Annotated in this window: 39 protein-coding genes, 2 tRNA genes and 1 riboswitch (1 of these 42 only partly in view); of the genes, 17 read left to right on the top strand and 24 right to left on the bottom strand. The window is 33.7% G+C overall.

The window, feature by feature from the left end:
• The 11 genes from OIU80_RS17395 to OIU80_RS17345 form a co-directional block, all read right to left on the bottom strand.
• A partial coding sequence (locus OIU80_RS17395) for an Ig-like domain-containing protein (RefSeq protein ID WP_449757801.1) occupies positions 1–3,867 on the bottom strand: 3,867 nt, incomplete at its 3' end.
• Positions 3,868–4,445: 578 nt separating this feature from the next.
• Positions 4,446–5,366, bottom strand: coding sequence for a tRNA epoxyqueuosine(34) reductase QueG (gene queG / locus OIU80_RS17390; RefSeq protein WP_404827382.1), 921 nt, complete (start codon positions 5,364–5,366; stop codon positions 4,446–4,448).
• 145 nt (positions 5,367–5,511) lie between these two features.
• Entirely contained in the window at positions 5,512–6,534 is a 1,023-nt protein-coding gene (gene ruvB, locus OIU80_RS17385) for a Holliday junction branch migration DNA helicase RuvB (RefSeq protein ID WP_264288248.1), read from the bottom strand.
• Positions 6,535–6,606: 72 nt separating this feature from the next.
• Entirely contained in the window at positions 6,607–8,403 is a 1,797-nt protein-coding gene (locus tag OIU80_RS17380; RefSeq protein ID WP_264288247.1) for a cytochrome c oxidase subunit I, read from the bottom strand.
• Between the two features lie 30 nt (positions 8,404–8,433).
• The gene (locus tag OIU80_RS17375; protein WP_264288246.1) at positions 8,434–9,597 is read right to left on the bottom strand and encodes a cytochrome c oxidase subunit II; all 1,164 of its coding nucleotides are present in this window, start codon (positions 9,595–9,597) and stop codon (positions 8,434–8,436) included.
• Positions 9,598–9,616: 19 nt separating this feature from the next.
• Complete coding sequence (locus tag OIU80_RS17370) at positions 9,617–11,023, bottom strand: quinol:cytochrome C oxidoreductase (protein ID WP_264288245.1); 1,407 nt, start codon at positions 11,021–11,023, stop codon at positions 9,617–9,619.
• A gap of 30 nt (positions 11,024–11,053) precedes the next feature.
• Positions 11,054–11,599, bottom strand: coding sequence for a cytochrome c (locus OIU80_RS17365; protein ID WP_264288244.1), 546 nt, complete (start codon positions 11,597–11,599; stop codon positions 11,054–11,056).
• Between the two features lie 8 nt (positions 11,600–11,607).
• Positions 11,608–12,132, bottom strand: coding sequence for a DUF3341 domain-containing protein (locus OIU80_RS17360; RefSeq protein WP_195737733.1), 525 nt, complete (start codon positions 12,130–12,132; stop codon positions 11,608–11,610).
• Entirely contained in the window at positions 12,125–13,525 is a 1,401-nt protein-coding gene (gene nrfD / locus OIU80_RS17355) for an NrfD/PsrC family molybdoenzyme membrane anchor subunit (protein WP_195737734.1), read from the bottom strand. Before nrfD ends, OIU80_RS17360 begins: the two co-directional genes overlap by 8 nt.
• 38 nt (positions 13,526–13,563) lie before the next feature.
• Positions 13,564–16,620: a TAT-variant-translocated molybdopterin oxidoreductase gene (locus tag OIU80_RS17350; protein WP_264288243.1), complete on the bottom strand. Its 3,057-nt coding sequence runs from the start codon at positions 16,618–16,620 to the stop codon at positions 13,564–13,566.
• A gap of 32 nt (positions 16,621–16,652) precedes the next feature.
• A complete protein-coding gene (locus OIU80_RS17345; RefSeq protein ID WP_264288242.1) occupies positions 16,653–17,978 on the bottom strand; it encodes a c-type cytochrome in 1,326 nt (441 codons plus the stop codon).
• A 220-nt stretch (positions 17,979–18,198) separates the two neighbouring features.
• Here OIU80_RS17345 and OIU80_RS17340 point away from each other — a divergent pair, with 220 nt between their 5' ends.
• Positions 18,199–18,588, top strand: coding sequence for an SPOR domain-containing protein (locus OIU80_RS17340; protein ID WP_264288241.1), 390 nt, complete (start codon positions 18,199–18,201; stop codon positions 18,586–18,588).
• A gap of 1,900 nt (positions 18,589–20,488) precedes the next feature.
• Here the strand turns inward: OIU80_RS17340 and infB are convergent.
• The 3 genes from infB to rimP are packed head-to-tail and all read right to left on the bottom strand — an operon-like array spanning position 20,489 to position 25,138.
• Complete coding sequence (infB, locus tag OIU80_RS17335) at positions 20,489–23,365, bottom strand: translation initiation factor IF-2 (RefSeq protein WP_264288240.1); 2,877 nt, start codon at positions 23,363–23,365, stop codon at positions 20,489–20,491.
• 47 nt (positions 23,366–23,412) lie between these two features.
• Positions 23,413–24,660 carry a transcription termination factor NusA gene (gene nusA / locus OIU80_RS17330; RefSeq protein ID WP_229989914.1) on the bottom strand — a complete coding sequence of 416 codons (1,248 nt, stop codon included), beginning with the start codon at positions 24,658–24,660 and terminating at the stop codon, positions 23,413–23,415.
• A 13-nt stretch (positions 24,661–24,673) separates the two neighbouring features.
• A complete protein-coding gene (gene rimP / locus OIU80_RS17325; protein ID WP_264288239.1) occupies positions 24,674–25,138 on the bottom strand; it encodes a ribosome assembly cofactor RimP in 465 nt (154 codons plus the stop codon).
• Positions 25,139–25,314: 176 nt separating this feature from the next.
• Between rimP and OIU80_RS17320 the strand changes: the two genes are divergently transcribed.
• Positions 25,315–26,139 (top strand): universal stress protein, encoded by an 825-nt coding sequence (locus tag OIU80_RS17320; protein ID WP_264288238.1) that lies wholly within the window; start codon positions 25,315–25,317, stop codon positions 26,137–26,139.
• A gap of 94 nt (positions 26,140–26,233) precedes the next feature.
• Here the strand turns inward: OIU80_RS17320 and OIU80_RS17315 are convergent.
• Positions 26,234–26,304, bottom strand: a tRNA-Gln gene (locus OIU80_RS17315).
• 108 nt (positions 26,305–26,412) lie between these two features.
• A tRNA-Gln gene (locus OIU80_RS17310) sits at positions 26,413–26,483 on the bottom strand.
• A gap of 245 nt (positions 26,484–26,728) precedes the next feature.
• Here OIU80_RS17310 and OIU80_RS17305 point away from each other — a divergent pair.
• Positions 26,729–30,004, top strand: coding sequence for a glycosyltransferase family 117 protein (locus OIU80_RS17305; RefSeq protein ID WP_264288237.1), 3,276 nt, complete (start codon positions 26,729–26,731; stop codon positions 30,002–30,004).
• 91 nt (positions 30,005–30,095) lie between these two features.
• Entirely contained in the window at positions 30,096–30,740 is a 645-nt protein-coding gene (locus OIU80_RS17300; protein WP_264288236.1) for a polysaccharide deacetylase family protein, read from the top strand.
• Positions 30,741–30,796: 56 nt separating this feature from the next.
• Here OIU80_RS17300 and OIU80_RS17295 read toward each other — a convergent pair whose 3' ends face one another.
• From OIU80_RS17295 to OIU80_RS17270, 6 genes are all read right to left on the bottom strand, one after another.
• Positions 30,797–31,093, bottom strand: a complete 297-nt coding sequence (locus tag OIU80_RS17295) for a thioredoxin family protein (RefSeq protein ID WP_035623602.1) — start codon at positions 31,091–31,093, stop codon at positions 30,797–30,799.
• 73 nt (positions 31,094–31,166) lie between these two features.
• A complete protein-coding gene (locus OIU80_RS17290; protein WP_264288235.1) occupies positions 31,167–32,408 on the bottom strand; it encodes a metallophosphoesterase in 1,242 nt (413 codons plus the stop codon).
• A 197-nt stretch (positions 32,409–32,605) separates the two neighbouring features.
• Positions 32,606–32,800: a hypothetical protein gene (locus tag OIU80_RS17285; RefSeq protein WP_264288234.1), complete on the bottom strand. Its 195-nt coding sequence runs from the start codon at positions 32,798–32,800 to the stop codon at positions 32,606–32,608.
• 332 nt (positions 32,801–33,132) lie between these two features.
• Positions 33,133–34,467, bottom strand: a complete 1,335-nt coding sequence (locus OIU80_RS17280; RefSeq protein ID WP_264288233.1) for a sensor histidine kinase — start codon at positions 34,465–34,467, stop codon at positions 33,133–33,135.
• A gap of 11 nt (positions 34,468–34,478) precedes the next feature.
• Positions 34,479–35,153: a response regulator transcription factor gene (locus tag OIU80_RS17275; protein ID WP_264288232.1), complete on the bottom strand. Its 675-nt coding sequence runs from the start codon at positions 35,151–35,153 to the stop codon at positions 34,479–34,481.
• 183 nt (positions 35,154–35,336) lie between these two features.
• Positions 35,337–35,531, bottom strand: coding sequence for a hypothetical protein (locus tag OIU80_RS17270; protein ID WP_264288231.1), 195 nt, complete (start codon positions 35,529–35,531; stop codon positions 35,337–35,339).
• Between the two features lie 329 nt (positions 35,532–35,860).
• Between OIU80_RS17270 and polA the strand changes: the two genes are divergently transcribed.
• A complete protein-coding gene (gene polA, locus OIU80_RS17265; protein WP_264288230.1) occupies positions 35,861–38,707 on the top strand; it encodes a DNA polymerase I in 2,847 nt (948 codons plus the stop codon).
• Between the two features lie 57 nt (positions 38,708–38,764).
• On the opposite strand, the gene OIU80_RS17260 is transcribed toward polA, so the two are convergent.
• Positions 38,765–39,793 carry a LacI family DNA-binding transcriptional regulator gene (locus tag OIU80_RS17260; RefSeq protein ID WP_264288229.1) on the bottom strand — a complete coding sequence of 343 codons (1,029 nt, stop codon included), beginning with the start codon at positions 39,791–39,793 and terminating at the stop codon, positions 38,765–38,767.
• A gap of 232 nt (positions 39,794–40,025) precedes the next feature.
• Between OIU80_RS17260 and OIU80_RS17255 the strand changes: the two genes are divergently transcribed.
• From OIU80_RS17255 to OIU80_RS17225, 7 genes are all read left to right on the top strand, one after another.
• Positions 40,026–40,775 (top strand): ferritin-like domain-containing protein, encoded by a 750-nt coding sequence (locus tag OIU80_RS17255; protein WP_264288228.1) that lies wholly within the window; start codon positions 40,026–40,028, stop codon positions 40,773–40,775.
• 25 nt (positions 40,776–40,800) lie between these two features.
• A complete protein-coding gene (locus OIU80_RS17250) occupies positions 40,801–41,613 on the top strand; it encodes a ferritin-like domain-containing protein (RefSeq protein WP_264288227.1) in 813 nt (270 codons plus the stop codon).
• A gap of 191 nt (positions 41,614–41,804) precedes the next feature.
• On the top strand, positions 41,805–42,260 hold the full coding sequence (rplM, locus tag OIU80_RS17245; protein WP_264288226.1) for a 50S ribosomal protein L13: 456 nt from the start codon (positions 41,805–41,807) through the stop codon (positions 42,258–42,260).
• Positions 42,260–42,646, top strand: a complete 387-nt coding sequence (gene rpsI / locus OIU80_RS17240; RefSeq protein WP_007808909.1) for a 30S ribosomal protein S9 — start codon at positions 42,260–42,262, stop codon at positions 42,644–42,646. The genes rplM and rpsI overlap by 1 nt, the downstream gene beginning before the upstream one ends.
• Positions 42,647–42,820: 174 nt before the next feature.
• Positions 42,821–43,609 (top strand): 30S ribosomal protein S2, encoded by a 789-nt coding sequence (gene rpsB, locus OIU80_RS17235; protein WP_264288225.1) that lies wholly within the window; start codon positions 42,821–42,823, stop codon positions 43,607–43,609.
• Positions 43,610–43,746: 137 nt separating this feature from the next.
• Positions 43,747–44,709 carry a translation elongation factor Ts gene (tsf, locus tag OIU80_RS17230; protein WP_264288224.1) on the top strand — a complete coding sequence of 321 codons (963 nt, stop codon included), beginning with the start codon at positions 43,747–43,749 and terminating at the stop codon, positions 44,707–44,709.
• Between the two features lie 313 nt (positions 44,710–45,022).
• A complete protein-coding gene (locus OIU80_RS17225; protein ID WP_264288223.1) occupies positions 45,023–45,586 on the top strand; it encodes a hypothetical protein in 564 nt (187 codons plus the stop codon).
• A 159-nt stretch (positions 45,587–45,745) separates the two neighbouring features.
• On the opposite strand, the gene OIU80_RS17220 is transcribed toward OIU80_RS17225, so the two are convergent.
• Entirely contained in the window at positions 45,746–47,875 is a 2,130-nt protein-coding gene (locus OIU80_RS17220) for a M3 family metallopeptidase (RefSeq protein ID WP_264288222.1), read from the bottom strand.
• Positions 47,876–48,042: 167 nt separating this feature from the next.
• Between OIU80_RS17220 and OIU80_RS17215 the strand changes: the two genes are divergently transcribed.
• The 5 genes from OIU80_RS17215 to thiC form a co-directional block, all read left to right on the top strand.
• Positions 48,043–48,723 (top strand): queuosine precursor transporter, encoded by a 681-nt coding sequence (locus OIU80_RS17215; RefSeq protein WP_264288221.1) that lies wholly within the window; start codon positions 48,043–48,045, stop codon positions 48,721–48,723.
• Positions 48,720–49,364 (top strand): hypothetical protein, encoded by a 645-nt coding sequence (locus OIU80_RS17210; RefSeq protein WP_264288220.1) that lies wholly within the window; start codon positions 48,720–48,722, stop codon positions 49,362–49,364. Before OIU80_RS17215 ends, OIU80_RS17210 begins: the two co-directional genes overlap by 4 nt.
• On the top strand, positions 49,364–49,933 hold the full coding sequence (locus OIU80_RS17205; protein ID WP_264288219.1) for a DNA-3-methyladenine glycosylase I: 570 nt from the start codon (positions 49,364–49,366) through the stop codon (positions 49,931–49,933). The genes OIU80_RS17210 and OIU80_RS17205 overlap by 1 nt, the downstream gene beginning before the upstream one ends.
• Before the next feature lie 121 nt (positions 49,934–50,054).
• Positions 50,055–50,152: riboswitch (TPP riboswitch) on the top strand.
• A gap of 65 nt (positions 50,153–50,217) precedes the next feature.
• Entirely contained in the window at positions 50,218–50,424 is a 207-nt protein-coding gene (gene thiS, locus OIU80_RS17200; RefSeq protein ID WP_039117505.1) for a sulfur carrier protein ThiS, read from the top strand.
• Positions 50,425–50,555: 131 nt separating this feature from the next.
• A protein-coding gene (gene thiC, locus OIU80_RS17195; protein ID WP_264288218.1) for a phosphomethylpyrimidine synthase ThiC crosses the window boundary here: on the top strand, positions 50,556–51,173 show its 5' portion. It continues 1,206 nt past the right edge of the window; 618 of the gene's 1,824 nt are visible here — the first part of the coding sequence; its start codon is at positions 50,556–50,558; its stop codon lies beyond the right edge, outside the window.

Genomic DNA, 51,173 nt, shown 5'->3' with positions numbered 1-51,173 from the left:
TACAATTACAGCTACTTTTGTTCTTGAACTCTCACATCCTCCTGTAGTTTGGCTAACGTAATAATCTTGCGTTACTAATAATTCTGTTCCTACATATGAAGTCCCACCTGTTAAAGTATTGTACCATTTTATATTTGTCCCAGAAGGCAATAAGTCATTTACTTTTTTAGTATTTGCAAAGCAAAAATCTTGCTTTGTAGCTTCTGGCGCCAATGGAGTTGCTGGTTGTGCGTTGATTACTGCGATAGCTGATTCTCCTGAAGTACAAGTCCCAGATTTAGCTGTTACTTTATAGCTTCCTGCTGGTGCTGTTACTGTATTACCAGTTTGAACAGCTCCTGCTGATGGAGATATTGTATAGATATATGATGAGTTATAATTATCAATTGTAAAACTTCCCTTTGCTGTTGAACAAGTTGGCTGTGTTACTGCACTTACTGTTGGTAATGGAATCGATTTATTTATCGTAACAGTTCCACTTATGATAGCTTCTACACAAGGTGTTGTATGCCCAATAGTAGTTATTGTATAAGTACCACTTGTTGTTGGAGTTCCTGAAATAGTTACAGTTTTTGCATTTGGATCTACATCCCATCTTAGTCCTGCCGGTAAGTCTGTCACTATAGCATTCGTAGCACTACCACCAAAAGTATAAACAGTAGTTGGAATTGCTGTTGCTGTGCAAACTGCAGGATTTTGTGTACCACTGGTAAATACAATAGAAGATGCTGTATTTATAACAGCTGCAACTGCAATCCTTGATGTTGTACTACATCCTTGAGCCGTAGTAGCACCTACATAATAAGTTGTTGTTGTAGATAAATTTGGTATTCTAAATTCCGATCCCGTTTCTAATACTGATTCACTTATTGGACTTGCATACCAATTAATAGTTGCTCCTGCTGATGCTGTAGCCTTTAATATTACCTCTCCTGCACCACATCTAGAAGCTTGAGTCGTAGAAATAATTGTTGGCGAAGTATTTACTGTTGCTCTAACTAATGTCCTATCTGAAGGACAACCATTATCAGTTACTCCAACATAATAGTCTTTAGATACAGACAGACTTGGCGTAGTAAAACTTGTTCCTGTTTTTAATGATGATCCACCTGATGCAACGTCATACCAATTAATTGTTCCTGCTGATGCAGTTGCCTCCAAAATTACTGTTCCTGCATCACATCTTGACCCTGGAGTTATTCCTGTGATAGTTGGCTTTGCATTAATAACAAAATTAGTAGCTGTTCGACAACTAGAAGCACCAGGGCAAGCCGCATAATACGTTTTAGTTTGTGCTCCACTAGCCGATGTTAAACCTGAACCAAGAGTTGTAAACGGATTGAATGAAGCACCAGTAAATATTGCTACCCCTCCAATAGCATCAAGATACCATCCTATATTATTACGTGAACATGAAGAAGAAGTAACCGTCAATGAAGCACCTGCTGCATCTCCCTGACAAACAGAAGCTCCTGTAGTTATTGGAGCCCCTGAAACTGCATTAATATCTATATTAGCTGTAGGAAGTGAAGTACATCCTTCATTATTTGTTGTAGTAACCACATAAGTATTTGGTGCCAATCCTGTGAACACACCTGTATCATTACTTTCTGGTGCCGTTACTGGATTCGTTCCTCTTAATGTATAAGTTATACCTGAACCATTAGCAGGGCTAGTAACTCTTATCGCCCCTGTTGGTGTCTGACAAGTTGCTAATGAAACAGAAGTTGATGGCACTGCTGGTAACGCTAATATTTTTATATCATCAACAGTTGTATTATCTCCATTAAAATTTGAACCTGGAACATTTTCCTGATTTGCTCCTTGATAACTTGTAAAGACTCCGACTCCGCCAGAGTTATCCATAAATGCTGTTATTTTTCTAGTATCATTACCCGTTGTACGAGTTGGATCAAGGTATAAAGCTTGTGCATTAGAACTATATGCCCCTGCTACAATAGATCCTGTTACTTTCCCTATTAAGGTTATTGTAACCACTCCATTTTGAGCTATATTAAAGCCTCCAAATATTGGTTTATTTGCCGTAGCAGTATTAGCTAAAGGTCCAGAAGGTCCTGACGCGTCAATCGAATATATAGCCGTAGCTGAATCAAATCCAATATTTGCTGGAAAACGGAAGTCTAAAACTACTCCTGCAGCATTTCCAACTCCAGTATTTTTTATTTGAATCTCATAAGAAACCTTTTCATCAATCGAATTACATGCCGACGCTGTAGGTAAAGCTATTACTTTGGTATCGAGAATCGGAAAACATTTTGAATTAACTTGTAAGTTTGGAGGCATTTCATTATTGGCAAAAGTTGCCACATACCCCAAAGTTCCTGGCATAGAACCATGATTATTACTACCAGTCCCATTTGTTAAACCTGCAAGTCCTCCTATTACAGAAGCAACAACATTAGCTGGTGCAATGTTGTGTCTAATAATTCCACCACCACCACCACCACCAGGTCCGTGCTCATTTTTAGTATCATTATCAGTATGTCCTCCATTACCTCCATTCGCATTAATTGTAATTTTCCCTCCTGTTGTAGCACCCGAAATATTCAAAAGTACTGTTCCTCCTGCACCTGCACCTCCTGCGCCATCCGACGAACTTTGGAAAGCACCAGCTGCTCCAGGACCACCATTTACTTCGATCTTACCCGGCCCTATAACGGCACCTGCATTAATAAGTACTATGGCACCACCAACACCACCTTTTACTCCATTTGTAGCATTATTAGCATCTCCGGCACCACCACCGCCACCCATAATAAGTCTTGTTAGCTCTGGATTGGTTGTACGGTAAGATTTAAAACCTGGTCTTCCTGCTCCAGTAAGCGGATTTCCAGTTGACCATTGTACACCTCCGGCACCTTGCCATCCATAACCACCTAAACCACCTAAACCACCGTTACCACCTCCACCTCCACCAGAGTTGTGATCATTACCACCTCCTCCAGCATTAGCAGGAGCTCCTCTTCCGGCAGATCCTCCTGGCATTCCTTCAACTCCATTATTTACCTCATTATATCCATCCCACATAAATCTAGGAGTTCCTGCTATTCCTTCTCCTTTACCAGAAATAGTTTGATCTGAAGCATCACCTACATAAGTAGTTGAATTATTTTTACCTGAATCAGCTTTAGGACTATACCCTCCTCTAAAACCTCTTGCAGTTCCGTTTATACTAAAGTTACTAAAATTGAAATTTCCAGAAACATTAAAAGCAATAACTCCACCTGCAATCCCATTAAATGGTGGTGTAGTTATATCTTTTGTTAAGGTTAAATTAGAGTATTGAGGCACCCTAACTATTTGAAATGTCTTCTTACCTCTTGATCCTTCTGCATCCGCATTAAAATAACTATTAGAAGTACCACCATTAACACCAGTACCTTTAAAAGTCAAATTCCCACCAGAAAGCAGAACGTTATTTGTTGCAATAACATATTCAAAAACACCTGTATTTCCAATAGCTGTAAATCCAGTACCTCCTAAAAGATCCAGACCACTATTTGAAGTACCTGAACCATAATTATTATTATTTCTGAAATCTATTGTAGCATCCTGCATTTGAATGATCAAGATTAAATCCCCAACAGAAATTGGAGTTGTGCCAAAATCATTCTTATGAGCATCCATTTTTGGTACTGCTGCCAGCTTTATAGATTGCCCTCCTGCGTTCAGCGTAATATTGCCATCAACAGGATAATACGTATTTACTGAGCTTGACACTGTAATAGGTCCATCGCCCCCAGGCGTACCACAAATTTGTGAAAATAAGCTAGTTGAAAATAAAAAAAATACAATAAAAAATGAGTGCTTAAAAAAATTAAGCATTTTAAGAGTACAATTATACATAGACAGTTCTGTTTGGGGTAATACTATAGGAGTTCGAAAACCTACTAAAAGAATTCGAAAAATTTAAATTAAATAAAAGGGGTAGTTGAATCGAAAATCTTAGGATAAGATTTTCTGAAATTTTATAAAAATAAAATAAAATAAGCGCCATAATATAGATTCGGTTCGACTCAAATTAGTCTTAAAGTTTATAGAATAGGTAGTTTGGTGGGGCGAAAGTATATAAACAGTAAAATAATAACTACATTATTCGTCAAACTACCTATTTTGTCGTTGAAATACTCCTTTTGTCGAACAAAATCATTTTTAATAGATAAAAAAATTAACTTTTTAGCAACAATAAATTTTTATTATAACAACATAAGTCTTTTTATTGAATGAATTCTGATAGAAAAATTCATAACTAATTAAATTTCAAATAATAATAAAATAAAAAAAGACGCAATATAAATTGCGCCTATTTTTTTTTAACAGTAAATTACCTTGTTTTTAGTGATGTTTTTCTTTAAAAATTAATTTTATTAACAACTATGATTCCATAATCGACAAAAATTAACAAAAAAACTACAAGAAAAAAGCTATTTCAAGAAATCAATATTCCTTTTAAGCCCATCAAATTTTGTTCTTTTTATAGGTGAATTTTTAAACACTGCACGAAAGGTTTCTTCGGTAATATCTAGCCATTCTTTTTTAGACATAGCCATTACATCTGGATTAGGATTAAATAGTGGCTCAGAATGTGCTTTAGAGAATCGATTCCAAGGACAAACATCTTGGCAAGTATCACAACCGAATGCCCAATCATCAAACTTTCCTTTCATTTCTTGTGGAATATTCTCTTTGAGTTCGATCGTAAAGTAAGAAATACATTTGCTTCCATCAACAATATACGGAGCAACAATTGCCTCTGTTGGGCATGCATCGATACACGCAGTACATGAGCCACAATGATCTGTTGTAGCGAAATCGTATTCTAAATCTAAGTCTAAAATAAGTTCGGCTATAAAGTAAAAAGAGCCTACTTTTTGTGTTATCAAATTACTGTTTTTTCCTATCCAGCCTAAACCGCTTTTAGCAGCCCAAGCTTTATCTAAAACTGGTGCTGAATCTACAAATACTCGTCCAGAAACATCACCTATATGCTCTTGAATAGAAAAAAGTAATTCTTTGAGCTTTTCTTTAATAACAAAATGATAATCTTGTCCATATGCATATTTGGATATTTTAAAACTATCATCTTTTTGAGTTTCTGAAGGATAATAGTTAAGCAAAAGTGAAACTACACTCTTAGCATCATCTACTAACAAAGTCGGATCTAACCGCTTGTCGAAATGGTTTTCCATATAAGCCATTTGGCCATTATGGTTTTTATTAAGCCAATTTTCTAATCTAGGTGCTTCTTGTTCTAAGAAACCCGCTTTAGAAATTCCACAAGACAAGAACCCAAGTCTTTTGGCTTCGGATTTAATAAATTGTGAATATGTAGTTTTTGATTTTATCAATGTAAATTATCTATAGAACAGTTTTATCCCTATCCCGATAATTATTGGGACGAATGATATCCTTTTTCTGTTTTATTTATCAGAAAAAAATATAGTAGAATAGGAGATTACTTCAAAACCTCATAAAGACAACTCCTGAAAATTAAAATAATCCGCCTTGAATATTGGTGTTTATTCTACCTAAATGTTTATATGCTTTATCGGTAACTTCGCGCCCTCGTGGAGTTCTCATAATAAACCCTTCTTGAATCAGGAAAGGCTCATATACTTCTTCGATAGTTTCGCTACTTTCAGAAACAGCAGTTGCAAGGGTAGACAAACCAACAGGCCCTCCTTTAAACTTACTAATAATGGTAAGAAGAATTTTATTATCCATTTCATCCAAACCATGTGCATCAACGTTTAATGCTTTCAATGCATATTGTGCAATCGCCAAATCGATAGTTCCATTTCCTTTAATCTGTGCAAAGTCACGAACACGGCGCAATAATGCATTTGCAATACGAGGTGTTCCACGGCTACGTCCTGCAATTTCAATTGCAGCATCTAAAGAAATTGGCATTTTTAATATCGAAGCACTCCGTTCTACAATAGTAGTCAAGAGTTCAGTTGTATAATATTGTAATCGTGACGAAATACCAAAACGAGCTCGCATTGGAGCCGTAAGCAAACCCGAACGCGTAGTAGCTCCAATTAAAGTAAATGGATTTAAGTTAATTTGTACTGTTCTCGCATTTGGTCCAGATTCTATCATGATATCAATCTTAAAATCTTCCATTGCTGAGTACAAATACTCTTCAACGATTGGGCTTAATCGGTGGATTTCATCTATGAACAAAACATCTCTTTCATCAAGATTAGTCAGTAATCCTGCCAAATCTCCAGGCTTGTCTAAAACTGGTCCTGAAGTAATCTTAATTCCAACCTCTAACTCATTCGCAAGTATATTAGCCAAAGTGGTTTTTCCTAGCCCCGGAGGTCCATGAAAAAGCGTATGATCTAATGCTTCATTACGTTGATTGGCTGCTGCTACAAAGACTTTCAGATTTTCTAAAACCTGGTCCTGACCTGCAAAATCATCAAATGAAAGTGGTCTTAATCTTTTCTCAAGATCAAATTCTTCTGGATTATAGCTGTTCGTAGTTGGATCTAAATTTTCATTCATAGAGCAAAGATAGATAAAGAAAAAGGAAGACAAAAAAAAACCTCTACTAAGAAGTAGAGGTTTTAAATATTTTTAGTGATGAAGAACTTCTTCTCCTTCTTTCATTGGTACGTTTTGAGGTACAAAATCAACGTCATAGTTTGGATTACTATAGTCGTATGGCCAACGGTAAACATGAGGAATTTCTCCTGGCCAGTTACCGTGAATATGCTCAACTGGTGTAGTCCACTCTAAAGTTGTAGATCTCCATGGATTTTGTACTGCTTTCTTACCATAGAAAATACTACTAAAGAAATTATACAAGAACACTAATTGGAAAGCTCCACCAACTAAAGCAAATACTGTAATTAGAACGTTTACGTTTTGTAAATCATCAAATAAAGGGAAACTTGTATTAGTATAGTAACGTCTTGGTAAACCAGCTAATCCTATAAAGTGCATTGGGAAAAATACTCCGTAAGCACAAACTGCAGTTACCCAAAAGTGAATATATCCTAAATTTTTATTTAACATTCTACCATACATTTTAGGGAACCAGTGGTAAATACCAGCAAACATTCCGTAAAGTGCAGAGATACCCATTACTAAGTGAAAGTGAGCAATTACAAAATATGTATCGTGAACATTAATATCTAAAGTACTATCTCCTAATATGATTCCTGTTAAACCTCCTGTAATGAAAGTAGAAACCATTCCAATAGAAAACAACATTGCAGGATTAAATTGTAAATTACCTTTCCATAAAGTTGTAATCCAGTTAAATGCTTTTACAGCAGAAGGAATTGCAATCAATAATGTTGTAAATGTAAATACAGATCCTAAAAATGGATTCATTCCTGAAACGAACATATGGTGACCCCAAACGATTGTTGAAAGGAAAGCAATTGCTAAAACAGACATAATCATCGCTCTGTATCCAAAAATTGGTTTACGTGAATTCGTAGCCATAATTTCAGAAACTAATCCCATCGCAGGTAAGATTACAATATATACCTCAGGGTGTCCTAAGAACCAAAATAAGTGTTCGAATAAAACTGGTGAACCACCTTGGTAATGTAAAACTTCTCCAGCAATATAGATATCTGACAAGAAAAATGAAGTACCAAAACTTCTGTCAAAAATCAACAATAATGCTGCTGATAATAATACTGGGAATGAAATAACTCCAATAACAGCTGTTACAAAGAAAGTCCATATAGTTAAAGGTAATCTAGTCATAGACATCCCTTTTGTTCTTAAATTAATAACAGTAACGATATAATTTAAAGATCCCATTAAAGATGATGCAATAAAGATTGCCATAGAAACCAACCATAGTGTCATACCAGTTCCTGAACCAGGAATCGCTTGAGGTAAAGCACTTAATGGAGGATAAATCGTCCATCCTGATGAAGCAGGTCCAGCTTCAACAAATAAAGAACTTAACATTATTACTGCTGATAAGAAAAATAACCAATAAGATACCATATTCATGAATCCAGAAGCCATATCTCTAGCTCCAATTTGAAGTGGAATCAGTAAGTTACTAAACGTACCACTTAAACCGGCTGTTAAAACGAAGAATACCATGATTGTACCGTGAATGGTTACCAATGCAAGATAAACATCATTAGTCATAACACCATCTGGTGCAAATTTATCTCCTAATAAAACATTAAAAATTTTAAAAGACTCTTCAGGCCATGCTAATTGCATTCTAAAAAGCAAGGACATTGCAATACCTATTACCCCCATAATAATACCTGTAATAAGGTATTGTTTGGCAATCATTTTGTGATCAATACTAAAGATATATTTAGTAATGAATGTGTCTTTATGGTGGTGTTCGTGTTCGTGATCTTGTCCGTGATCGTGACCTTCTGCTGACATATATGTATACTTTAAATTTCTTAATAAATATTATTTCATAGCTACTTTAGGAGCTTCTACTTTAGCAGTAGTATCTACTTTAGTAGTATCAGTACTTCCTGCTGCACCTTCTGTTGGAGCTGGAGCTACTGCTGCCTTAATATCCTGAGCTAATGTTGCTTTCTCGCTTAACCATTTTTTATAATCTTCTGGAGTATCAACTACAATTTTCATTTGCATGTTATAGTGTGATGTACCACAAATTTTATTACAAAGTAACAAATAATCAAAAGTATAAGGATCTAAAGCTGTTTCACCTTTTGCAACTAAGTCAACACTTTTCTTAGAACGTATTGAATTAATATGAGCAACTTTCTCTACCATATAAGGTAACTCTCTGTATTCAGAAGTAGTATAAACTGGCGTAAAAGCAAATTCAGTAACCATTCCAGGAACACAGTTCATTTGCGCTCTAAAGTGAGGCATATAAGCTGAGTGCAAAACATCTTGAGAACGCATTTTGAAATGCACTTTTTTACCTTTTGGTATGTGTAATTCTGAAACCACAATATCATCTTGTGAATATGGATCAGACATATCAACCCCTAAAGTGTTTATACCTTCAATTAATCTTACGTTAGCTTTTCCTAAAACATTATCTGGTCCAGCATATCTAGCTGTCCATTTAAACTGTTGAGCATATAATTCGATAACGATTGTATCTTCATCTTCATCAACAAACATAATATTATTCCAAGCATATAATCCATAAAGAATCAATCCTGCCAACACTACTGCTGGGATAACACTCCAAAGTGCCTCTAATCTATTATTATCTGCAAAATATAAAGCTTTTTTATCCTTATCTCCTTTATATTTAAAAGAAAAATAATAAAGTAAACCTTGAGTAATAAATTGAACTACGAAAATTAAAACCCAAGTAATATTCATAAGACTATCTACCAAACTACCATGCTCTGAAGCTGGTGTATGTAATACTAATGGTCCCCATTTTAACAATCCATATATAGTAAATATATAAATGAAAGCTAAAAAACCGAACATTAAATATCCTTGAATATTATTATCGTTATCAGATGCAACCTGAGAATCGTCCGAATTTGCTCCTACCTGAGTAAGATCAAATATTTTGGTCAATTGCCATAATGCTACAGCTAATAAAACTAAAACTATAATTACCAACAAACTTGTCATCTGTTTATTTCTTTAAATATTAATAATGAAAATGTTTACTTTCTTCTATAAATGGATTTCTTTTTGGTAACAAAGGAGCTTTAGTCAATGCAGTGAAAACTACAAAAATAAACAATCCTAAGAAGAAAAGTACTGATGCAATTTCTGAAACACCAATAAACCATCTATCACCTACTGTACCAGGCATAATCATATTAAAGAAATCAAGATAATGTCCTAATAAAATTACAATTCCAGCCATAACAATAACCCAGCTGATTCTCTTGAAATCTGTATTGATTAAAATCAATAATGGGAAAAGGAAATTCATAACAACCGCTCCAAAGAAAGGAAGATTATAAAGTTGTATTCTTGTTACAAAATAAGTAACCTCTTCAGGTATATTAGCATACCAAATTAACATGAATTGTGAGAACCATAAATAAGTCCAAAAAACGCTAATACCAAACATAAATTTAGCAAGGTCATGAATATGACTTGTATTTACATGCTCTAAATATCCTTTAGATTTCAAGTATACTGTTACTAATGCTATTGTAGTGATACCACTTACAAAGAAACTAGCAAACACATACCATCCAAACAATGTACTATACCAGTGTGGATCAATAGACATAATCCAATCCCAAGACATAATAGACTCAGAAACGATAAAGAATACTAAGAACCCAGCTGTCATTTTGAAATTCTTTTTGTAGTTCAAATCATCTTTAGCTTCGTCTTGAGCTAAACATCTTTGTCTTGTATAGTAGTTATATAAATTCCACCCAATCAAAAATATAGCAGCTCTAATAATCCAAAAAGGGAAATTTAAATATCCTGCTTTATTAGCAATGATTGCATCATAATTTGGGCTTTTAGGATCTGTTACTCCGTCTCCTAGCCAAACAAACATATGATTAAAGTGCAATCCACAAAGCACTAGAATAATAAAAAATATTACAGAACCTACAGGCAAGTAAGCAGTTATACCCTGCATAACTCTAAACAATACAGGAGACCATCCTGCTTGTGCAACTTGCTGAATAGCGTAAAACGCAAGAACTCCCATAGAAAGCAGCAAAAAGAAAATACAAGCAACATATAATGCTGACCATGGTTTATTTTGCAATTGGTGTAAAACATGATTTAAATGTTTTGTATGCTCATCTGCAGCACCAACTTGAGCGTGTTCTTTTTTTCCTTCAGCATGTGCATCATGAGCTGGTTCAGCAGCATCATGAGTAGCTTCAGCTTTTGCACCATGACCAGACTCAGCAGTAGCATGAGTAGCCTCACCGTGACCTCCATGAGACTCAGCAGCTAGTATTTTTTCAACTTCTTGAATATCTTTAGGTGCATTTAAAAAACCATACCCAATACCCAAAAGACCTAAAGCCATTAAGATGAAAGAAAAAGTTTTTAATTTACTTGAAAATGTATACATATCTAATACGATCAGTTTGTTCAACAATTATTATAATTGGCTTTTTAGTTTTAGAACATAGTCAGCAACTAACCAACGTTCGTGAGTACTTAATTGATTTGCATGAGAACCCATTGCATTTAATCCGTAAGTCTCAACATGAAAAATACTTCCTTCAGTGATTTCTCTATCTTTATAGCTAGGAACTCCAAGAAATTTTTCTCTTTCTACCAATTTACCTTTTCCATTTCCAGTTGCACCATGACAACTCATACAATAGATCTCAAAAAGTTCTTTTCCTTTTTCAGAATTTCTATCTAAAGAATCTAAAGGCGATTTTAAATTAGCTTTTGCCAATTCATAACCAGCTGTAGAATTCTCATATTCATAAGGTTCAAAACCTCTATTTATAGTTCCGTTTGCAGGAAGTTGAGCTTCCTTTCCTCCTTTAAATACACTAGCTTCTGCATATGGTTCATACGCTAAAGACTCATACATATTAGGGAAGTACTGATAGTTTGGTGCCGAAATATTGTGGCATGATGAAACTAAAATAGTTATACCAACTAAAAGTGTTATTTTATATATACCTTTCATAGCTACAATTAATTCTTTTCTATTACTTTAACTTCTACAGCTCCCGTGTTTTGGAAAAAAGAAACTAATTCTTCTTCGTTATTGTTAACAGCAACCTCCATTAAGAAATGGTCATCTGTTGTTCTTACATCCGGGTTTTCTGCTTCTTTAAATGGCCATAATCTACTTCTCATATAAAAAGTAATTACCATTAAGTGAGCTGCGAAAAACACAGTCATTTCAAACATAATTGGCACGAATGCTGGCATGTTTTGAATGAAACTGAAACTTGGTTTTCCACCAATATCCTGAGGCCAGTCATGAATCATAATATAACTCATCATCGTAGTCGCTACAGTTATACCAACACATCCGTATAAGAAAGAACATATTGCTAATCTTGTTGGCGCTAAGCCCATTGCTTTATCCAATCCGTGTACCGGAAATGGAGTAAATACCTCTTCAATATGATGATGTGCAGCTCTAGTTTTCTTTACAGCATCCATCAAAATATCATCGTCATTATAAATGGCGTATATTACTTTATTACTCATGATGTGAATCTTTATTTGCTCTTTCTCTTATGTAATTATCTCCTGTCCCTTTCAAAATAGTTTTCACCTCTGCCTGAGCAATAACTGGGAATGTTCTAGAGTAAAGTAAAAACAATACGAAGAAGAATCCAATTGTTCCGATGAAAATTCCAATATCAACAAATGTTGGTGAGAACATTGTCCAAGAAGATGGAAGATAATCTCTATGTAAAGAAGTAACAATAATTACGAATCTTTCAAACCACATTCCGATGTTTACAACAATCGAAATTATAAATGAGAACATGATACTTGTTCTTAGTTTTTTGAACCACATGAATTGTGGAGAAAAAACGTTACATGTCATCATTGACCAATATGCCCACCAGTAAGGTCCAGTAGCTCTATTTAAGAATGCATATTGTTCATATTCTACTCCAGAGTACCAAGCTACAAATAACTCAGTAATATAAGCAACCCCTACGATAGAACCTGTAATCATGATTACGATGTTCATTAATTCGATATGTTGGATTGTAATATAAGCCTCAAGGTTAGAAACTTTTCTCATGATGATCAACAAGGTATTTACCATTGCAAATCCTGAGAAAACCGCTCCTGCAACGAAGTAAGGAGGGAAAATTGTTGTATGCCATCCTGGAATTACAGATGTAGCAAAGTCCATAGATACAATTGTATGTACAGAAAGTACAAGTGGAGTAGCTAAACCTGCAAGTACTAAAGATACTTCTTCAAAACGCTGCCAGTCTTTTGCTCTACCACTCCATCCAAAACTCAAGATAGAATAAACTCTTTTATTAAAAGGCGTTATTGCTCTATCACGTAGCATAGCAAAATCAGGTAATAAACCAGTCCACCAGAAAACTAATGATACTGAAAGATACGTAGAGATTGCAAAAACGTCCCAAAGTAATGGAGAGTTAAAGTTTACCCATAATGAACCAAATTGGTTTGGTATAGGTAATACCCAGTATGCTAACCATGGACGTCCCATGTGAATAATTGGAAATAAACCTGCTTGTACAACAGAGAAAATTGTCATTGCTTCGGCAGAACGGTTAATCGCCATTCTCCATCGTTGACGGAAAAGTAATAATACTGCTGAAATCAAAGTTCCGGCGTGACCAATACCTACCCACCAAACAAAGTTTGTGATATCCCAAGCCCAACCAACTGTTTTATTTAATCCCCATGTTCCGATACCTGTAGATACGGTGTAAATTATACAGCCTAATCCCCAAAGGAATGCTGTTAATGCGATTGAAAATACAATCCACCAATGTTTATTTGCTTTACCTTCAACAGGTGCAGCTACATCTACAGTTACATCGTGATAAGATTTATCACCTATAACTAAAGGTTTTCTAATGGGTGCTTCGTAGTGAGACGACATAATCCTTTATATTGTTTCTTAATTAATAATTTTTTGTACTAAGTATTTCTAACTTTAACGTGATAAATCACATTAGGTTTTGTTCCAACATGCTCCAATAAATGATACATTCTGTCATCAGCGGCTAATTTAGTCACTTGGCTTTCTTTATCATTTACATCTCCAAATATCATCGCTCCAGAAGAACAAGCATTAGAACAAGCTGTTTGGAATTCTCCATCAACTACTGATCTACCTTCATTCTTAGCTTTTAATATTGTAGCTTGTGTCATTTGAATACACATAGAACATTTCTCCATAACTCCACGAGAACGAACATTAACGTCTGGGTTTAAAACCATACGACCTAAATCATCATTCATGTGATAATCGAATTCACTGTTTTTGTTGTACAAGAACCAGTTAAAACGACGTACTTTATACGGACAGTTATTAGCACAGTAACGAGTACCAACACATCTGTTATAAGCCATTTGGTTTTGTCCTTGACGTCCATGTGAAGTTGCCGCAACTGGACAAACAGTTTCACAAGGCGCATGATTACAGTGCTGACACATTACCGGCTGGAAAGAAACTTGTGGATTATCTCCAGCTTTTTCCATTTCGTTAAATGTAGACAATGAACTTGACAATCCCGCAATATTTTCTTTTCTTTCGTTATCTCCAGCAAAAGTACTTTCAGAAGAATAGTATCTATCAATACGTAACCAGTGCATATCACGGCTTCTTCTTACTTCATCCTTACCTACTACTGGCACATTGTTTTCAGCGTGACAAGCTATAACACAAGCCCCACATCCTGTACAAGCATTTAAATCAATAGAAAGATTAAAGTGATGTCCTGTTGAACGATCAAATGAATCCCACAAATCGACAGATGTAGCTGCTACTTCATTGTGATCCAAAGATACTTTTGGTTGTTCGTTCCAAAATTCAGCATCTTTAGTATTAAATATTTCAAGAGAGGTTTCTTTAATAATATCTCCTCTTCCCATTAATGTTTTTTGACCTTGTACACAAGCAAACTCATGTTCTCCACTAGCTTTTGCAAGTTTAACAGATTGAATGTCATTAAAACCTTTATATAAAGAGTAAGCATTTAAACCTACAATCATTTCTTCTTTTAGAGCTGCCTTACGCCCGTAACCTAAAGCCAATCCGATAGTACCTACTGCCTGTCCTGGTTGAACAATTACTGGTACATTTTCAAGCTTAACTCCATCAGCTGTAGTAATAGTAGCATAACTTCCGTTTAAACCACCATTAGCAACAATCTCATTAGTCATGTTCAATGACTTAGCATCCGCATTAGAAACTGTCAAATAGTTATCCCAAGAAACTCTTGTGATTGGATCTGGAAACTCTTGCAACCAAGGGTTGTTTGCTTGTTGTCCATCTCCCATTCCTGTTTTAGTATACAATACTAATTCGAAATCACCTAAAGCTTTTGATTGTGATACCGCATTTGCAGCAGCACTATAATCAACAGAACCTGCAGATAGTGCCGTAGAACTTCCTACAAAAATACCATCATGTAATACTTTATTCCAGCTAGAACCTGCGATTATTCCAGAAGCGTTTGCTTTGATATAATCATAAAAAGTTCCAGAAGCTCCCGTTAGAGATAATAAAACATCTTGAAATTGTTTTGTGTCAAATATAGGACGGATAGTCGGCTGAGTAAGACCATAAGTCCCTTTTGTAATAGATACATCATTCCAAGCCTCTAAATAATGAGGAACTGGAGCAGCAACTGTAGAAAGTAAAGCAGTTTCATCTTCTTTTAAAGAAAAAGCGACTGATGTTTGAACTTTTTTCAATCCAGCAACAAAAGATTCGCTGTCTGCCAATGTATAAACTGGATTAACACCACTCATAAGTAAAGTATGAACGCTTCCTGCTTTCATATCATTAATTAATTGAGCAACTTTAGCGTCAGATCCTTTTCTTATTTGTCTTGTTTCAGAAGTAGTAAAAGCTTCACTTGCCAACACTTGGTTGATAGCTAAAACTAATAACTGAGCATTTTTATCTTGGATTCCAGATACCAACACCCCTTTTGAACCAGCAGCTTTTAATTGTTGAGCCGCTTTAGTAACTTCAGCTTTAAACTGGCTGTCTAAATTAACAGCTACAGAAGAACCAGTTACAATATTATATATGTGTACTAATGCTTGTTTTTGATTTGCAGTTGACATAGGTAAACGCTTATCAGCAGCAGCACCAGACAAAGTCATGTTTGCTTCTAATTGGAAGTGACGAGACATTTTCCCATTTCTAGGAATACGTCCTTGTGCATAAGCAGAGTCATACCCTCCTCCTTGCCAATCTCCTAAAAAGTCAGCTCCTACCGAAACGATAAGTGATGCTTTCGAGAAATCGTAATTAACTAAAGCTCTTTCACCATAAACCGTTTCAAATGCATCTAAAGCAGATGATGACGATACCGCATCATAAACAACATGTTTTGCATTAGGGTTTTTAGCTATAAACTCAGCTATTAATTTTTCAGTCGATGGACTTGCTAAAGTATTTGTTAATAATACGATTTGACCACCTTTAGCATTTGCCTCAGCAATACTAGATTTAATTTTTAAATCAACAGCAGACCAAGTTGCATTTTTTCCTTCCAACTTAGGTTCTTTCAAACGCATACTATCATATAATGATAATATAGACGCATGAATTCTAGCATTGGCTGAAAATTTCGCTCCTGAAATTGTGTTATTGTCAATTTTAATAGGACGCCCTTCACGTGTTTTTACTAAAAGATTAGCAAAATCGAAACCATCAAAAACAGTAGTTGCATAATAATCTGCTACTCCCGGTATGATTTGTTCTGGTTGCAGTACATAAGGTATCGATTTGTGAACAGGGCCTTCGCAAGCTGCAAGTGTAACTGCCGCAGTACTAAACCCAACGTACTTTAAAAAGTCACGACGTGATGTAGAAGACGAAGCTAATGCTCCTGCATTTCCTAAGAATTCATCAGTAGGAATTTCTTCAACAAATTCGTTATTTCTAAGCGCCTCAACAATAGAACTATTTTCGTCTAGCTCTTCAACACTTTTCCAGTATTTTTTGTTTGATGACATTGTATATAAATATTAAAATCTTAATAATTTGATTAATAGTGGCATTTACCACACTCTAAACCTCCCATTTGCGCTGCAGTCAATTTCTCTACACCGTATTTCTTAGAAAGCTCTTCATGTATTTTAGTATAATACTCATTTCCTTCCATCTTAACATCAGTTTTTCTATGGCAATCAATACACCATCCCATTGTTAATTTAGAATATTGCTTCATGATTTCATACTCTTGTACTGGACCGTGACAAGTTTGGCATTCGATTCCAGCAACAGTAACGTGTTGTGAGTGATTAAAATACACAAAATCAGGTAAATTATGAATACGAACCCATTTTACTGGTTGCGTTTTCCCTGTATACGTTTGAGTTGTTTTATCCCATCCAACAGCATTGTATAATTTTTGTATTTGTTCATCGTAGAATGCTTTACTGTACTCTGGAGTAGCAGTAGTCTCAGCAACCTCAGAAATATTTTTATGACAGTTCATACAAACATTCAAAGATGGAATACCAGCAGTTTTACTTACACGAGAAGCAGAGTGACAATATTTACAATTGATTTCGTTATCTCCTGCGTGGATTTTATGAGAATAATGTATTGGCTGAATTGGCTCATAATTCTGATCTACACCTACTTGCATTAAATAAGCATACACAAAATAACCACTTGCCAATAGCAAGAATATAGAAGCAACTAAAACCAAGAATTGATTTCTAGCAAATGCTTTCCATAAAGAAACTCTAGGCTCTTTTGGAGTAACGTCGATTCCATTTGCTTTCGCAACTTTTCTCAATACGTTATTTACCAAGTATAACATCACTACTAACATACCCATCACAAGAGCAAGAGCTCCTAAGATAATGTTATTAGAGATAGCCCCGCTTTCTCCTCCTGTTCCTGGTACAGCAGCAGTAGCTGTTGGAGCCGGAGCCGTAGCTTTAGGTTCAGAAGTATATGCGATAATATTATCTATATCTCCTGTTGATAATTGAGGAAATGAAGTCATGACCGCCTTGTTGTGATCTGCAAAAAGTTTTACAGCAACAGGATCACCTGACTTGATTAAGTCAGAACTATTGTGAATCCACTTGTAAAGCCAAGCTTTATCATGTTTTTCCGACACGCCTCTTAATTCGGGACCTGTCGATTTCCCATCTAGTTTATGACATGCAGCACAATTTGCATTAAAAAGTTCTTTACCCTTTACCGGATCACCTCCCTGAGTTGCTACTGGAGCAGCTTCAGGCGCTGCTGGAGCAGCAGCATCTTGTGCAAATGAAGTTAGCGAGAAAATTAACGTTAGCCCTAAGCTTAAAAATAATTTCCTTGAGATCGAATTATGGTTACCCACCTTTTCCATATTGTATAATGATTATCTACTAAAATTTGGTACGGTTTTTTCTGTATATAAATTACACGAAATAGAATACCTTCTTTTAAAACTTGCACAAAAATACAATTTAAGAACTATTCTCAAAACCTTAAAACAGCCTTAAATACCAATTTATATCAATTCTAAATAATTTTTCTAATATCCATTTATATATTAAATACTATTTTTGCATAAAAACCATCACATTATGAGAATTTTAACTCCTAGAAAAAAAGCACTTTACACATTATTACTACTAATTTCAGCATGTAACATTAATGCGCAAGATCAAAACATTACAGTAAATCAAGACCCTAAATTCGAACAATTATTAAACGAAAAACGTAAAATTAACGCGTCAATTAGCGTTAATGACAGTTACAAAATCCAAATTTTTAGTGGCAAGAGTGACGAAGCAAAAAAAACACTTATCGACTTTAAACAAGAGTTCAAAAACATAGATGGTACCATAATTTTCAACACACCAAATTACAAAGTGATGGTTGGTAATTTTAAAAGCAGAATTGAAGCCGAAAAAAACTTAGTTGAGATAAAAAGAAGATATAAAAATGTATTCCTCATCAAACCAAGCAAATAAAAAACACCAATTTAAAAAAACATACAATTACAAACAAAAAAAGCCATTCAAATGAATGGCTTTTTTTGTTTTATCACAAAATTCTTAAAACAACTTAATCACTTCGTTTTATTTCTAAATTAAAACCGAAATCTAAGCGTGTTTTATAAAAAAACTAAAAGTAAACGTCTCGAAAAAACAATTAAAACTCATTTCAATTCCAAATTCCAACAGATCTGACAGTCAAATTTTCATACTTATTACAAGAACAAAATAGCCAATTAACAAACACAGGAAAAACAATATTTAATTTAAAAAAACACCCTAACAACATCTTAAATTCACAATTAATTATTTTCATCTAATAACAACTTATCACTCCGTATACAAGATTCCTTATCCTAATACTTCTATTAAAACAACAAAACAATTAACTATATTCCAGTGATAAGATCATCTAAAAACACATCAAAAACTAATCATTACAATATCAAGAACCGCATAATACATCTTAAATCCTGAGTAAAATATCATTTCATCCACAACAAATTCAAAATAGTAAAAAGAACATCTATTCGCACACATCTAAAATTTAAAAAAAACTCACAAAATTCAATCAAGAAAAAGCATAAAAAGGAGAGAATCATCAAACTCAAACCAACAAAACTTAACCATTATTTCACAATAACATCAATACCAAAGATACCATAACCTACAAAAATTAAAAATATGTAACTCGTAACATTTACAAAAAAAAAAAGATACAATTGTACCGCTTTTACATATTTCAAAATAATATACAAAACAAAAAAAGCTCCATAGAGAGAAATAGCAGTAACAATATTTAATCAATAATAAAACCCGTCTTAACAAGCCAAGCATCTTCTTGCTTATCTCATTAATATGAATCCGATTTGAAGTAACCACATCAACCTTAAAAAATAGAAAACCAACAACTAGACTTCATGCCGATATGACACATATAATGATACGCTATTATCAAATACACCTTTAGTAAACCATAACACTTCATTAATACAATTCACTTCTAAAACTATTAACCCAAAGCCAAAAAGTAACCCTACCAACTAAAGACAAATAAATTATATCAACTTTCAATCTCGGTTACCAACTACTTTATTAATATTTATATTTTACAACAAAGTAACTGACCAGAAATTCACATTCAAAAAATCATCCTTAGTAAAATAAAATTACCTGAACCACAAAAGAAAAAACATAAAATCAAAGACCACTTATACCAATACAGTTTTATACTAGAATGTACTCATTCTCCACTCTGCCAAATTCTACAAACACAAACAGCAAATTAAGCCAACTTCTAAAGTTAATTTTACGATTTAGACTTACAAAGAATCAATCATAAAAGCATCAAATTCAAAAATCACATCTACCCTATCAATTGAGACATTGACACCTTATTCGATACAAATAAATGCTCCTTTCACACAATTACAGATCATCGAGCTAACAAACTAAAAACACAAACCAAACCCTCATTTAAAACATATATTCAATACATCATCAAGAATCTGCTTTAATACTAACATTTTCAAAATCGACATTCATCATAATTACAATAATATCATTTTCATCACCTAACAAAAACACACAACTACACTTCACAAAATCCATTTTTAATAACAACAGCTGTACTTATAAACTAAAATCAACTCCCTAATAAAATATCGTCACTCAAAAATTAACACTTACGATAAGACCGCAAAACCATCTCAAAGTTGACCACATTTTACACCACATTTTACAGCACATTGTAAACTTCAAAAAAAACACAAACAAATTATCTCAACTGATTTATTCTTCATTCTAAAAAAACTTTCAATATTAAACAAAAAAAATCCCGACAAGTCGGGATTTTTAATTTGAAAACTATAAAATATTATTTCAATTTCTTTTTGATTGCAACCTCATGGTAAGCTTCTATTACATCACGCTCTTCGATATCATTAAAGTTTTTGATTTGAATACCACAATCGTATCCTTTACTAACTTCTTTAACGTCATCTTTGAAACGTTTTAATGCTAATAACTCTCCAGTAAATACAACAACACCATCTCTGATCACTCTAATTTTAGAGTTTCTTGCTATTTTACCATCCATTACCATACATCCTGCAATAGATCCAACTTTAGAAATTTTGAATATCTCTCTAATTTCTGCAGTACCAAGAATTTCTTCTTTCATCTCTGGAGCTAACATTCCTTCCATTGCATCTTTCAAGTCATCGATAGCTGCATAGATAATAGAGTAGTAACGGATATCGATTTCTTCTTTATCTGCTAATTGTCTTGCATTACCTGCTGGACGAACATTAAATCCAATAATAATAGCATCTGATGCAGAAGCCAACATAACGTCAGTTTCAGTAATCGCTCCAACTCCTTTATGGATAATATTAATTTGAATTTCTTCAGTAGACAATTTAGAGAACGAATCAGATAATGCTTCTACAGAACCATCCACATCTCCTTTAAGGATTACATTTAATTCTTTAAATTGACCAAGTGCAATACGACGTCCGATTTCATCTAACGTAATATGTCTTTGTGTACGTACAGATTGTTCACGCATTAATTGAGAACGTTTTGAAGCAATTTGTTTCGCTTCTTTTTCATCTTCAAATACATTAAACTTATCACCTGCAGTTGCTGCACCATCCAGTCCTAAAACAGACACTGGAGTCGACGGACCTGCTTCTAAAACTGTATGCCCTCTTTCATCATGCATGGCTTTAATTTTACCATGATGTTTACCAGCCAACATATAATCTCCAATTTTAAGCGTTCCGTGTTGAACTAAGATAGTCGAAACATACCCTTTTCCTTTATCTAAGAAAGCCTCAACAACAGTTCCTTGAGCTGCTTTATTTGGGTTTGATTTTAAATCTAAAATCTCTGCCTCTAGCAATACTTTTTCTAATAATTCTTTAACACCTAATCCAGTTTTTGCAGAAATATCATGTGATTGGATTTTTCCTCCCCAATCCTCAACAAGTAAATTCATACTTGCTAATCTTTCTTTTATTTTCTCTGGATTAGCATTTGGCTTATCAACTTTATTGATAGCAAATATAATTGGCACTCCTGCAGCTTGTGCGTGAGAAATAGCCTCTTTTGTTTGTGGCATGATATCATCATCCGCCGCAATTACAATAATTGCAACATCGGTAACTTGAGCTCCACGTGCACGCATCGCTGTAAACGCCTCGTGACCTGGTGTGTCTAAAAATGCAATTTTTTGACCATTATCTAATGTTACTCCGTATGCTCCAATGTGTTGTGTAATACCTCCAGACTCTCCAGCAATAACATTCTCTTTACGGATATAATCCAGTAAAGATGTTTTACCGTGATCGACGTGACCCATTACTGTTACAATTGGCGCTCTAACCACTAAGTCTTCTTCTCTGTCTTCAACTACCTCAATAGCTTCTTCGATATCTACAGTAATAAACTCAACTTCATAACCAAACTCATCGGCTACAATTGTTAATGTTTCTGCATCAAGACGCTGGTTCATGGTAACCATGATTCCAAGTGACATACAAGTACCAATAACTTTAGTAATTGGCACATCCATCATGATAGCAATTTCACCTACAGTAACAAACTCAGTAACTTTAATAGTTTTACTTCCTTCATCTAAAGCTCTTTGCTCATCATCAGATTTCTGACGGTGCGTATCTCTTTTATCTCTACGGTATTTAGCAGCTTTTGATTTACCACCTTTACCTTGTAGTTTTTCAAGTGTCTCTCTAATTTGGTTTTTTACTTCCTCTTCAGTAGGCTCAACCTTAGCTACAATTGCAGGACGGTTTCCTTTTACAAAACCTGGTCTTGAACTTCTGTTTGCATTAAATCCTCCTCCAGCTCCTCCTGTATTCGGAGTAATTTTATTAGGATTTGGTGTTCCTGGCGGCACAGCCGGTCTAGGCGCACCTGGTTTAGGAGCAATTCTTTTACGCTTATTTTTGTTAGCGTTATTTGCAGCTGCTCCTGGAGCTCCTGGTTTATTAGGAGTTATCTTTGGATCTTCTTTTTTCTTTTTAGGCTTATTAAATTGAGATAAATCAATTGTTTGACCTGTAAGTGTAGTTCCAGATAATTTTTGATATTGTGTTGTTATAGATTCTTCAACAGGAGGTGTTACTACAGCAGGTTCTGTTTTTACAACAGGCGCTTTTTCTGCAGGAACCACTACTACTGGCTTAACTTCTTTTTTCTCTACAACAGGTTTTTCTTCTTTTTTCTCAGTAACAGCAACTGGTGGTTGTACAGGTTGAACTACCTCTTTTATAACAGGTTTTTCTTCTTTTACAACTTCCTTAGGTGTTTCAACTTTTTCTGGCTCTGCTACTGAAGGAGTGTTTGGAATAATTGCAGGTTTTTTTGGATTTAGATTAATTTTACCAACTTGAACAGGAGCTGTTACAACAGCTCTCGCTTTTATAACCTCTTGTTGTTTTTGGCGCTCTTCGTCTTGTTTGCGTTTGTCTTCAATTTCTTTTTCACGTTCTACACGCAATGCTTCTTTCTCTTTTCTCTTTTCCTCACCAACTTCTTTAGAAGCCTCCTTATTTCCCTTATCGCCCGCAAATTGGCTTTGTAGGATATTAAATTCCTGATTAGAAATTTTTGCGTTTGGATTTGCATCAATAGCAATTCCCTTATCTTTTAGATAATCCACAGCTCTTTCTAATGAAATATTTAATTCCCTTAAAACCTTGTTTATTCTTATTACTCTCTCTTCAGACATAAAACCTTTTTATTATTACCTATTCGTTGTGTTGTGAGAAAGATAGCTTAACTATCAAACTCTTCTTTTAGTATACGCATTACATCTAGAATTGTTTCCTCTTCTAAGTCTGTACGTCTTACTAAATCTTCTACTTCTTGTTTTAAAATACTCTTTGCAGTATCCAATCCTATTTTAGCAAACTCTTCGATAACCCATCCTTCGATTTCATCAGAGAACTCTGTTAATTCGACATCATCGTCTTCACCGCTTGCTACATCTCCTTCTCTAATAACATCAAGCTCATAGCCTGTTAATTGGCCCGCTAGTTTAATGTTATGACCACCTCTACCGATAGCTTTAGAAACTTCCTCTAATTTCAAGAAAACTTCGGCTCTTTTAGTTTCTTCATTAATCTTTATTGAAGATACTTTTGCTGGACTTAAAGCCCTTGTAATATATAATTGAATGTTACTAGTATAATTAATAACATCTATATTTTCATTTCCTAATTCACGTACAATTCCGTGAATACGAGAACCTTTCATACCTACACAAGCTCCAACAGGATCAATTCTATCATCATAAGAATCTACCGCTACTTTTGCTTTCTCTCCTGGTATTCTAACTACATTTTTAACTGTAATTAATCCGTCGAATACTTCTGGTATTTCTTGTTCAAATAATTTTTCTAAAAACTTCTCTGAAGTTCTAGACATAATAATTTGTGGTTTATTCCCTTTTAATTCAACACTTTCAATAATTCCACGAACATTATCTCCTTTACGGAAAAAGTCAGATGGAATTTGTTTTTCTTTTGGCAATACTATCTCATTTCCTTCATCATCCACCAAAATTACAACTCTTGGGCGAACATGGTGCACTTCGGCAGTATAAATATCTCCAATAATATCTTTAAATTGCTTATAAAGATTTGTATTATCGTGTTCATGTATTTTAGAAATCAAATTTTGGCGTAAAGCTAAAATAGCTCTTCTACCTAAATCAATTAATTTTACTTCTTCAGAAACCTCTTCTCCAATTTCAAAATCCGCTTCAATTCTTCTTGCTTCTGTCAAAGTAATCTCCTCATTTTCAAAATCAAGATCTTCGTCAGCAACGATTACTCTCCTTCTCCAAATTTCCATATCTCCCTTATCAGGATTTATGATAATATCAAAGTTATCATCTGAACCGTATTTTTTCTTCAATGCATTTCTAAATACATCTTCTAAGATTGCCATAAGCGTTACACGATCAATAAGTTTATCATCTTTAAACTCTGAGAATGAATCGATTAATGCTAAATTTTCCATGCGAATTCTTTAATTAAAATGTTACTGTAACAATTGCCTCTTTAATTTCTGTATAAGGTATTTGCTGCTCTTTTTGAACTGTTTCTTTTCCTTTTCCTAATTTCTTAGGTTCCCTTGCTTCCCAAGACAAAATTATGAAATCTTCATTAGCATCAACCAATTCAGCCTCAATTTTTTCACCATTAGTATTTACTATCAATGTTCTACCAATGTTTTTCTTGTATTGTCTAACCATTTTTAATGGAGATCCAACTCCTACCGAAGCAACTTCCAAAGAAAAATCTTGTTCCTCTCTGTCCAAATTATTCTCGATAGCGCGACTAACATCAATACAGTCTTGCAAGAGCACACCATTATCTCCATCCAAAGATACAATTATCTTGAAAGCATCGGTAATGGTTAAGTCTATTAAAAAAATTGATGGTTTTTCTAAGAGACCCTCAGCTATTAATACGTTTACTTTTTCTTTAAATGTCATACTTTTATAAAAAGAGGGGACATTTAGTCCCCTCATTATTTAGATTTTAATAAATAACGGTGCAAATATAGTGTTTTTTTATAAATCAAAATAAATTGATTGCTCTAAAAATATTTCTTATCTTTATATAAGCACCAAAATAAACGATTTTTCATGTAATTTAACATCAAAAAGTTATGAAACGCATACTAGTTCCCACCGATTTTTCCGAACATGCAGAAGACGCTTTAAAAGTCGCAGCGCAAATCGCAAAAAAGAATAATGCTGAAATAATCATACTACACACGTTAGAATTACCCAGCCAAATGAACGATGCCATTACTGGCGGAATTAGCATCCCTGAGACTATGCTTTTTATGAAAAAAGCAAACGAAATGCTTTCCAAAATCGCCGAGAGAGCCTACCTAGATGGACTTACAATAATCGAGATGACAAAACTCGACAGACCAGCAGAAGGAATTGAAAAAGTAGCTAATGAGCATGAAATTGACTTAATTATAATGGGCTCAAATGGCACTTCTGGACTTGAAGAATTAGTCATAGGATCAAACACAGAAAAAGTAGTTCGCCATTCTGAAATTCCAGTTTTAGTAATAAAAAAACATATGAACGAATTTAAAACAACAAATTTTGTTTTCGCTTCAGATTTTTCAAAAGAAATTGAAAAACCTTTTAAAAAATTGATAGAATTTGCAAAAATTTTTGATTCTAAATTACATTTAGTCATGATTTGCACCCCAAATAGTTTCAAACCGACCCATGTTGCAAAAAAAATAATGAATGATTTCATCACTCCATTTAATCTCGACAATTATTCAACTCATATTTATAACGACACTAATATCGAAAATGGAATTATTAACTTCTCAAATAGTATTGATGCTGATTTAATAGGTATGTGTACTCACGGAAGAACTGGATTTTCACATTTTTTCAACGGCAGTATTAGCGAAGACATAGTAAATCACGCTATACAACCAATAATAACGTTTAAAATATAAGCAAGCAACAATAAAAATCACACCGCAAGAAGAGCTACAAAATTTTTTAAATTTATTGCATAAAAAAAGCCTCTCAATTGAGAGGCTTTTTATGTTGGTCTACAAGGACTCGAACCTTGAAAGACTGCACCAAAAACAGTTGTGTTACCATTACACCATAGACCAGCAGTGCTGTTAAGCGAGTGCAAATTTAAAGCTTTTTTTGACTTATGCAAACTTTTTACAAAAACTTTATTGCATAAAAAAAGCCTCTCGATTGAGAGGCTTTTTATGTTGGTCTACAAGGACTCGAACCTTGAAAGACTGCACCAAAAACAGTTGTGTTACCATTACACCATAGACCAGCAGTGCTGTTAAGCGAGTGCAAATTTAAAGCTTTTTTTAGTTTGCACAAGCGTTTTGAGTAAAAATTTTAAAAAAAAATGCTTTTTTTTCCAAACAATCTCAACAATAACACGAAACCAATTCATACACAACAAATTACCCCAGCCAATTACTTTTATAGAAAAATTTGTTAATGCTCGTTTGATTACACAAAAAAACATTTTCTTTGTAAGATTAAATAAGGACAAATTTTTAACACCTAAATATGGCACAATTCAACTTTAATAAATGGAATACAATTATTGGTTGGTTAACTTTTACAATCGCTTTAATAACCTACACCCTTACTGTTGAACCTACAATGAGTTTTTGGGATTGTGGTGAATACATCGCTACAGCTGCAAAGCTTGAAGTAGGTCACCCACCCGGAGCACCTTTATACCAAATGATGGGTGCTTTCTTTGCAATGTTTGCAATAGACGATCAACATATAGCCTTAATGGTAAATATGATGTCTGTATTCTCTAGTGCATTTACAATACTATTCATGTTCTGGTCTTCTTCTATTATTCTTAAAAAAATGATAGCACGTTTTTCTGAAATCAACAAGAACAATGCCATTGTAATTCTAGGAAGCTCTTTTGTTGGAGCTTTAGCTTATACATTCTCTGATAGTTTCTGGTTTAATGCTGTTGAAGCAGAAGTTTACGCTATGGCATCCTTATTAATTGCTTTACTTTTTTGGTTGGGATTACGTTGGGAACAAGACATGCATACTCCAAGAGGAAATAAATGGTTGCTGATCATATCATTAGTAGTTGGTCTTTCATTTGGGGTGCATTTCATGGCATTACTTACTGTTCCTGCAATTGGATTCCTTTACTTCTTTAAAAACTACGAAAAAGTCACCATTAAAAACTTTATTATCGCCAATATCGTGGTAGTAGCAGTCTTACTATTCATTTTTATATTATTACTTCCGTTAACAATGGCTTTCTTTGGTAAAACCGAGATCTTCATGGTTAACGAAATGGGAATGCCTTTTAATTCAGGAACTATTTTTGTAGCCTTGGTTTTTATCGCTTTCTTTTATTTCGGATTACGTTACACTAAACAAAAAGGCCTTGTTTTTTACAATACAATAATACTTTGTATCTTATTCATTTTAATTGGATTCTCTACTTGGTTAATGCTACCTATTAGAGCCAATGCCAATACAGTAATTAACGAGAATAAGCCTTCGGATGCAACCGAGGTACTTGCTTATTATAATCGTGAACAATATGGCGCTAACCCTTTGTTTTACGGACCTCAATACACAGAAATGTTTGCAGGATTAGACAAAAACACTCCTTATCTTGACAAAAAACCAAATTACGAAAGAGATTATAAGACTGGTAAATATATAATCACAAACAATTATAAAAATGCTGTGCAAAATTCTGATGATGCACAAAAAGCATTTTTACCAAGAATGTGGAGCACCGATCATGCAGAGAATTACGTAAACTTTACCAACCCTCCTGCATTTAAGATAAATCCAAACTATCCTTACGAAGATGATTTACAAAAATACGGCATTGACCCAAGTCAATTATCTGAAGAAGAATACAATAAAGCAACTGCCCAACTGAGACATGAGGTTGAAAAAACAATCATGGAATTCAAAAAAGCCTATACTCAAAAACAAATTGACAACGATGGTTATATTAAATTCTTAAAAAGCTACGGAGATTACTTAATTATTGAGAAACCAACAATGACAGATAACTTCGGCTTTATGTTCGAATATCAATTTGGATATATGTACTGGAGGTATTTAATGTGGAATTTTGTTGGCCGTCAAAGTGATGTTCAAGGAAAATACGACAATTTAGACGGAAACTGGATTAGCGGAATCAAATTATTAGATTCAATCCACTTGGGTTCTCAAGACAACTTACCATCAGATGTATTAAATAACAAAGGAAGAAATGTTTATTTCTTCTTACCATTCATCCTTGGCTTAATTGGATTAATGTATCATGCTAATAAAGATTTAAAGAGCTTCTATGTTCTACTCGCTTTATTCTTATTTACTGGTTTCGCACTAAAAATATACCTAAACGAAAGACCTTTTGAACCTCGAGAGAGAGATTATGCACTAGTAGGATCCTTTTATGTATTTGCCATCTGGATTGGATTTGGTGTATATGCCCTCTATGAAAGTTTACAGAAATATATTGCTCCAAAAATTGCTGGACCTATAGTTATTGTCGGTAGCTTACTTGCGGCACCGGTACTTATGGCTTCTCAAAACTGGGACGATCATGACAGATCAAACAAATACACTGCTTTATCAATGGCTAAAGCGTATTTAAACTCATGTGATCCAAATGCTATTTTATATACCATTGGTGATAATGATACCTTCCCATTATGGTACGCTCAAGAAATTGAGCACATCAGAACTGATGTGAAAATCGTAAACACAAGTTTATTCATGACTGATTGGTATATTGATCAGATGAAAATGAAAGCTTACGAATCAGATCCGTTGCCAATTTCTTTTACACATGATCAATATGTGGGAGATAAACGAGATTACGTAGCTCACATTCCAAAAATAGACAGCCGATGGGATATTAAAGATTTTATAAATTTTATAAAAAATCCAAAGTCAACTGTTGAAATGCAAAACGGACAAACAATTCACTTTTACCCAACTAATAAAATTCGTCTTACTATAAACAAAGACAATATTATTAAGAATAAAGTAGTTGCTCCAAAGTATTATGACTCTATAGTTCCTTATATCGACATCGATATTAAAGGGAACGCCATATATAAAAATCGTTTGATGATGCTTGATATATTAGCAAACAACGACTGGAAAAGACCTATTTATTTTAGTGGAGGTGCTTTTGATGATGAAGATTATCTATGGCTAAAAAACTACCTTCAACTTGATGGTATGGTATATAAACTTGTGCCTATCAAAAACGTTCCTTCTAAAGAAGGCGGCCCAATGGATATGGGACAAATTGACACTGATAAAATGTATGATATCGTAATGAAATGGGACTGGGGCAACAGCGATAGTGATAAAATTTATCACGATCCTGAAACCAGACGAAACAGTATCACATATCGTACGAACCTTTCTAGACTGATGAAACGATTAATCGCTGAAGGTAAAATTGACAAAGCCAAAAACATCATCAATTTAGCAATGACTAAAATGCCATTGGATAAATTTGGTTATTACTCATTAGTTGAGCCCTTTGCTAAAGGATATTATGATGTTGGCGAAAAAGCTAAAGCACATGATTTACTAGAAAAACTAATAAACAAATACAAAGAAAACCTTGACTATTACAGTCATTTAACTCCTTCTGAGCAATCAAGCCTAGCTATCGATATCATTACCGATATCGAAAGATACAGAAGCTTATTACAAGTAATGAAAGACAGTAAAGATTTACCTTTTTACAATAAACAAAAAGCCATCTTTAATACTTATGTAAATGTTTTTGAGCGATTTGGTCGTGAAAAGGAATAAATAATATTCAAAATATAATAATTAAAAAATGTAGCGCTATTGAAAAATACCGCTACATTTTTTATTTTTACATAATCTAAAATTTCTGAAAATGAGTTTTTATTGGATCAAAACAAACAAGCTAATTAAACATCTTTTTTCTAACTACTATTGGGACATACCTAATAAGGAGAATAAAGTTTATTTGACTTTTGATGACGGCCCTACTCCCGAAATCACTGAATGGGTTTTATCTGAACTCAAAAAACGAAATGCTAAAGCCTCTTTCTTCTGTATTGGAAATAACATCGAAAAACATCCTGAGATTTTCAAAAAAATAATCGATGATGGACATAGTATAGGAAACCACACTTACGACCACTTAAAAGGATGGAAAACCACTACTGCAGCTTACTTAAACGATAGCCTTTTATGTGACAAACAAATTAAAAAATCTTCTACTAAAATCATTCCGTCAAAGATTTTTCGCCCTCCTTATGGGAAAATAACAAAATCACAATCGGCACAGTTACGCCAACTAGGATATAAAATAATAATGTGGGATGTTTTAAGCGCAGATTTTGATCGAAGTATAACTCCCGAAAAATGCTTGCAGAATGTAATCAAAAATGTGAAATCAGGGAGCATCATTGTTTTTCACGATAGCATAAAAGCATCGCAAAACCTTAAATTTGCATTACCAAAAACATTAGATTATTTAAAGGAAAACAATTTTATATTTGATGTTATTTATTAAACACAGAACATCCAATAAAGTATAAAATACCACAAGTTTGCAGTATGTAGAAGAGATTAGAATTGCTCTTGCACAATTCCAATAATAGTATTTGCATCTAATTCACCAGATTGCCTCCAAATCATCTGACCTTCTTTATATATCATCAAAGTAGGTAGCCCTTTAATTCTAAGAGCATCGGCTAATTCCTGATTTTTATCCACATCTATTTTAATCACCTTAGCTTTATCGCCTAGCGCAGCTGCAACATCCTTAATTACAGGATGCATTGACACTGATGATTCGTTCCAATCGGTGTAAAAATCTATTAACACTGGAACTTGAGCATTTATAAGTTCTCCGAATTTTGACATAAAACCAAAAATTTAATCTTTTTAAATCTACTAAAAAGAATTTATTATATACAAATGTAGCATTTTTAACGAATTATGCCACATTCTTCCCTTTTTTTAGTTCAATCACGGTTATTTCGGGCATTATCCCTACACGTCCTGGATAAGCATGAAAACCAAAACCACGATTTACATATACATAGCGGCCTGCATTTTCATACAAACCAGCCCATTGTTTGTACACATATTGTGCCAAACTCCATTTAAAATATCCTGGAATTTCAATTCCAAATTGCATCCCATGCGTATGTCCTGACAAAGTAAGGTGAAAATTCTTAGGATGATTTTTTATTTCATACTCCCAATGACTTGGATCATGGCTCATTAAAACTTTAAAATCTTCTTGTTGAACATTTTGCGAAGCCTTATTTAAATCGCCTGCTTTTTTAAAATTATGCCCCCAATTTTCTACACCTACCAAAGCTATTTTATCTTCTCCTTTTTGGATATAAGTATGTTCATTCAACAACAATTGAAATCCTATTTGCTCATATAATTTTTTTATAGCTTCAAAATTTTCCTCTTTCTTTTCCTCTGATGGCCAAGTAACATATTCACCATAATCATGATTCCCTAAAACTGAATATTTACCATACTTAGGGTCTTTAATTTTATTGAATGTCTCTAACCAAGGATGCATTTCGGTAGCATGCGTATTAACGATATCTCCTGTAAACAAAATCATATCCGAATTTTGTTCATTTACCAAATCGATGGCATAACTTATTTTCTCTGGATTATCGAAGCTTCCTGAGTGTACATCTGATATTTGTGTAATTCTAAACCCATCAAAAGCATCTGGCAAATCTGGAAAAAATACCGTTTGTTTAAATACTTTAAAATTATACCTCCCTTCAAAAATTCCATAAATCAGTGATAAAAAAGGAACCGCAGCCAAACCTACTGCCAATTGGCTTACAAATTTTCTTCGGCTCGGAATTACACTATTTGTTGTTGTATTTGGATTTTCGATAAAATAATTAACAATCCCAACTCCTGCACGAAAAACATCTTCACCTAAAAGCACTAATGTTATTACAATTTTTGGCACATAAACCAATAGCATTAATCCCATTGTAAACATGGTTTGCTTAGTTTGCCCTACTGAACGATCAAATTGCGTAAAAGAATATATTATAAATACAAAAAGCAGTAAACTTATTATTTGGTAACTAATCAAAAGCCATCTTAATTTAATTAAAGTTCGGATAGCCTGAAAAGAATACAACTCTATAAATAAAAAAAGAGCGCAAATAATTATAAAACGAATGACCATTGGTATTTTTTTTTAGGCAAAGTAACAAAGAATGAAAATGCAACAACTTTTAATTATCAAAATTTTAACGCAAGCAATAACAAAAAAGCTGATGAATAAATTCACCAGCCTTTCACCTACTAAAACTATTATTTTACTTACCCCCTTATATAAATTATTAGCCCTAATTTACAGTAAGTAAAATACCTATCAAACCCTTATTTTTTTGCTTTTGCAGCTTCTGGCTTAGCTACTTCTGTTTTCACCGCTTCGGCTTTTTTATCTGCTTTCTTTTTAGCATGTTTAGTCGCTTTAACTTCTTTTGTTGGAGTTGTTTGTGCTGGAGTTGTTTGTGCACTTACCATTGCTGTTGTTCCTAAAACTGCTATAGCTAGCATTAATACTTTTTTCATGATTGTGGTTTTTATGATTATTAACTCATTATTTATAGGTCAAAGATATCTTCACTAAATGAAGATTAAATGAAGTTTTACCCTACCTAAAAACTTTAACTTTTAATTAAGTTTTAACTCGTTGGGCGTAATTACTTCGCCTATTTGCCTTGCTCGGATCATAAAAACTCAATTAAACACATAGAAACATAGATTTTATGTCCAAAAAAGAATACAATAAGAAATACATTTCTTTCGCATAGCTAGCTATGTGCGCTTTAAATAAGTGAAACGCCTTATTTTTAGCTAAAAAAACTATGTTTCTATGTGTAGAAATAATTATACCCAACAGGTTAAGCTTTAATGCTATTTGGGAATAATAATAAAAACGTGGTTCCTTCATTTGGTTTCGAAGTTACCTTTATATCTATATGATGAAATGATGCGATACTATCGGCAATAGCCAAGCCTAAACCTTGCCCTTCCTGATCGGAATTAATGCGAGTAAATCGATTAAATATATTTTCGATTTGGGTTTCATTCATTCCAATTCCCGAATCGGAAATAGACAAGTAATATTGTTGATTTAAAAAACCATCACTTACAACAATACTTCCTTTCTCTTTATTATACTTTATTGCATTTGTCACCAAATTGTACAATAAGATATGTATTAATGTTTTATTACCTACGAAATTAAAATCATGCTCCATTTTATTAGAAAACGCTATTTCTTTATCATCAATTCTGTCCTGAAGATCTTCATACAAACCACTTACGATTTCATGAAAATTGATAACTTCATTGGCTGCATACTGATTATTTTCTATTCGGGAAATTAGCAATAAATTATTGATTATTTTCTTCAACATATCCAGTGTCTTGAGCGAACTGACAATTTTATCTACTGCATTATCATTCAACGATTCATTTTGTAATAAGTTCTCAAATTTATTTTTCAATAATGCTATCGGAGTTAATAGTTCATGAGATACATTGGATATAAATTGCTTTTCTTTTTTAAATAGCTCCCCTATCCTATCCATCATTTGGTTTAAAACAGAGTCTAATTCTCTAAAATCTGCTGAATGTGCTTTTATGGGAGTATGATCAAAAGCTTCTGGCTCATTTACCCGACGTATTTTTGTATCAATAATTTTATAAAAAGGCTTGAGTAAATACTCTATATAAAAAGTATCTGCCAAGAATGTTATCAAAACTATCACAACCAAAACTATAATTATAAAGAGCTTAATTATAAACGTAAGATCTTTTACTTCTGCCAAACTGCTTCCTATCTCTAGCTCATATCCTATATTCTCGTAAGTAAAATGATATTGTAATATTCTGTATTCATTTTCTTCTCCTTCTATAATCCTGTTTTCATTAACAAAAGTGGTTTTTTCCTGATTTGGTAGTTTTTGCAACCTCGAAAGCACCAAAAATTCACTATGTAAGCTCGAAAACTGTGAATAGGTTTCGGTTGAATCATCTGCATTTACGATAAAATCATCTATCTCATTTTGGTTTAAATGCTCTATGAACTTCTTTTTCTTCTCTACAAGTCCGTTATTAATATGTCTATAAACTACATTTTCAACCAAAATAGGCAGCATTAACCATAGTACTAAAATCACCAACAACCGTGTTAGTGCATTAAAAATGGCTAATTGATGTTTTATTTTCACGTTTAATTTAGTTAGGTATTAATACGATATCCTACATTTCTGACTGTTTCAAACCAATCTATAGTTGTGTGTTTGTCTAGTTTTTTTCGAAGGTTTCGAACATGTACATCTATAAAATTTGAATCGGAATTGATCTCCAGAATATCTCCCCAAATATGTTCTGTTAATTGCAATCTTGTAATTACACGGTTTTTATTCAATACTAAATATTGAAAAATATCGAATTCTTTCTTGGTTAAATTAATCGGCATTCCTTCATAACTTACTTTGTAATCTTGCAATTGCAATGAAAACCCATGTACTACCAAATCATTTAAGGTATAACCATGCATTCTACGAATAACCGCAAATAAACGTGCACTTAATTCTGTTAATGCAAATGGCTTGGTAAGATAATCGTCGGCACCAAGATGCAAACCATCAATCCTGTCATCTAGCCCTCCTCGTGCTGTAATAACGATTACTGCAATTTTAGATTTTGTTTTTCGTACTGCCTTCAGAACATCAAAACCATCTCCATCTGGCAAACCTAAATCAAGTAACATAGCATCATAATCATTTCCTCCTATTTCATCTAATGCCTCATTACAGGTATTTGCAATTTTACATACATAACCACCATCGCTCAAAAAATCACGAACCTCGATAGCCAGCTCTTTATTATCTTCGACAATAAGAATATTCATAAACTGTGTTTTATTAATTAAAAGTAAGCAAATAATGAAAACGTAATTTTTTAATTATTAAAAAATTAACGCCTGTTTCAATAAAAAAAGCTGATAAATTTCTTTATCAGCCTTATCAATAATTATCCTTTTTGTTTTACCTACCGCTATCAACCCTCATTTAAAGCAAAACAAAAAAGATATCTATTTTTTCGCTTTCATAGGTTCAACTTTAGGCGCTGTTGTTTTTGCTGTTTTTGTTTTTTTATCTGCTTTTGCTTTTGGGTGTTTGGTCGCTTTAACTTCTTTTACTGGAGTTGCTTTAACCGGAGTTGTAGCTGCGCTAACCATTGCACTTGTTCCTAAAACTGCTACTAATAACATTACTAAATTTCTCATGATTTCTAATATTTAAAAATTAATTATCTCTTATTTTATACACCAAATTTACATCTGCAAAATGAAGACAAAATGAAGAAATAAGTGATATTAAAATTTTAACTTGATATTAACGATTTTCGCATAAAACACTAATTCTACACAATATTTATAGACAAAACAATATGATCGTATTAGCAAAGACGCACTGCGGTGCGCCTCTACGGATGATGAAAAGCATTGCCAATAAAACATTTCAATTCTAATTTAAGTTTATCCCGATTAAATTTTCAAGAACCGAATCGTTTTTAAAACCCAATTGTTTATTTTTACAGACTAATATTTTTTTTATGTCAACTCAAAAACGTCTTTTTCTTCTTGATGCTTACGCTTTAATATTTCGTGGTTATTACGCCTTTATAAAAAACCCACGAATCAATTCCAAAGGAATGGATACCTCTGCAATCATGGGGTTTATGAACTCTCTTTTGGATGTTATAAAAAGAGAAAAACCAGATCATTTAGCAGTAGCTTTTGACAAAGGAGGAAGTGCTTTACGTAATGAGATATTCCCTGAGTACAAAGCCAATCGCGATGTAACTCCCGAAGCTATAAAAATTGCTGTACCTTATATACATGAATTATTAAAAGCAATGCACATCCCAATTATAGAAGTTGCGGGTTATGAAGCCGATGATTTAATTGGAACTATTGCAAAACAAGCCGAAAAAGAAAACTATAAAGTTTTTATGGTAACGCCAGATAAGGATTTTGCACAATTGGTATCTGAAAATATATTTATGTACAAACCTGCCCGAATGGGTAATGGAATAGAAATTTGGGGTGTTCCTGAAGTATTGGCTAAATTTGAAATCGAACGTCCGGAACAAGTAATCGATTTTCTTGGAATGATGGGTGATGCTGCCGACAATATTCCTGGACTTCCTGGTGTTGGAGAAGTTACTGCCAAAAAACTATTGAAAGAATACGGCTCTATGGAAAACCTTTTGGCAAATACCGACAAGCTAAAAGGAAAAATGAAAGAAAACATCGAGGCTAATGCCGAGAAAGGATTATTATCTAAAACATTGGCAACTATTTTATTAGATTGCCCTGTAACTTTTAACGAAACTGATTACGAGTTAACACGTCCTGATATCGAAAAAACCGATGCTATTTTTCAAGAATTGGAATTTAGAAGAATGGCGGAGCAATTTGACAACCTTTTTAAAGCGGATGGAAGCGGATTAGCAACTACTGCAGCAGCTCCTGATGCTAAATTATATAAAAAACCACAACCGAAAAACGATGATCAATTTGATCTTTTTGGAAGTGCTACTATTAATGAAGAAAATCCAGAAGCGCAAAGAACTTCTTTTTATAGCAATTTAGAAAACACACCGCACTCATACCAAATCGTACAAGGTGATTTAGGCTTAAAACTGCTTTTGCAAAATTTACAGAAGCAAACGGCTGTTTGTTTTGATACCGAAACTACTGGATTAAATGCTTTACACGCCGAATTGGTTGGAATTTCATTTTCTTATGAAAAAGGAAAAGGTTTTTATGTTCCGTTTCCAGAAAATCAAGAGGAAGCAAAAGCATTAATCGAAAAATTTATTCCGTTTTTTGAAAATGAAGCAATCGAAAAAATTGGACAGAATTTAAAATACGATTTAAAAATATTATTGAATTATGGCATTTCTGTAAAAGGAAAATTATTCGATACTATGATTGCGCATTACCTGATTAATCCTGATATGCGTCATAATATGGATATTTTATCAGAAACCTATTTAAAATATGCTCCAAAATCTATTGAAGATTTAATTGGTAAAAAAGGAAAGAATCAAAAATCGATGCGCGATGTTGCACTCGAAGACATAAAAGAATACGCTGTTGAGGATGCCGATGTAACTTTGCAACTTAAAGAAATATTCACAACTGAATTAGACAAAACCGAAACTAAAAAATTATTCGACGAAATCGAGATTCCATTGGTTAGTGTTTTGGCTGCTATGGAAACTGAAGGAATTCGTCTTGATGTAGATTTCTTAAAATCATTATCAGAAGAATTAGGCAATGATATTAAAACATTAGAAGCCAAAATCTACGAAATAGCAGGAGAACAATTCAACCTTGCCTCACCAAAACAATTGGGTGATATCTTATTTGATAAATTAAAAATTGGTGGAGCTAAGCAAAAGAAAACTAAAACAGGTCAATACGCAACTGGTGAGGAAATCTTAAGCTATTTAGCCAAAGACAATGAGATTGTAGCTGCAATTCTAGATTGGCGTTCTCTTGTAAAATTACAAAACACCTATGTAGAAGCTTTACCATTACAAGTAGATCCAGTTTCTAAAAGAGTTCATACCGATTATATGCAAACTGTAGCCGCAACAGGTCGTTTAAGCTCCAACAATCCTAACTTACAGAATATCCCAATTCGTACCGAAAGAGGACGACAAATACGTAAAGCTTTTATTGCTCGCGATGAAAATTATACGTTAATCTCTGCCGATTACTCTCAGATAGAATTGCGCATCATCGCTGCTTTAAGTGGTGAAGAAAATATGATTAAAGCATTCCAGAATCATGAAGACATTCATAAATCTACCGCTTCTAAAGTATTCAATGTAGCTTTAGAAGAAGTGACTCGTGAACAACGTAGCCATGCCAAAACGGTAAACTTTGGTATTATCTATGGTGTTTCGGCTTTTGGTTTAAGTAATCAAACCTCATTATCAAGAAGCGAAAGCGCAACATTAATCGAAGCATATTACAAAACATATCCAAGATTAAAATCATACATCCAAGAACAGATAGATTTCGCTAGAGAAAATGGTTATGTACAAACTATTCTAGGTCGTCGTCGTTATTTAAAAGATATTAATTCACAAAACGCAATCGTACGTGGCGGAGCCGAAAGAAATGCTGTAAACGCACCAATTCAAGGAAGTGCTGCCGATGTTATTAAAATTGCGATGATTAATATTCATAAGAAACTAACATCTGAAAACTGGAAATCTAAAATGTTACTTCAAGTACATGATGAACTTGTGTTTGATGTACACAATGACGAACTAGAAAAAATTCAACCCATGATTAAACACGAAATGGAAAACGCATTTATAATGGCAGTTCCATTAGAAGTAGAATTAGGTATGGGAAGAGATTGGCTAGAGGCGCATTAATTACACAACCTTATATAAAACAAAAAATCCATTAGCCGAGCTAATGGATTTTTTGTTTTATTTAGATTTTCTTGTTGACTCTCTTTCTTTCAGTTTGGTTTTGATTACTATGGTTTCGTAATCGCTGCTCTCATCTTCTTTTTCTTCTAATCTTGAGATTAATCGTTTGGCAGCAACTTCGCCAATTTCTATTCCGTGTTGGCTTATTGTAGTCAAACTTGGTGATAATCGTCTCGAAGCCAAAATTCCGTCGGCAAAACCTATTATTGATATGTCTTCTGGAACTCTATATCCTTTTTTCAAACTAACCCTTAAAGCTGCAACTGAATCATTTTCGTCTAAAGCAAAAATAGCATCAATTTTATGGTCAAAAATAGCATCAATTTTACTTTTCATATCTTCTTCTGAATCGGTACGAAGAATGATATTTTCATTTACAGGAATATTATTATCCTCTAAAGCTTTTAGATATCCATCAGCTCTCAATTTCCCAACACTTAAATTATCTACTGAAGAAATTAAGGCGATATTCTTGCATCCTAAATTAATTAAATGCTGTGTTGAATTTAAAGCTGAATCAAAATCATCAACTACCACTTTATCACACTCTACTCCTTCTGCAATCCTATCAAACATTACAATTGGCGTTCCGTCGTTTATAATTTCTTTAAAGTGATTGTATTCTTGTAATTTTTGAGCTTCTTCAGAAACCGACAATATGAAACCATCAATCGTTCCGTTGCTCAACATTTCAAGCGTATGAATCTCTTTCTCCAAAGACTCATTCGAAATACAGGTAATCACATTATATCCTTTTTTATCAGCTACTTTTTCGATACCACTAAAAACCTTAGCGAAAAATGAGTTTAATATGTTAGGTATAATAACTCCTATCGTTTTTGTTTTACGGTTTTTTAAATTCAAACCAATAACATTCGGTTTGTAATTTTTTAGTTTGGCATACTCTTTAATTTTAATTTTAGTTTGCTCACTAATTTCAGGACTATCATTAAGTGCCTTAGAAACTGTAGACACAGAAACATTAAGTTCTTTTGCGATTTGTTTTAGAGTTGCTTTAGCTTTCATTTAAGATAATTTTATTGAATTAATACAAATATAGTAGAATTAAAGAAATTAAACCAAAAAACAGACAAAACCTACATTAAAATTTCAAGTAATTACATCTCCTTCTTAAAATAGTTTAAACAAAAAATTAAAAAAAAGCCAAAATTTAAAACCGCCCTCCTAAAAATTTCGTTTATAACTATTTACGCATGATTATAATTACTATTAATAACCACTTTAAAGAAATTGAATTATGAAAAACGAAGTTAAAATTCACGAAGTTAACCCCTTACTCAGCGACAGAAGGAGTTTTCTTAAGATCAGTGGACTAACGCTTGTTAGCACTGGCTTACTTTTGGCAGGATGCAGTCACGATGATAATGAAGACATGCCCATAGATGACACTTCACTACCCGGAATTAGAAATGGAGTCTTCGATTTAGGCTCTGGAGATTTCGGTGTATTAACATATGCATATGCCTTAGAACAATTAGAGGCAGATTTTTATACTAAAGTTGTAAATGCATCGAGTTTTAACTCTGTTTTTAACGATATTGAAAAACAAGTACTTACCGACTTGTATCATCATGAAGTAATTCACAGAGATTTTTTTAAAGCTGCTTTAAGCGGAGCGCTCCCTAAACCAAGCACTCAATTACTTCCTAGCTTGGCTTTTAATTACGGAGCTATGAATTTTAACAGTCGTACTGAAGTACTTGCAACTGCCAAAGCTCTTGAAGACACAGGAGTTGCCGCATATAATGGTGCAGGAAAACTAATTAAAAGTGCAGATTATTTAGTATTAGCAGGCAAAATTGTTTCTGTAGAGGCAAGACACGCTTCGGCTATTAGAAGTTTGATTAACCCAAACTCTAAAGATTTTGCGGGCGATGATGTGGTAAATGCCACAACTGGTTTAGATGTAGCAAAAGATCCATCTAAAATCTTAGCTGTTGCAGGAGGATTTATAACTACTCCATTTACAGCAAAATATTTACCATAACCACAACTCATAAAATCTAGAAATTATGAACATACTAAAATTTATAGAAACTTTTGCTGACGAAAGCGCGATGAGAAGCACTGGTTCAAGAAGAGACAGTTTTACACAATTTGGAAATATAGGAAAGACTTTAGCAATAGCTTCAATTCCATTCGGATTATCTTCATTAGCCAATAAAGCTCTAGCCAAAGATATAACTGCAACTCCAGCAACTCCAATCGGAGCATTACAGTTTGCATTAACATTAGAATATCTGGAAAATGAATTTTACGCCATGGCATTAGACCACGGAGTTATTCCTGCGTCTGAAAATGGTGGACGCGATTTAAAAGTTTTTCAACAAATTGCAGCCCATGAATCAAGTCATGTTAAATTTTTGATTGCAGGATTAGGCGGACCAGCAAGCGCAAACTTTGTTCCTAAACCTACTTTTGACTTTACTGTTGGTGGAACTTTTGATCCATTTAATGATTATCCAACATTTCTAGCATTAGCACAAGCATTTGAAGATACGGGAGTAAGAGCCTATAAAGGTCAGGCAGGAAATTTAATTTCTACACCTGATTTATTAACAGCCGCATTACAAATACATTCGGTAGAAGCACGTCATGCATCAGAAGTACGACGATTACGTGGCCTTAAAGGATGGATAAATGGTAATGAAAGAGGTACAGGAATGCCTGTGGAAACTCAAGCTGTATATAATGGAGAAGAATTAACTGTACAAGCAGGATATAATACTGCTACCTTATTTGGAGCCTCGGCAGGTTCAGAAGCCTATGATGAACCACTTACTACGCAACAGGTTGTAGACATAGCAAATTTGTTTATTGTGTAACAAAATTTACTCCAAAATATCCGAACCAGCTTACTTAATTGTAAAGCTGGTTTTTTTATTCTTTTAAATAAAAAGATATCTCCTGATTTTCAGCAGTTAAAATAATCTTTTAAGGTATTTGTATTTAAAATAATTAATTGTACTTTTGCAACCCCTTTATTGGGGATGGAATGTTTAATTAAAATAATATTATGGACGCATTAAGCTACAAAACAGTTTCAACTAGCAAAGCCACTGTAACTAAAGAGTGGATTGTTGTTGACGCTGAAGGTCATAACTTAGGACGTCTTGCTTCAAAGGTTGCAATGATCTTAAGAGGTAAGTACAAGCCTAGTTACACACCGCACGTTGACTGTGGAGATAACGTAATTGTTATCAACTCAGAAAAAATTAACCTTACAGGTACAAAAATGGATGACAAAATTTACATGCGTCATACAGGTTACCCAGGAGGACAAAGAACTTTAACTGCTAAAGTATTGCAAGCAAAAAACCCTGCATTATTAGTAGAAAAAGCAGTAAAAGGAATGTTACCTAAGAACAAATTAGGAGCTGAACTTTTCAGAAATTTAAATGTTGTTGTAGGATCTGAGCACAAACAAGGAGCTCAAAAACCTAGAACTGTTAACCTAAACGATCTTAAGTAATGGGAGTTATTCACAAAATCGGTAGAAGAAAAACCGCTGTTGCACGTGTTTATGTTTCAGAAGGAACAGGAAAAATCACTGTAAACAAAAAAGAATTCGCAACCTATTTCCCAACTGCAACTTTGCAATACAAAGTTTTACAACCAATGTCTATGACAGAAAATGTAAACAACTTTGATGTAAAAGTAAACGTTTACGGAGGTGGTTCAACTGGTCAAGCAGAAGCTGTAAGAATGGCATTAGCACGTGTTATGTGTGAAGTAAATGCTGAAAACAGAGCTATCTTAAAACCAGAAGGTTTATTAACAAGAGATCCAAGAATGGTTGAACGTAAGAAATTCGGTCAGAAGAAAGCTCGTAAGAGATTCCAATTCTCTAAACGTTAATATTACCTGTCTTGTTCATTTAGGACAAGGCATCTCAATTATTATTGAATTTAAAAAACACAGTTGTTGTTGCTCTCCTATCGAGGTAGGAAATAGTTTAGCATCTAAATGTATAAAGCCTGGGAAACCGCCATTTATGCATTGCTAATCAACAGAACGTAAACTAGTACAAAAATGGCAAACAAAATAGACGTAAAAGAATTACTAGAAGCAGGTGTTCACTTTGGACACATGACTAGAAAATGGGATCCAAACATGGCTCCTTACATTTATATGGAGCGTAATGGTATTCACATTATCAATCTATATAAAACTGCAGCAAAAATTGAAGAGGCTAATGAAGCTTTGAAAAAAATCGCTGCATCAGGTAGAAAAATATTATTCGTTGCTACCAAAAAACAAGCTAAAGACATCGTTGCTGATAAAGCAAAAGCTGCAAACATGCCTTATATAACTGAAAGATGGCCTGGTGGAATGCTAACTAACTTCGTGACTATCCGTAAAGCTGTTAAAAAAATGGCTACTATTGATAAAATGAAGAAAGACGGTACTTTCATGACACTTTCTAAGAAAGAGCGTTTACAAGTAGATCGTCTTCGTGCTAAACTAGAGAAAAACTTAGGTTCAATCGCAGACATGTCTAGACTACCTGCAGCATTGTTCGTAGTAGATATCAAAGCTGAACATATCGCAATAAAAGAAGCACAAAAATTAAACATTCCAGTTTTCGCAATGGTGGATACTAACTCTGATCCTAGAGAAGTAGAGTATGTTATCCCATCAAATGATGATGCTTCTAAGTCAATTGATAAAATTTTATCTTTAGTTACAGCTGCAATCGTTGAAGGTCTTTCTGACAGAGGTTCTGATAAAGAGACTGAAGCGTTGTTACCTGCTACAGAAGAAGCGGCTCCTGCTGCTGAAGCTGTTGTTGAGGCTCCTGCTGCTGAAACAAAAGAATAAATAAACTTTTAAATTCCAATTTTTAAATTCCAAATCCCATAAAAAATTAGAAACGTTACGTTGATAATTTGATAAAACTGGAATTTGAGATTTAAAGATTGGAATTTTTACTTTTAACTCATAAAAAAATATACAATATGGCAACAATTACTGCTGCAGACGTAAATAAATTAAGACAAGTTACAGGTGCCGGAATGATGGACTGTAAAAAAGCTTTAGTTGAAGCTGAAGGAGATTTCGATAAAGCTATACAAAACCTTAGAGAAAAAGGACAAAAAGTTGCTGCTAATCGTTCTGACCGTGAGTCTTCTGAAGGAGCTGCTGTTTCTTTTATTAATGCTGACAAAACTAGAGGAGTTATCATCACTTTAAACTGCGAAACAGATTTCGTAGGTAAAAATGAGGCTTTCGTAACTTTGGCTAAAGAATTAGTAGAAAAAGCTATCAATTTCTCTTCTAAAGAAGAATTCTTAGCTTCAGATTTCAACGGAATGACTGTTGCTGAAAAATTAATCGAGCAAACTGGTGTTATTGGTGAAAAAATCGAAATCGGTGGTTTTGAAATTTTAGAAGGTGCTTTTGTTGGATCTTATGTTCACGTTAACAAAATTGCTGCATTAACTGCAATTTCTGCACCAATTGCTAATGGTGACGTTTTAACTAAAGACATCTCTATGCAAGTTGCTTCTATGGGAGCTGATACATTATCTTACAAAGATTTTGACCCATCTTTCGTTGCTTCTGAACTTGCTGCTCGTATTGCAGTAATCGAAAAAGAAAATGAAGAGGCAAAACGTTTAGGAAAAACTTTAAAAAATGTTCCTAAATATATTTCTTTCTCTCAATTAACGGAAGAAGTTTTAAAACAAGCTGAAGAAGATGCTAAAGCTGAATTAAAAGCTGAAGGTAAACCAGAGCAAATTTGGGACAAAATTATCCCAGGAAAAGTTCAACGTTTCATCTCTGACAACACTACTTTAGATCAAGAGAAAGCTTTATTAGATCAAAACTTCATCAAAGATGATAGTAAAAAAGTTGGTGATTATGTTAAAGGATTCAACGTTGAAATTACAGGTTTCAAAAGAGTTGCTTTAGGATAATCTATATTCTAAATTACATATAAAAAAGGTTGGAAGAAATTCCGACCTTTTTTAGTTTAAAACATATCACAATAAAGCATGAATTAAAATGATGGAACTTCAAACTCCATCATTTTTTTGTTTTAAACCTAATATACTTCTACAAAAATAAATTTATTCTCAGATAAATTCTTTAAAATAAAACTCTAAATTTTATTTACAAAGCTATTACCGAACCTTATTCACTACATAGATTAAACAGCCTAAATGTTGCTATAAAGGAAATTACTTTAGATAAAAAAGGTATATTTGAAAATAACATTTATAAAATAAAATGATAAGAATCAATTATTTTTTACTCGTTCTGTTTTTTGCAATGGGTTCTGTTTTTGCACAAAATAAAAATGCTCAAGATGAATTTTGGAAGCAATTACAAGCACATTGTGGCAAAGCTTACTCAGGCAAGCTAAATACGGAACCAGCACCTAAAGATTTTGCTGATAAAAAACTATCAATGTATGTAATGAGTTGTTCCGATTCAGAAATCAAGATTCCTTTTTATGTAGGAGATGACCATTCCCGAACTTGGGTATTTACCAAAACAAAAGTAGGAATTCAATTAAAACACGATCATCGTTTAAAAGACGGATCTGAAGATAAAATCACACAATACGGAGGGACTACAACAAATACAGGAGCATCACAAATTCAATTTTTCCCTGCCGATCAGGAAACTACAGATTTAATTCCAGCAGCTTCAGCTAATGTTTGGTGGGTAACAGTAGATGGAAATCAATATACTTACAATTTGAGGAAAGCTAATTCTCCAAATCATTTTCAAGTTAGTTTTGATTTAAGCAAAGAAATTCCAGTGCCTGAAAGACCTTGGGGACACTAAGTAAATTAAGATCTTAATCTAGAATATACAAAAGCAGCTCCATAATAGAGCTGCTTTAATTTTATATCTGTATACTATTACCAAGTAAGACCCAACTTGATAAATAAAAATAGTCGGAAGAAAAATCTTCCGACTATATAAGTGCCATTTTTATAACAACTATTTCTTTGATTTTATTACTGGAACCTCAAAACCTCTCGCTTTCATTAAAGCATTAATCTCTGGGTTGTGTCCTCTAAAAGATTTATAAGCTTCTTCCTGATCTGTTGTATTACCAACACTAAATATCTTATCGTGCAGTCTTTTGCCAACCTCTTTATCATAAGGCCCTTTTGCTTCAGTAAATGCTTCATAAGCATCGGCACTGATTACATCTGCCCATAAATAACTGTAATATCCGCTCGCATAACCATCACTAGAAAAAATATGTCCAAATTGAGGAATACGATGACGCATCACAATTTCTTTAGGCATATTAAGCTTAGCCAATGTTTCTTTTTCAAAAACTGTAGGATCTATAACCGAATCTCCTGCTAAATGTAATTTCATATCGATAAGAGAACTTGAAATTGTCTCAACAGTAGAAAATCCTTCATTAAATGTTGCTGCTTTTGCAATACGCTCAACCAAATCTTTAGGAATAGGTTTTCCTGTTTTATAATTTAAAGCAAATTTATTCAACACCTCAGGAGTTTCTAACCAACGCTCTAAGATTTGTGATGGGAACTCAACATAATCTCTTGCAACAGCAGTTCCTGATAATGTAGGATAGGTAACATCTGAACATAAACCATGTAATGCATGTCCAAATTCATGAAACAAGGTAGTTGCATCTGTCCATGATATTAAAATTGGTTCATTATCATTTCCTTTGATAAAATTACTGTTATTAGAAACTATCGTAAGAACATCACCATCTAGTTTTTGTTGTTTTCTATACGCATTCATCCAAGCTCCAGAACGTTTTCCTTTACGTGCATATGGATCAAAATACCATAAACCTACCACTTTTCCAGTCTTTATATTAGACACTTCCCAAACTCTAACATCTGGATGATATACAGGAACATCTGTTATTTGTTTAAATTTTAAATCAAATAATTCACCAGCAACCCAAAACATTCCTTCACGTAATTTTTCAAGCTGAAGATATTCTTTGACCACATTTTGATCTAAATCGTATTTTGCTTTTCTAACTTTTTCAGCATAATAACGATAATCCCAAGGTTCAATCTGAAACTTCCCTCCTTCGACAACAACAATCTTCTGCATATCTGCAACATCTTTGTGAACTTGGTTTACTGCAGGCTCCCAAACAGCTTCCATTAAAGCCATCGCTCTTTCTGGAGTTTTAGCCATTCTGTTAGTTAAATTCCAATGTGCAAAAGTAGGATAACCCAATAGTTTTGCTTTTGCAGCACGAAGCTTTAGTATTTCGACCAAAGTTGATTTGTTGTCATGTTCGTCTCCGTTATCTCCTCTGTTTACAAACATTCTCCAAACTTTCTCTCTTAACTCTCTATTAGTCGAAAAAGTTAAAAATGGCTCTACAAAAGATCGCGTATTAGCAATACAACCTATAGCCGAAAGCTTTCTTTCTTTGGCTTGAGCCATAGCGGCTTTTTTTATTCCATCAGGCAAACCATCAAAATCAGCTTCAGTTGTTAATACCACATATTGGTCATTTTCTTCCGCCAATAAATTTTGACTAAACTTAGAAAACAACATTGATAATTGTTTATTAATTTCACCAACTTTTGCTTTATCAGCATCGCTTAAATTAGCTCCTTGCTTATTAAACTCCGTATAATAAACCCAAATAAGTCTTTGTTGCTCACTAGTTAATTTCTTTTTATCTGGAGAATTATATAGCTTTTCGATTCTAACAAACAAATTTCTGTTTTGATAGAACTTGGTAGATTGTGCAGCAAGCAAAGGCTCAATATCTTTTTCTATCAATGCAAATTCTGGAGTACTAATATTCGACGAATAAATTCCATAAACCGTCATAATTCTCGACAACTTTTTACCCGAACGTTCTAATTCGGCGATTGTATTATCAAAAGTTGCAGGCTTTGGATTATTTGAAATAGCATCAATCTCATCGCTTTTTTGTTTGATAGCAACATCAAAAGCTGGCTTAAAATCGGCAATTTTATATTCCGTAAAAGCTGGTACACCTCCATACGGACCAGTCCATTTTTGCAATAATGGATTTTGTGAATTTGTTTGCGCTTGAAGAGTAGTTAAAGAAGTAGCCATAATTAGAATAGTGACAATTTTTTTCATGTACGTTATTTAATATTTTATAAAATAAATGCAATTCCCAAATATAGCCATTAATTAGAACAGAATACACTGAAAAAAAGCCACTTCTTAAATACATCTTCACAATGTTTTTTATAAAAATAAATACTCCAAATAATATATTAAATTTGGCATATTAAAATTTGTCTATGTTTAAAACCAAGAAAGAAATTGTTTTTGTTGTCCTTGCCGGAATTTTTATTACCAATGCTGTTGTGGCAGAGTTAATTGGAGGGAAATTAATCCAAATTGGTCCATTTGTAATGAGCATCGGAATTCTTCCTTGGCCAATTGTTTTTTTAACAACCGATTTGATTAATGAATATTTTGGAGAGAAAGGAGTTAAAAAACTTTCTTTTATAACCGCCTGTTTGATAGCTTATGCCTTTCTTATATTATTTATGGCAATCGTAATACCTGCTGCAAAAGGTATAAGTCCAGTAAACGACGAACAGTTTCAAGCTGTTTTCGGGCAAAGTATGTGGATTATTATAGGTAGCCTTATTGCATTTATGGTATCTCAGTTAATAGACGTTTGGATTTTTTGGTTTTTCAAAAAAAGAACAGGAGAAAAGAAAATTTGGCTTAGAACAACTGGTTCTACTGTAATTTCTCAATTATTTGATTCTTTCATTGTTTTAGGAATTGCTTTTTGGCTACCGGGTAAAATAGATTTCGATACCTTTATCTCATCCGCTTTAACTGGTTATACATTCAAGCTTTCTTTGGCAATAGTATTAACTCCGTTAATTTATGTTGGACATCATTTAATTAAAAAATATTTGGAAGAAGATAATCCCAAAGAAAAAAAAGACAATCATACCGCATGAAAAATTACAAAACCATTTTATTGATTTTAATTTTATGCTCCTTGATAAGTTGTAACAAAAATGATAGAGATCAATTATTAGAGTCAACAACAACTGTTACCGAAAAAATAAAAGACATTTCGAAAAGCACAATAGAAACCATAACTTCGGCTAAAGATTCTATTACAAAAACAATATTCACTCCAAGCACAATAAAAAACAACAAAATAGTTACAGAAGAAACAACTGTATCAAAAGACAGCATTAGAATAGAAAACCTAGAAAACGAAAAACTTAAAGGCTTTACCTATTTTAAAAAATTACTATCTGTATGTAAAACAGGGGAAACACTAACCCAAAAAGAATTAATCGAAGACCACAACATCCCGAAAGAAGGAGTTAAATTAATAAAAAGCATTACAAAAACTGCTGAAGATGAAATTGATATCAAATGGAATTCTACTTGGTTTGTCGAGAAAATTTCGGATGCTAAATTTGCTGATGCTCGAGTGAAGATTAAATTTGAAGCAAACAAAATGTACACTTCTGGAAAAGCTATTGGAATAAAATACAATAAAAGAATTTATAACGACTTAATCATCATTGGAACCTCGGCCTATATTCCTTCAGTAAAAGGCTACCATTGGAAAATTGGAAAATAATGACAACACAAGAACCTATACGATGTGGCTGGTGTTCAGCAAGTGATTTATATAAAAAATACCATGACGAAGAATGGGGCGTTCCTGTTTATGATGATGCCTCATTATTCGAGTTTTTAACTCTCGAAACCTTTCAGGCAGGATTAAGTTGGATAACGATATTAAACAAAAGAGAAAATTTTAGAGCAGCTTTTGACAATTTCGATTACAAAAAAATAGCACAATATCCTGAAGATAAAATAGAATCATTATTACAGGATACAGGAATAATACGCAACAAATTAAAAATACGTTCGGCAGTTACCAATGCTCAGGCATTTATAAAAATTCAAGAAGAGTTTGGAAGTTTTTCCGATTATATCTGGAAATTTACTGATGGAAAACCCATCATCAATAACCCGAAAACTCTAAAAGACGTTCCTGCTACTACTCCGCTTTCGGATATTATTAGTAAAGATTTAAAAAAAAGAGGTTTTAAATTTGTGGGCTCAACCGTTATTTACGCCCAAATGCAAGCCACAGGAATGGTCAATGATCATATCGAAGATTGCTGGACGAGAAAAAAATAGTTTGCAGTCACAGTCTCTGTTTTTAGCCTGAATTTAATCATAGTTTTTAATTCTTTTCACATCTTGAAACCTGAAACTTGAAACTTTTTTAAACTTCCAAACAAAAAATACATATATTTGCTTCACACTTTAGGGGTGTCTACAATAAAGTAGGCTGAGATTTTACCCTCTGAACCTGATCTAGTTAATACTAGCGTAGGGAAAAGTAAGATGACTTCCGTGCGCATTTTTATGCGTAATTGTAGCCATTCCTAAAGTATAACTATATACTAAATTCTGAAGGAATGGAACTAAAAATCAACCAACAAACTAAACAATTCAATGCTGAATCTCTTAGCGTTCAGGCATTGCTCGACCTCGAAATTCCCAACAAACAAAATGGCATTGCTGTTGCCATAAACAACACCGTTATTCCAAAACCCATCTGGAATACTCATATCCTAAACGAAACCGACGAAATCCTAATTATTTCTGCTACTCAGGGAGGATAAATTGTGTCTACCAATGAACTGAAAACGCACTGCAGTGCGCTTCTACAAACCCATTTCATATCTCACAACATACATCTAACATTTCACAATCAAAGTCAAAACTTGAAACCTGAAACTTTAAACTTTTTCCAATGACTAACGAAGAAAAAATATCCAGAACTCCTTTTCCAAACTCCAATAAAATATACATAAACGGAGAAATACATCCAATAAAAGTAGCTATGCGCGAGGTAACACTCAGCGCCACCAGACTTTCTAATGGCGGTATCGAAAAAAATCCTTCTGTAACTATTTACGACACATCGGGGCCTTACACCGATCCAAATATTGAAATTGACATCCGTAAAGGATTACCTCGCTTAAGAGAAGAATGGATTTTGGGTCGAAATGATGTAGAAATTTTAGACGAAATTAGTTCCGATTACGGACAAATGAGATTAAACGATGAGAACTTAAATCACTTACGTTTCGAATATTTACATCAACCAAAACGCGCTAAAAAAGGCACAAACGTAACACAGCTTTATTACGCTAAACAGGGAATAATTACTCCCGAAATGGAATATATTGCCATTCGCGAAAACCAACGTATTGAGTTACTAAATGAACAAACCAAAGCCATGCAATGCCAACACGCTGGACATAGTTTTGGTGCCAATACTCCAAAAAGCAAAATAACTCCTGAATTTGTACGAAGCGAAGTAGCCATTGGTCGTGCCATTATTCCAAACAATATAAACCATCCCGAA

It is taken from the genome of Flavobacterium frigoritolerans (genome assembly GCF_025847275.1).
In the GTDB taxonomy this organism is placed as follows: Bacteria; Bacteroidota; Bacteroidia; order Flavobacteriales; family Flavobacteriaceae; genus Flavobacterium; species Flavobacterium frigoritolerans.
This window is presented reverse-complemented; position numbering and strand designations above follow the sequence as displayed.

Coding starts and splice junctions, on each gene's coding strand:
- ruvB (WP_264288248.1), bottom strand. CDS start 6,534: ATGAATGAAAATTTAGATCCAACTACGAACAGCTATAATCCAGAAGAA.
- OIU80_RS17380 (WP_264288247.1), bottom strand. CDS start 8,403: ATGTCAGCAGAAGGTCACGATCACGGACAAGATCACGAACACGAACAC.
- OIU80_RS17375 (WP_264288246.1), bottom strand. CDS start 9,597: ATGACAAGTTTGTTGGTAATTATAGTTTTAGTTTTATTAGCTGTAGCA.
- OIU80_RS17370 (WP_264288245.1), bottom strand. CDS start 11,023: ATGTATACATTTTCAAGTAAATTAAAAACTTTTTCTTTCATCTTAATG.
- OIU80_RS17365 (WP_264288244.1), bottom strand. CDS start 11,599: ATGAAAGGTATATATAAAATAACACTTTTAGTTGGTATAACTATTTTA.
- OIU80_RS17360 (WP_195737733.1), bottom strand. CDS start 12,132: ATGAGTAATAAAGTAATATACGCCATTTATAATGACGATGATATTTTG.
- nrfD (WP_195737734.1), bottom strand. CDS start 13,525: ATGTCGTCTCACTACGAAGCACCCATTAGAAAACCTTTAGTTATAGGT.
- OIU80_RS17350 (WP_264288243.1), bottom strand. CDS start 16,620: ATGTCATCAAACAAAAAATACTGGAAAAGTGTTGAAGAGCTAGACGAA.
- OIU80_RS17345 (WP_264288242.1), bottom strand. CDS start 17,978: ATGGAAAAGGTGGGTAACCATAATTCGATCTCAAGGAAATTATTTTTA.
- OIU80_RS17340 (WP_264288241.1), top strand. CDS start 18,199: ATGAGAATTTTAACTCCTAGAAAAAAAGCACTTTACACATTATTACTA.
- infB (WP_264288240.1), bottom strand. CDS start 23,365: ATGTCTGAAGAGAGAGTAATAAGAATAAACAAGGTTTTAAGGGAATTA.
- nusA (WP_229989914.1), bottom strand. CDS start 24,660: ATGGAAAATTTAGCATTAATCGATTCATTCTCAGAGTTTAAAGATGAT.
- rimP (WP_264288239.1), bottom strand. CDS start 25,138: ATGACATTTAAAGAAAAAGTAAACGTATTAATAGCTGAGGGTCTCTTA.
- OIU80_RS17320 (WP_264288238.1), top strand. CDS start 25,315: ATGAAACGCATACTAGTTCCCACCGATTTTTCCGAACATGCAGAAGAC.
- OIU80_RS17305 (WP_264288237.1), top strand. CDS start 26,729: ATGGCACAATTCAACTTTAATAAATGGAATACAATTATTGGTTGGTTA.
- OIU80_RS17300 (WP_264288236.1), top strand. CDS start 30,096: ATGAGTTTTTATTGGATCAAAACAAACAAGCTAATTAAACATCTTTTT.
- OIU80_RS17295 (WP_035623602.1), bottom strand. CDS start 31,093: ATGTCAAAATTCGGAGAACTTATAAATGCTCAAGTTCCAGTGTTAATA.
- OIU80_RS17290 (WP_264288235.1), bottom strand. CDS start 32,408: ATGGTCATTCGTTTTATAATTATTTGCGCTCTTTTTTTATTTATAGAG.
- OIU80_RS17285 (WP_264288234.1), bottom strand. CDS start 32,800: ATGAAAAAAGTATTAATGCTAGCTATAGCAGTTTTAGGAACAACAGCA.
- OIU80_RS17275 (WP_264288232.1), bottom strand. CDS start 35,153: ATGAATATTCTTATTGTCGAAGATAATAAAGAGCTGGCTATCGAGGTT.
- OIU80_RS17270 (WP_264288231.1), bottom strand. CDS start 35,531: ATGAGAAATTTAGTAATGTTATTAGTAGCAGTTTTAGGAACAAGTGCA.
- polA (WP_264288230.1), top strand. CDS start 35,861: ATGTCAACTCAAAAACGTCTTTTTCTTCTTGATGCTTACGCTTTAATA.
- OIU80_RS17260 (WP_264288229.1), bottom strand. CDS start 39,793: ATGAAAGCTAAAGCAACTCTAAAACAAATCGCAAAAGAACTTAATGTT.
- OIU80_RS17255 (WP_264288228.1), top strand. CDS start 40,026: ATGAAAAACGAAGTTAAAATTCACGAAGTTAACCCCTTACTCAGCGAC.
- OIU80_RS17250 (WP_264288227.1), top strand. CDS start 40,801: ATGAACATACTAAAATTTATAGAAACTTTTGCTGACGAAAGCGCGATG.
- rplM (WP_264288226.1), top strand. CDS start 41,805: ATGGACGCATTAAGCTACAAAACAGTTTCAACTAGCAAAGCCACTGTA.
- rpsI (WP_007808909.1), top strand. CDS start 42,260: ATGGGAGTTATTCACAAAATCGGTAGAAGAAAAACCGCTGTTGCACGT.
- rpsB (WP_264288225.1), top strand. CDS start 42,821: ATGGCAAACAAAATAGACGTAAAAGAATTACTAGAAGCAGGTGTTCAC.
- tsf (WP_264288224.1), top strand. CDS start 43,747: ATGGCAACAATTACTGCTGCAGACGTAAATAAATTAAGACAAGTTACA.
- OIU80_RS17225 (WP_264288223.1), top strand. CDS start 45,023: ATGATAAGAATCAATTATTTTTTACTCGTTCTGTTTTTTGCAATGGGT.
- OIU80_RS17220 (WP_264288222.1), bottom strand. CDS start 47,875: ATGAAAAAAATTGTCACTATTCTAATTATGGCTACTTCTTTAACTACT.
- OIU80_RS17215 (WP_264288221.1), top strand. CDS start 48,043: ATGTTTAAAACCAAGAAAGAAATTGTTTTTGTTGTCCTTGCCGGAATT.
- OIU80_RS17210 (WP_264288220.1), top strand. CDS start 48,720: ATGAAAAATTACAAAACCATTTTATTGATTTTAATTTTATGCTCCTTG.
- OIU80_RS17205 (WP_264288219.1), top strand. CDS start 49,364: ATGACAACACAAGAACCTATACGATGTGGCTGGTGTTCAGCAAGTGAT.
- thiS (WP_039117505.1), top strand. CDS start 50,218: ATGGAACTAAAAATCAACCAACAAACTAAACAATTCAATGCTGAATCT.